At 57.3% G+C, this 57,671-nt stretch carries 47 protein-coding genes, 2 tRNA genes, 2 rRNA genes and 1 pseudogene (2 of these 52 running past the window's edge); 40 read left to right on the top strand and 12 right to left on the bottom strand.

From position 1 onward, the window contains the following. The 3 genes in view from hemX to hemC are tightly spaced (at most 17 nt apart) and all read right to left on the bottom strand, a layout consistent with a single transcriptional unit that may run on beyond the window. A protein-coding gene (gene hemX, locus DCL27_RS15965; RefSeq protein ID WP_035598209.1) for a uroporphyrinogen-III C-methyltransferase crosses the window boundary here: on the bottom strand, positions 1–449 show its start. 718 nt of this gene lie to the left of the window's left edge; only the first 449 of its 1,167 coding nucleotides appear in the window; its start codon is at positions 447–449; the stop codon falls past the left edge of the window. A 17-nt stretch (positions 450–466) separates the two neighbouring features. Then, positions 467–1,213, bottom strand: a complete 747-nt coding sequence (hemD, locus tag DCL27_RS15960; protein WP_005290187.1) for a uroporphyrinogen-III synthase — start codon at positions 1,211–1,213, stop codon at positions 467–469. A 6-nt stretch (positions 1,214–1,219) separates the two neighbouring features. After that, on the bottom strand, positions 1,220–2,173 hold the full coding sequence (gene hemC, locus DCL27_RS15955) for a hydroxymethylbilane synthase (RefSeq protein WP_035598206.1): 954 nt from the start codon (positions 2,171–2,173) through the stop codon (positions 1,220–1,222). 301 nt (positions 2,174–2,474) lie between these two features. Between hemC and DCL27_RS15950 the strand changes: the two genes are divergently transcribed. Continuing rightward, on the top strand, positions 2,475–5,024 hold the full coding sequence (locus DCL27_RS15950) for a class I adenylate cyclase (protein WP_035598204.1): 2,550 nt from the start codon (positions 2,475–2,477) through the stop codon (positions 5,022–5,024). 8 nt (positions 5,025–5,032) lie between these two features. Here DCL27_RS15950 and cyaY read toward each other — a convergent pair whose 3' ends face one another. Then, entirely contained in the window at positions 5,033–5,359 is a 327-nt protein-coding gene (cyaY, locus tag DCL27_RS15945; protein ID WP_005297133.1) for an iron donor protein CyaY, read from the bottom strand. Positions 5,360–5,436: 77 nt separating this feature from the next. Between cyaY and lptM the strand changes: the two genes are divergently transcribed. The 8 genes from lptM (at position 5,437) to DCL27_RS15905 (ending at position 13,560) form a co-directional block, all read left to right on the top strand. Next, positions 5,437–5,646 carry an LPS translocon maturation chaperone LptM gene (gene lptM, locus DCL27_RS15940; protein ID WP_005290197.1) on the top strand — a complete coding sequence of 70 codons (210 nt, stop codon included), beginning with the start codon at positions 5,437–5,439 and terminating at the stop codon, positions 5,644–5,646. A gap of 57 nt (positions 5,647–5,703) precedes the next feature. After that, entirely contained in the window at positions 5,704–6,528 is an 825-nt protein-coding gene (gene dapF, locus DCL27_RS15935; protein WP_005290199.1) for a diaminopimelate epimerase, read from the top strand. Between the two features lie 13 nt (positions 6,529–6,541). Beyond that, positions 6,542–7,246, top strand: a complete 705-nt coding sequence (locus tag DCL27_RS15930; RefSeq protein ID WP_005290201.1) for a DUF484 domain-containing protein — start codon at positions 6,542–6,544, stop codon at positions 7,244–7,246. Then, entirely contained in the window at positions 7,243–8,154 is a 912-nt protein-coding gene (gene xerC, locus DCL27_RS15925; protein ID WP_005290203.1) for a tyrosine recombinase XerC, read from the top strand. Before DCL27_RS15930 ends, xerC begins: the two co-directional genes overlap by 4 nt. Beyond that, positions 8,154–8,870: a 5-amino-6-(5-phospho-D-ribitylamino)uracil phosphatase YigB gene (yigB, locus tag DCL27_RS15920; RefSeq protein ID WP_035598201.1), complete on the top strand. Its 717-nt coding sequence runs from the start codon at positions 8,154–8,156 to the stop codon at positions 8,868–8,870. Before xerC ends, yigB begins: the two co-directional genes overlap by 1 nt. A gap of 77 nt (positions 8,871–8,947) precedes the next feature. Next, positions 8,948–11,110 carry a DNA helicase II gene (uvrD, locus tag DCL27_RS15915; RefSeq protein WP_035598199.1) on the top strand — a complete coding sequence of 721 codons (2,163 nt, stop codon included), beginning with the start codon at positions 8,948–8,950 and terminating at the stop codon, positions 11,108–11,110. A 331-nt stretch (positions 11,111–11,441) separates the two neighbouring features. After that, a complete protein-coding gene (gene corA, locus DCL27_RS15910; protein WP_035598197.1) occupies positions 11,442–12,392 on the top strand; it encodes a magnesium/cobalt transporter CorA in 951 nt (316 codons plus the stop codon). Between the two features lie 112 nt (positions 12,393–12,504). Further along, entirely contained in the window at positions 12,505–13,560 is a 1,056-nt protein-coding gene (locus DCL27_RS15905) for an AbrB family transcriptional regulator (RefSeq protein WP_035598194.1), read from the top strand. On the opposite strand, the gene rarD is transcribed toward DCL27_RS15905, so the two are convergent. Then, positions 13,549–14,439 carry an EamA family transporter RarD gene (rarD, locus tag DCL27_RS15900; RefSeq protein WP_228594448.1) on the bottom strand — a complete coding sequence of 297 codons (891 nt, stop codon included), beginning with the start codon at positions 14,437–14,439 and terminating at the stop codon, positions 13,549–13,551. The genes DCL27_RS15905 and rarD overlap by 12 nt on opposite strands. Positions 14,440–14,681: 242 nt before the next feature. On the opposite strand from rarD, the gene pldA reads away from it, so the two are divergent. From pldA to rhtC, 3 genes are all read left to right on the top strand, one after another. Continuing rightward, positions 14,682–15,581 carry a phospholipase A gene (pldA, locus tag DCL27_RS15895; RefSeq protein ID WP_035598192.1) on the top strand — a complete coding sequence of 300 codons (900 nt, stop codon included), beginning with the start codon at positions 14,682–14,684 and terminating at the stop codon, positions 15,579–15,581. Positions 15,582–15,646: 65 nt separating this feature from the next. After that, the gene (gene recQ / locus DCL27_RS15890) at positions 15,647–17,476 is read left to right on the top strand and encodes an ATP-dependent DNA helicase RecQ (protein WP_005297147.1); all 1,830 of its coding nucleotides are present in this window, start codon (positions 15,647–15,649) and stop codon (positions 17,474–17,476) included. A 211-nt stretch (positions 17,477–17,687) separates the two neighbouring features. Continuing rightward, the gene (gene rhtC / locus DCL27_RS15885; RefSeq protein WP_005290226.1) at positions 17,688–18,296 is read left to right on the top strand and encodes a threonine export protein RhtC; all 609 of its coding nucleotides are present in this window, start codon (positions 17,688–17,690) and stop codon (positions 18,294–18,296) included. A 167-nt stretch (positions 18,297–18,463) separates the two neighbouring features. Here the strand turns inward: rhtC and tnpA are convergent, their stop codons facing one another. From tnpA to gntR, 4 genes are all read right to left on the bottom strand, one after another. Beyond that, positions 18,464–18,922: an IS200/IS605 family transposase gene (gene tnpA / locus DCL27_RS15880; RefSeq protein ID WP_015461477.1), complete on the bottom strand. Its 459-nt coding sequence runs from the start codon at positions 18,920–18,922 to the stop codon at positions 18,464–18,466. 192 nt (positions 18,923–19,114) lie between these two features. Beyond that, a complete protein-coding gene (gene gntU, locus DCL27_RS15875; RefSeq protein WP_005290227.1) occupies positions 19,115–20,452 on the bottom strand; it encodes a gluconate transporter in 1,338 nt (445 codons plus the stop codon). An 11-nt stretch (positions 20,453–20,463) separates the two neighbouring features. Beyond that, positions 20,464–20,994, bottom strand: coding sequence for a gluconokinase (gene gntK, locus DCL27_RS15870; protein ID WP_005297150.1), 531 nt, complete (start codon positions 20,992–20,994; stop codon positions 20,464–20,466). 204 nt (positions 20,995–21,198) lie between these two features. Next, on the bottom strand, positions 21,199–22,197 hold the full coding sequence (gene gntR / locus DCL27_RS15865; RefSeq protein WP_005290233.1) for a gluconate operon transcriptional repressor GntR: 999 nt from the start codon (positions 22,195–22,197) through the stop codon (positions 21,199–21,201). Positions 22,198–22,423: 226 nt separating this feature from the next. Here gntR and DCL27_RS15860 point away from each other — a divergent pair, with 226 nt between their 5' ends. The 5 genes and pseudogenes from DCL27_RS15860 to DCL27_RS15840 form a co-directional block, all read left to right on the top strand. Continuing rightward, entirely contained in the window at positions 22,424–24,736 is a 2,313-nt protein-coding gene (locus DCL27_RS15860; RefSeq protein ID WP_035597882.1) for a zinc/cadmium/mercury/lead-transporting ATPase, read from the top strand. A 129-nt stretch (positions 24,737–24,865) separates the two neighbouring features. Then, on the top strand, positions 24,866–25,921 hold the full coding sequence (locus DCL27_RS15855; protein WP_035597880.1) for a hypothetical protein: 1,056 nt from the start codon (positions 24,866–24,868) through the stop codon (positions 25,919–25,921). Then, a complete protein-coding gene (locus DCL27_RS15850; protein WP_005290239.1) occupies positions 25,921–27,054 on the top strand; it encodes a BamA/TamA family outer membrane protein in 1,134 nt (377 codons plus the stop codon). The genes DCL27_RS15855 and DCL27_RS15850 overlap by 1 nt, the downstream gene beginning before the upstream one ends. Further along, complete coding sequence (locus DCL27_RS15845; RefSeq protein WP_005290241.1) at positions 27,054–28,187, top strand: DUF4056 domain-containing protein; 1,134 nt, start codon at positions 27,054–27,056, stop codon at positions 28,185–28,187. The genes DCL27_RS15850 and DCL27_RS15845 overlap by 1 nt, the downstream gene beginning before the upstream one ends. A gap of 72 nt (positions 28,188–28,259) precedes the next feature. Beyond that, positions 28,260–29,054, top strand: a pseudogene (locus tag DCL27_RS15840) (carboxylate/amino acid/amine transporter); the annotation flags it as partial. Between the two features lie 19 nt (positions 29,055–29,073). On the opposite strand, the gene metR reads toward DCL27_RS15840, so the two are convergent. Further along, positions 29,074–30,036: an HTH-type transcriptional regulator MetR gene (gene metR, locus DCL27_RS15835; RefSeq protein ID WP_005290245.1), complete on the bottom strand. Its 963-nt coding sequence runs from the start codon at positions 30,034–30,036 to the stop codon at positions 29,074–29,076. A 155-nt stretch (positions 30,037–30,191) separates the two neighbouring features. Between metR and metE the strand changes: the two genes are divergently transcribed. Then, positions 30,192–32,477 (top strand): 5-methyltetrahydropteroyltriglutamate--homocysteine S-methyltransferase, encoded by a 2,286-nt coding sequence (gene metE, locus DCL27_RS15830; RefSeq protein WP_035597877.1) that lies wholly within the window; start codon positions 30,192–30,194, stop codon positions 32,475–32,477. 47 nt (positions 32,478–32,524) lie between these two features. Here metE and udp read toward each other — a convergent pair whose 3' ends face one another. Further along, positions 32,525–33,292, bottom strand: coding sequence for a uridine phosphorylase (udp, locus tag DCL27_RS15825; RefSeq protein ID WP_005297168.1), 768 nt, complete (start codon positions 33,290–33,292; stop codon positions 32,525–32,527). 368 nt (positions 33,293–33,660) lie between these two features. Between udp and DCL27_RS15820 the strand changes: the two genes are divergently transcribed. The 11 genes from DCL27_RS15820 to hemB all read left to right on the top strand — a co-directional run bounded on the left by DCL27_RS15820 (position 33,661) and on the right by hemB (position 44,377). After that, entirely contained in the window at positions 33,661–35,469 is a 1,809-nt protein-coding gene (locus tag DCL27_RS15820; RefSeq protein ID WP_005297171.1) for a carbon starvation CstA family protein, read from the top strand. Between the two features lie 113 nt (positions 35,470–35,582). After that, positions 35,583–36,110 carry a DedA family protein gene (locus DCL27_RS15815; RefSeq protein ID WP_005290253.1) on the top strand — a complete coding sequence of 176 codons (528 nt, stop codon included), beginning with the start codon at positions 35,583–35,585 and terminating at the stop codon, positions 36,108–36,110. A 108-nt stretch (positions 36,111–36,218) separates the two neighbouring features. After that, positions 36,219–37,745: a DNA recombination protein RmuC gene (gene rmuC, locus DCL27_RS15810; RefSeq protein WP_035599837.1), complete on the top strand. Its 1,527-nt coding sequence runs from the start codon at positions 36,219–36,221 to the stop codon at positions 37,743–37,745. A gap of 13 nt (positions 37,746–37,758) precedes the next feature. Beyond that, complete coding sequence (ubiE, locus tag DCL27_RS15805) at positions 37,759–38,514, top strand: bifunctional demethylmenaquinone methyltransferase/2-methoxy-6-polyprenyl-1,4-benzoquinol methylase UbiE (RefSeq protein ID WP_005290256.1); 756 nt, start codon at positions 37,759–37,761, stop codon at positions 38,512–38,514. Positions 38,515–38,529: 15 nt separating this feature from the next. Next, on the top strand, positions 38,530–39,135 hold the full coding sequence (ubiJ, locus tag DCL27_RS15800) for a ubiquinone biosynthesis protein UbiJ (protein ID WP_035599835.1): 606 nt from the start codon (positions 38,530–38,532) through the stop codon (positions 39,133–39,135). Next, complete coding sequence (ubiB, locus tag DCL27_RS15795; protein WP_035599831.1) at positions 39,132–40,763, top strand: ubiquinone biosynthesis regulatory protein kinase UbiB; 1,632 nt, start codon at positions 39,132–39,134, stop codon at positions 40,761–40,763. Before ubiJ ends, ubiB begins: the two co-directional genes overlap by 4 nt. A 110-nt stretch (positions 40,764–40,873) precedes the next feature. Continuing rightward, a complete protein-coding gene (gene tatA / locus DCL27_RS15790) occupies positions 40,874–41,143 on the top strand; it encodes a Sec-independent protein translocase subunit TatA (protein WP_005290263.1) in 270 nt (89 codons plus the stop codon). A 3-nt stretch (positions 41,144–41,146) separates the two neighbouring features. Beyond that, positions 41,147–41,683, top strand: a complete 537-nt coding sequence (tatB, locus tag DCL27_RS15785) for a Sec-independent protein translocase protein TatB (RefSeq protein WP_005290265.1) — start codon at positions 41,147–41,149, stop codon at positions 41,681–41,683. Beyond that, positions 41,673–42,467 carry a Sec-independent protein translocase subunit TatC gene (gene tatC / locus DCL27_RS15780; protein WP_005290267.1) on the top strand — a complete coding sequence of 265 codons (795 nt, stop codon included), beginning with the start codon at positions 41,673–41,675 and terminating at the stop codon, positions 42,465–42,467. The genes tatB and tatC overlap by 11 nt, the downstream gene beginning before the upstream one ends. 89 nt (positions 42,468–42,556) lie before the next feature. Further along, positions 42,557–43,339 carry a 3'-5' ssDNA/RNA exonuclease TatD gene (tatD, locus tag DCL27_RS15775; RefSeq protein WP_035599826.1) on the top strand — a complete coding sequence of 261 codons (783 nt, stop codon included), beginning with the start codon at positions 42,557–42,559 and terminating at the stop codon, positions 43,337–43,339. Positions 43,340–43,354: 15 nt separating this feature from the next. Then, positions 43,355–44,377, top strand: a complete 1,023-nt coding sequence (hemB, locus tag DCL27_RS15770; protein WP_005297183.1) for a porphobilinogen synthase — start codon at positions 43,355–43,357, stop codon at positions 44,375–44,377. Positions 44,378–44,430: 53 nt separating this feature from the next. Here the strand turns inward: hemB and rfaH are convergent, their stop codons facing one another. After that, the gene (gene rfaH, locus DCL27_RS15765) at positions 44,431–44,922 is read right to left on the bottom strand and encodes a transcription/translation regulatory transformer protein RfaH (RefSeq protein WP_228594447.1); all 492 of its coding nucleotides are present in this window, start codon (positions 44,920–44,922) and stop codon (positions 44,431–44,433) included. 249 nt (positions 44,923–45,171) lie between these two features. Between rfaH and pepE the strand changes: the two genes are divergently transcribed. The 11 genes from pepE to DCL27_RS15710 all read left to right on the top strand — a co-directional run. Further along, positions 45,172–45,897 carry a dipeptidase PepE gene (gene pepE / locus DCL27_RS15760; protein ID WP_035599824.1) on the top strand — a complete coding sequence of 242 codons (726 nt, stop codon included), beginning with the start codon at positions 45,172–45,174 and terminating at the stop codon, positions 45,895–45,897. A 129-nt stretch (positions 45,898–46,026) separates the two neighbouring features. Further along, complete coding sequence (ubiD, locus tag DCL27_RS15755; protein WP_035599841.1) at positions 46,027–47,517, top strand: 4-hydroxy-3-polyprenylbenzoate decarboxylase; 1,491 nt, start codon at positions 46,027–46,029, stop codon at positions 47,515–47,517. Positions 47,518–47,554: 37 nt separating this feature from the next. Further along, positions 47,555–48,256, top strand: a complete 702-nt coding sequence (gene fre, locus DCL27_RS15750) for an NAD(P)H-flavin reductase (protein ID WP_035599821.1) — start codon at positions 47,555–47,557, stop codon at positions 48,254–48,256. A gap of 200 nt (positions 48,257–48,456) precedes the next feature. Continuing rightward, complete coding sequence (pepQ, locus tag DCL27_RS15745) at positions 48,457–49,788, top strand: Xaa-Pro dipeptidase (protein ID WP_035599817.1); 1,332 nt, start codon at positions 48,457–48,459, stop codon at positions 49,786–49,788. Further along, the gene (locus DCL27_RS15740; RefSeq protein WP_005290288.1) at positions 49,788–50,405 is read left to right on the top strand and encodes an IMPACT family protein; all 618 of its coding nucleotides are present in this window, start codon (positions 49,788–49,790) and stop codon (positions 50,403–50,405) included. Before pepQ ends, DCL27_RS15740 begins: the two co-directional genes overlap by 1 nt. 49 nt (positions 50,406–50,454) lie before the next feature. Beyond that, positions 50,455–51,906 (top strand): Trk system potassium transporter TrkH, encoded by a 1,452-nt coding sequence (gene trkH / locus DCL27_RS15735; protein WP_005290289.1) that lies wholly within the window; start codon positions 50,455–50,457, stop codon positions 51,904–51,906. Positions 51,907–51,923: 17 nt separating this feature from the next. After that, positions 51,924–52,472 (top strand): menaquinone-dependent protoporphyrinogen IX dehydrogenase, encoded by a 549-nt coding sequence (hemG, locus tag DCL27_RS15730; protein WP_035599813.1) that lies wholly within the window; start codon positions 51,924–51,926, stop codon positions 52,470–52,472. A gap of 375 nt (positions 52,473–52,847) precedes the next feature. After that, positions 52,848–54,392: ribosomal RNA gene (locus DCL27_RS15725) — 16S ribosomal RNA — on the top strand. Positions 54,393–54,465: 73 nt separating this feature from the next. Continuing rightward, a tRNA-Ile gene (locus DCL27_RS15720) sits at positions 54,466–54,542 on the top strand. Between the two features lie 54 nt (positions 54,543–54,596). Beyond that, a tRNA-Ala gene (locus DCL27_RS15715) sits at positions 54,597–54,672 on the top strand. 161 nt (positions 54,673–54,833) lie between these two features. Then, a 23S ribosomal RNA gene (locus DCL27_RS15710) occupies positions 54,834–57,671 on the top strand; it runs 70 nt beyond the window's last position. The 16S and 23S rRNA genes sit together here with 2 tRNA genes alongside, the layout of an rRNA operon.

Here is a 57,671-nt window from a genome sequence, read left to right as displayed (position 1 = left end):
GCTTGGGCCAGTTTCCAGGTCGCCGCATCGTTGCCGGAGATGGCGGCGACCTTCTGCTCTAGCTCCTTCAGCTGTTGTGATTGCGTAGCCTGGAGTTGTTGCGCGATGTCGAGGGCTTTGGTCTGCTTATTCAGCAGGGCTTCTAGCCGCAGTTTCTCTTGCGCTTGCGCCGTATGTAGCGCGCTCAGTTGCTCCTGTAAATTCTGTTCATCGGCGAGTTGGCGCTGTGCCTGCTGGTGGCCATGGTAATAGAGGCCGCCACCGAGGGCGATGACCAACACAATGGCGATAGCGCCCAAAGCCTGGCCGCCCGCGGAGGATTTTTGGGCGGCATGATTGGTCGGCTTACGGGAGCGCTCTTGCGGTTGTGAGGTGTGCGGCTGCTGTGCCGGTTCGCTGGCCGTCTCGGCGTTAGTCGCCTTTTCTGGCGGGGTAGTGGGTTCCGTCATCGTGGCATGTCCCATGGTCAAGTGATCTGTAGCGTGCGCAATAATGCGTCGTTGTTGGCGCTGTCGGCCACCCGGATCTCTTGCCATCCCAGATCGCGGGCGCGTTGCGCTAGGCGTTCGCTGACGACGATGAGTCGGCAGCACAGTAACCAATGCCGCCGATCGTATTCAGGAACTAAATCATAGAGCTGTTGCAGCATTTCACCACTGGTCACCACCAGTGTCGAGATTTTCTGTTGTTGCCAGCGTCGATAGTGATCGCTACCCGGAGGGATACAGGGGCGTCGCTGGTAGCATTCGCATAGTGTGACGGTTACGCCGTGAGCCCGTAGGGTGGCGGCGATCAGCTCGCGTCCACCATTACCGCGTAGGATCAGGGCTCGCCGCGCGTTGAGTGACTGTAGGGCGGGCAGGGCCAGCAGCGCCTCAGACGTCTCACCGTGATCCGGGTAGATCACCGACTGACCACTCGCTGCCTGGAGCGCCTGGGCGGTGGTGTGACCGATAGCGAGGTAGCGTAGCGTCGGCGGCCAGGGGAGCCCCGCGCGTTGTAGCCTGCTACTGGCGTACTGGACGGCGGGGCGTGATACGGCGAGCAGCAGATCACCCGGCGCCAGCTCGGCGAGTCGTTCGGGCAATTGCGCCAGCTGCGCGCCGGGCGCGTAGTCGATCAAGGGGCTGTGCCAGGCCGCCATCCCCGCCGCGCGTAAGCGCTCGACCAGCTGTTCGCCGGCGGGGGAGGGACGGGTGACCAAGATACTCATGACCGTTTACGCTGGCTGTTGGTAAACAGCATCGAGGATGGCGCGCGCCCCACGAGCCAGGAGCTCATCGGCTAAATCGATGCCCATGCTTTCTGCCTGGTGCAATGGGCCGCGGCGTTCGCCGCGAATGATCAGCGAGCCATCCGGGCGGCCCACCAAGGCGCGTAGCCAGAGTTGATCGCCGTCGATTTCAGCGTAACTACCGATGGGGACCTGGCAGCCCCCCTCCAAACGCATATTCATCGCACGCTCGGCGCTGACGCGTAACGCTGTGCTTTCATGATTGAGCGGGGCCAACCATGCGCGGGTCGCCTCGTCTGTCAGGCGGCACTCGATACCCACCGCACCTTGACCGACCGCCGGCAACGACTGCTCCGCCGTCAGTGGGGTACGGATACGTGCTTCCAATTGCAAACGCTTGAGCCCAGCGGCAGCCAGAATAATGGCGTCATATTCGCCAGCATCCAGTTTTGCCAGACGGGTGCCGACATTCCCGCGCAGGTCACGAATCTGGAGATCCGGACGCGCGGCACGCAATTGACATTGGCGTCGCAGGCTGGAGGTCCCAACGATGCTTCCGGGCGGGAGCTGATCCAGTGAGGCGAAGTGGGGGGAGACAAAGGCATCGCGTGGATCTTCGCGCGGGCAGATGGTGACCAGTCCTAACCCATCGGGGAACGCGACTGGCACGTCCTTCATCGAATGGACGGCGATGTCGGCGCGCCCCTCCAACAGAGCCAGTTCCAGCTCCTTGACGAACAGGCCCTTACCACCCACTTTGGCCAGAGGGGTGTCGAGTAGCACGTCGCCGCGTGTGACCATGGGGACCAGCTCTATCGTCAGCTGTGGCCAGTGGGTCAGCAATTGATCCCGGACATAATGTGCCTGCCACAGCGCCAGCGGGCTCTGGCGCGTTGCGATGCGCAGCGTCTGCTGCGCTGCCGTAGTCGTTGATTGCATGTGTATATCCCTCGTTTGCCTGGCCTTCATCCTACCATGTTGCGGCCTGAGCAGGCAGTGTCAGCGCACGGGAGGGGTCGCATCAGTGAGCGGGAAATGCGGGGGAAAAGCGGGAAAGATCAACGACAAGGGAATCTCAACATTCAGTGTGTGGTGTTTCTATCTTTACGGTCAATCGGCAAGGTGTTAAATTGATCACGTTTCCAGCAATTTCCCATCTATCATTACTATTAATAGAACCGTTGTTGGGGGGCATGGAAACGAGTCCCCTTTCGTACACCAGAAAATCAGGCGAAACGTCTTGTACCTCTACATCGAGACACTGAAGCAACGACTGGATGCGATTAACCAACTTCGGGTTGATCGTGCACTGTCGGCGATGGGACCCGCTTTTCAGCAGGTGTATACGCTGCTGCCTACCTTATTGCACTTTCATCATCCGCTGATGCCGGGTTATTTAGAGGGAAGCGTCCCGCATGGGATCTGTTTCTTCAAGCCTGATGCCGCTCAGCAACACTATCTGCACCATATCGAGACGCGTGCGCCGGGTAGTATTCCGCCGGTGACGGGCTCGGATCAACAGCCGATCACCGGGCTGTATACCATGGGTAGCACCTCCTCCATCGGTCAGAGCTGTAGCTCCGATCTGGATATCTGGGTCTGCCATCACTCCTGGTTGGATAACAGTGAGCGCAATCAGCTGCAGCAGAAGTGTCTGCTGCTGGAGAAATGGGCCGCCTCGCTGGGGGTTGAGGTCAGTTTCTTCTTGATCGACGAGAACCGTTTTCGTCATAACGAGAGCGGTAGCCTCGGCGGGGAAGACTGTGGTTCGACGCAACATATTCTCTTGCTCGATGAGTTTTATCGTACCGCTGTTCGCCTGGCGGGTAAGCGTATTCTGTGGAGCATGGTGCCCTGTGAAGAAGAGGGGCACTACGATGAGTATGTGCTCTCACTGTATGCGCAGGGGGCGTTGACACCCAACGAGTGGCTCGATCTCGGTGGGCTGAGTTCGTTGTCTGCTGAAGAGTACTTCGGCGCCAGCCTGTGGCAGTTGTATAAGAGTATCGACTCGCCCTATAAGGCGGTGCTGAAGAGCCTGCTGCTGGAGGCTTACTCTTGGGAGTATCCCAATACCGAACTGTTGGCGATGGATATCAAGAATCGCCTGCATAAGGGAGAGATTGTCTCCTTCGGGCTCGACCCTTACTGCATGATGTTGGAGCGGGTTACCCATTATCTGGAGCAGATCGGTGATCATGCTCGTCTCGATTTAGCGCGTCGCTGCTTCTATCTGAAGGTGTGCGAGAAGATGTCGCGTACTCGCGCTTGCGTGGGCTGGCGGCGGGAGATCCTCAGCCAGTTGGTGGCACAATGGGGCTGGGATGAGGCGTTGATTCGCTCGTTGGATAATCGTGCCAATTGGAAGATTGGCCAGGTGCGTGAGGCACATAACGAGTTGTTGGACGCGATGATGCAGAGTTATCGCAACCTGATCCGTTTCGCTCGGCGCAATAATCTGAGTGTTAGTGCCAGCCCGCAGGATATTGGGGTGTTGACGCGTAAGCTTTACGCCGCCTTCGAGGCGTTGCCGGGTAAGGTGACGCTGGTCAACCCGCAGATCTCGCCGGATCTCTCTGAGGGCGATCTGACTTTTATCTATGTCCCGGTCGGGCGTGCCAATCGCAGCGGCTGGTATCTCTATAACCAGGCTCCGACCATCGACAGTATCGTCAGTCATCAGCCGCTGGAATATAACCGTTACCTTAATAAGCTGGTGGCCTGGGCCTACTTCAATGGTCTGTTGACGTCAGAGACGTGGCTACACTTGAAGGCGAATAGCAGCCAGTGCGATCTGAATAAGCTACGTGAGCTGGTGCGCGATGTGGCGAATCATTTCCCGTTGCGTTTACCTGCACCGACGCCGAAAGCATTGTACAGTCCATGTGAAATCCGTCACTTAGCGATTATCGTCAACCTGGAGCATGATCCGACCGCCACCTTTAGTAACCAGGTGGTGCACTTCGATTTCCGTCAGTTGGATGTCTTTAGTTTCGGTGAGCAGCAGCAGTGTTTGGTCGGTAGCGTCGATCTGCTGTATCGCAACTCGTGGAATGAGGTGCGTACACTGCACTTTAGCGGTGAGCAGGCGGTGCTGGAGGCGTTGAAGACGATTCTGGGCAAGATGCATCAGGATGCCGCGCCGCCAGAGGCGGTGGAGGTGTTCTGCTACAGTCGTCATCTGCGTGGCCTGATCCGTACGCGCTTGCAGCAACTGGTCTCGGAGTGCATCGATCTGCGTCTCTCCAGCACGCGCCAAGAGCCAGGGCGTTTTAAGGCGGTGCGTGTGGCCGGGCAGACGTGGGGGCTTTTCTTCGAACGTCTGAGCGTCTCGGTACAGAAGCTGGAGAATGCCGTCGAGTTTTACGGTGCTATCTCGAATAACAAATTGCACGGCCTCTCGATGCAGGTAGAGACCGAGCAGGCTCATCTACCGGCGGTCGTCGACGGTTATGCTAGCGAGGGGATCATCCAGTTCTTCTTCGAGGATGGCGAGCGCGACGGCTTTAACATCTATATCCTGGATGAGTCTAATCGGGTCGAGGTCTATCACCATTGTGAAGGAAGTAAAGAGGAGCTGGTACGCGATGTCAGCCGCTTCTACTCTTCGTCACATGACCGTTTCACCTATGGTTCTAGCTTTATCAACTTTAACCTGCCGCAGTTCTACCAGATCGTGACGAAGGATGGACGCGCCCAGGTGATCCCTTTCCGCAGTAAAGCGGTGCCGCCCCCCGTTACGGAGGGGGACGGTGAGGATGCGCCGTGTCAGCGTTTTAAGGTGTATTGACGCTCGACTTACGCCAAGTCGAGTGCCACCGCTACGCCCGCTTGGGCACTGCACGCTTCGTTTAATACCTGGCTGAAGGTGGCCGCGCTGCGTGAACAGCGCCACTGTCCATCGTGATAATCGAAGTGGTAACCGCCGGCGCGGGTCGCCAGCCAGATTTGGTGTAACGGCTCCTGGCGGTTAACCACGATCTTGCTACCATCTTCAAAGCTAAGCGTCATGACGCCGCCGTTGGTTTCACAATCGATGTCGGCATCGTCTTGATAGGCGTCTAGCGCCTCTTCTAACGACTGCATCAGTGCGTCGGCCAACTGGTGAAACTCGCTGTCATTCATAATCATTTCCTATTGCTTTTCAGTATCCAACTGCGATTATAGAAAGCTTGAACTCTGGAATCACAGGCATTAATACAATGAACAGACAATTCCGTAGTGCGCTATTGGTGCTGTGCGCCGCGGCGTTGGGGGGCTGTGGACTGAAAGGGCCGCTCTATTTCCCTCCGCCGCAGCAGGCTCCGGCCGCACAGAAGGCACCGGAGGTCTATAACGTACCGGCGCCGACGCAGGAACCGACCTCGAAGGCGGCGCAGACGGCCCCCGCCGAGGCTGGGAACGCCCACTGATTTTCGCACCGTGTGCCAAGGGTAGACGTTGGCAGGTATTCATCAAGGGGTAGGGACATGCAGTTTGCCAAGATGCACGGGCTGGGTAATGATTTTATGGTGGTGGATGCCGTCACCCAGAACGTTTATTTTTCGCCCGAGTTAATTCGCCGCCTGGCCGACAGGCATACCGGCGTGGGTTTTGACCAACTGTTGGTCGTCGAACCCCCCTATGATCCCGACCTCGACTTCCATTACCGCATCTTCAATGCTGACGGCAGCGAGGTGGCCCAATGCGGCAATGGCGCGCGTTGTTTCGCGCGTTTCGTTCGCATTAAGGGGCTGACGAATCGGCGAGATATCCGGGTCAGTACGCAGAATGGGCGCATGACCTTGCATGTGGATGACGATGAGCGGGTGACGGTCAACATGGGTGAGCCGCAGTTTGACCCTGGACGGATCCCCTTTAAGGCAGCCAAGGCGGAAAAAACCTATATTTTACGTGTAGCGCAGCAGACCGTGCTGTGTGGCGCGGTCTCGATGGGTAACCCTCATTGCGTGTTGCAAGTCGAGGATGTGAGTCAGGCACAGGTCGCCCTGTTAGGCCCCGCGTTGGAGAGCCATGAGCGTTTTCCCGAGCGGGTCAACGTTGGCTTTATGCAGGTGGTAGACCGCGGTTATATCCGCTTACGGGTTTACGAGCGTGGCGCCGGTGAAACGCAGGCGTGTGGCAGCGGTGCGTGCGCGGCGGTGGCGGTAGGGATTCAGCAAGGCTTGCTGGATGAGCAGGTGCGGGTCGAGTTACCTGGCGGAACCCTCCATATCTGTTGGCAGGGGCCGGGTACGCCGTTGTTGATGATCGGGCCGGCCACTCACGTCTATGATGGATTCATCCATTTATAAACGGTAGGTAGCGATGAGTGAAAGCGAGAGCGACAACTGCCGTCAATCAGAACTGGTTGATGCGCAGGTGGTGGCCTATTTGCGGCAACATCCTGATTTTTTTATCCGTAATGCCCGTCAGGTCGAGCAGATGGTCATCCCGCACCCGGTGCGTGGTGCCGTGTCGTTGCTGGAGTGGCAGTTGGGGCGCCAGCGTCGACAGATTGCGGCGTTGGATCGGGAGATCGAGCAGCTCATCGAACTGGCGCGGGACAATGAACGTCTATTTGGCGGCCTGTTGACGCTGCAAAGTCAATTGGCGTCGGCGCCGACGTTGGATGACTTCCTACAGCGTCTGCAGCGTTGGGCGCGCTCGTTGGGCTTGTCGGGGGCCTATGTGCGGTTATTCTCCGACCGTTGGCGTCTGAGCGCGCCATCGCGTTTCACTGATCTGGCGATCGCCCGGTCAGAGGTGGAGTTATTGCGTATCCAACGTTTGGGCGATGCTAACCACTATCTGGGCACACTCAACGGTCAGGAGCTATTGCTCCTGTTGCCGCAGGCGCATCATGTCGGCTCGGTGGCGCTGTCATTGATGGGCGATTTCGCGGACCTAGGGCTGCTGATCTTCACCAGCGCCGATGCGCAGCACTATCAGCAAGGGATGGGGACTGAATTGTTAGCACAGTTAGCCCGCCTGCTTCCCCCGATGTTGACGCGTTGGATCGAACGGCAATGAGCAGTTCGGCTGAGACGTTGAATGCGCCGGTGTCGGCGTTTCTGCAAATGTTGCGTGTCGAGCGGCAGCTTAGCCCGCGTACCGTTGATACCTATCGTCGTCAACTGGCGGCGATTATCGCGTTGTTGCAGGAGTCTGGCGTCACGGATTGGCTTGCCCTGGATAGTGCCAGGGTGCGGGCCTTGGTCGCCCGTAGTCGCCGTCAGGGACTGGAGCCGGCCAGCCTGGCGTTACGGCTATCGGCATTGCGTAGTTTTCTCGACTGGCAAGTCAGCTGCGGCGCGTTGGCGGCTAATCCCGCCAAAGGTGTCGCCGCACCGCGCCAGGGGCGCCATCTGCCGAAGAATCTGGATGTGGATGACGTCAATCGTCTGTTAGCGATCGACGAAAGCGACACGCTGGCGGTACGCGATAGGGCGATGTTGGAGTTGATGTATGGCGGCGGCTTGCGTCTGTCGGAGTTGGTGGGGTTAGACTGCCGCCACCTCGATCTGGCGACGGGTGAGGTGTGGGTGTTGGGTAAGGGCAGCAAGGAGCGGCGATTGCCGATAGGGCGAGAGGCGGTTCGCTGGGTCGAGAAGTGGTTGGCGCTTCGTATCGCATTACAGCCGCAGGACGATGCCCTGTTTATTTCCAGTCGAGGAGGGCGGATCTCGCCACGCAACGTACAGAAGCGTTTTGCGGAGTGGGGCGTGAAGCAGGGTGTCACCAGCCATATTCATCCACATAAACTGCGTCACTCCTTTGCCACGCATCTCTTGGAGTCCAGCGGCGATCTGCGCGCGGTACAGGAGCTGCTGGGACACGCCAATCTTTCGACGACGCAAATCTATACCCATCTCGACTTTCAGCATCTGGCTAACGTGTATGATGCGGCCCATCCCCGCGCGAAAAGAGGGAAAACCTGATGCATTTCTACCGTGCTGTGCAGCGCCCCGCGGCGTTGACTTTCGATCTGGACGATACGCTGTATGACAACCATCCGGTGATCGTGCGTAGCGAGCAGGCGGCGCTCGACTTTTTACGCCATCGTTTTGCTCCGTTGCAGGATTTCCAGAGCGCTGATTGGCAGCGGCTGCGTGCCGAACTGCGTGCCAGCGATCCGGAAATCTACCATGATGTGACTCAATGGCGTTGGCGCGCGGTACATGAGGCGCTATGGCGTGGTGGGCTCTCGCCGCAGGCGTGTCGCCGAGGTGCCGATGAGGCGCTGGCGCACTTCGCCGAGTGGCGTAGCCGCATCGAGGTCCCCGATGAGACCCATCGGGTCTTGGGATTGTTGGCTCAACAACTGCCGTTGGTGGCGATCACGAATGGTAACGCCGACCCGGCGCGCTGTGGCCTGGGCGACTATTTTCGCTTCGTATTACGCGCGGGCCCGGATGGGCGCGCCAAACCTTACGGTGACATGTATCTGGCTGCGGCTCGTCGTTTGCGGCTGGCTCCCGGGCAGTTACTGCATGTCGGTGATGACTTGACGACCGATGTCGCTGGCGCGGTGCGTAGTGGCGTACAGGCATGTTGGATCAACGATCGGGCCCGCTCGCTGATGCAGGCCGCCTATGGCCGCCTGTTGCCCCATGTCGAGATTTCCCGGTTGGCTTCGCTGCTCGCACTGCTATAATTCCCGACAGAATCTGTATAAATCTCCAGTAAAATGGCACCGATGGTGCTATTTCCCCAGTGAAAAGACGGTGCCCTATGGACGTATCTGACCTGCTCGAAAGCCTGAACGATAGACAGCGCGAGGCGGTTGCCGCGCCACGCAGTAACCTGTTGGTGCTGGCGGGGGCGGGCAGTGGTAAGACTCGCGTTCTGGTGCATCGCATCGCCTGGTTGCTCGCCGTGGAGCACTGCTCTCCCTTTTCCATCATGGCGGTCACCTTTACCAACAAGGCGGCGGCGGAGATGCGTCATCGTATTGAGGCGCTGATTGGCACCAGTCAAGGAGGGATGTGGATCGGCACCTTTCATGGCTTGGCACACCGTCTGCTACGGGCTCATCATCTGGATGCCGGCTTACCACAGGATTTTCAGATCCTCGACAGCGAAGATCAGTTGCGTCTGCTCAAGCGACTCATCAAGGCGATGAATCTGGATGAGAAACAGTGGCCGGCGCGTCAGGGCATGTGGTACATCAACGGCAAGAAAGATGATGGTCTGCGTCCCCAACACATTGAGAGCTATGGCAATCCGGTGGAGCAGACCTGGCTGCGCATCTACCAAGCCTACCAGGAGGCCTGTGATCGTGCCGGGCTGGTGGACTTTGCCGAGCTGCTGTTGCGCGCTCATGAGTTGTGGCTGCATAAGCCGCAGATCCTCGAACACTATCGCGCCCGCTTCAGCAATATCTTGGTGGATGAGTTTCAGGATACCAACCGCATCCAGTACGCCTGGATCCGCATGCTAGCTGGCGATAGCGGTCGGGTGATGATCGTCGGCGATGATGATCAGTCGATCTATGGTTGGCGTGGCGCCCAGGTGGAGAATATTCAAAAATTCCTCGATGATTTTCCCGGTGCGCAGACCATCCGCTTGGAGCAGAACTACCGCTCCAGCGGCAACATCCTGCGTGCCGCCAACGCATTAATCGAGAATAACGACGGACGTTTGGGTAAGAAGCTGTGGACGGAAGATGGTGAGGGAGAACCTATCTCACTGTATTGCGCCTTCAACGAGTTGGACGAGGCGCGTTTCGTGGTGAATCGCATCAAGGCCTGGCAGGACAACGGCGGTGCGTTGAAGGAGTGCGCTATCCTGTACCGCAGTAACGCCCAGTCGCGTGTACTGGAGGAGGCACTGCTACAGGCCGTGATGCCCTACCGTATCTACGGTGGGATGCGTTTCTTCGAGCGCCAGGAGATTAAAGATGCGTTGGCCTACTTGCGCTTGTTGGCTAACCGCAATGATGATGCCGCCTTCGAGCGGGTGGTGAATACCCCGGTACGCGGCATCGGCGATCGGACACTGGATGTGGTGCGCCAGACGGCGCGTGACCGTCAGCTCACGCTGTGGCAGGCGACCCGCGCGCTGTTGCAGGAAGCGGTGTTCCCTGGTCGGGCGGCCAATGCCTTGCGTCGTTTCTTGGAGTTGATCGATGCCCTCGAGCAACAGAGCCTCGATCTGCCGCTGCATGTCCAGACCGATCGGGTGATCCGTGACTCCGGTCTGCGTCAGATGTATGAACAGGAGAAAGGTGAGAAGGGGCAGACGCGCATCGAAAACCTCGAGGAGTTGGTGACGGCGACGCGCCAATTCAGTTATGAGGATGACGATGAGGATCTGCCACCGCTCCAGGCGTTCTTGTCTCATGCCGCCCTCGAGTCGGGCGAAGGGCAGGCCGATGCTTACCAGGATGCGGTGCAGCTGATGACCCTACACTCCGCCAAGGGGTTAGAGTTTCCCCAGGTATTTATCGTCGGCATGGAAGAGGGGATGTTTCCCAGCCAGATGTCCTTGGATGAAGGAGGACGACTGGAAGAGGAGCGCCGTCTGGCCTATGTCGGGGTAACCCGAGCGATGCGTAAGTTGACCCTGACCTATGCGGAGAGTCGCCGTCTGTATGGTAAAGAGGTGTACCATCGTCCCTCGCGCTTCGTCGGCGAATTGCCGGAGACGTGCGTCGAGGAGGTGCGTTTGCGCGCCAGCGTGTCGCGTCCGGTCAGCCACGCTCGCCTCGGTACACCGCTCAGCCAGAGCGATAGCGGCTATCGTCTGGGGCAACGAGTCGCTCACGCCAAGTTTGGCGAGGGGACGATCATTAACCTAGAGGGGAGCGGCGAACATACCCGTCTACAGATCGCCTTTAAAGGCGAGGGGATCAAGTGGTTGGTTGCCGCCTATGCTCGCTTAGAGACGCTGTAGAAGCTTCCGTTTGGCCCAACGCGCCGCAGGCCGGCGATTTATGCGGAAGTCTGTTGACAGCCTTTTTCTTGTCGGCGTAACATGCGCGCACGAATAATCTGTGAGGAGATACGCCTTGGACACACCCAGTAGATGCTGGCTCATTGGACCCGTACGCGGGTGCAACTTCTAAGGCTATCCACCGATGCTGATGGCCTTAGTGGTTGTCAGCGACCCTTTATGCGTCGCAGAGTCAGATCTGATATGGTCTGAAACAGGCAGGTGACGTACCCCCCGGTTTGTTTCCCGTGCTCCATGCGTGATCCTGAAGTCACCGCAACGGAGTTAAAGCATGCTAAGTGCATTTCGTTTAGATAACTGCCGCTTATCCCGTATGGAGCTGGATGACACAGACAATCTCACGGCGTCGCTGTGGGTGGATCTGGTTGAGCCAGAAGAGGATGAGCGCGAGCGCGTACAGCGCGAGCTAGGCCAGAGCCTGGCCACCCGTCCCGAGCTGGACGACATCGAGGCCTCTGCGCGTTTCTTCGAAGATGAGGATGGTCTGCACATTCACTCCTTCTTCTATTATGAAGACGCGGAGGATCATGCGGGCAACTCGACTGTCGCCTTTACCATCCGTGAAGGGCGCCTGTTTACCCTGCGCGAGCGTGAGCTGCCGGCATTTCGCCTCTATCGTATGCGGGCACGCAACCAGACGTTAGTAGACGGCAATGCTTATGAGCTGTTGTTGGATCTGTTTGAAACCAAGATCGAGCAGTTGGCCGACGAGATCGAAAACATCTACAGCGATCTGGAGAAGCTGAGCCGAGTGATCATGGAGGGGCAGCAGGGTGACGAATACGATGACGCGCTCTCGACCCTGGCGGAGCTGGAAGATATCGGCTGGAAGGTGCGCCTATGTCTGATGGATACCCAGCGTGCGCTCAACTTCCTGGTGCGTAAGGCGCGTCTACCGGCCAGTCAGCTAGAGCAGGCGCGTGAGGTGCTACGCGATATCGAATCGCTGTTGCCGCACAATGAATCCCTATTCCAGAAGGTGAACTTCTTGATGCAGGCGGCGATGGGTTTCATCAATATCGAGCAGAACCGCATCATCAAGATCTTCTCGGTGGTGTCCGTGGTGTTCCTACCGCCGACGCTGGTGGCCTCCAGCTATGGGATGAACTTTGAGTTTATGCCCGAGTTGAAGTGGTCATTCGGTTATCCCGGCGCCATCTTGCTGATGATCCTGGCAGGTTTGGCTCCCTACCTCTACTTTAAGCGTAAGAAATGGCTGTAAGTTGCCACCGTTCCGATGCGTAATGACGGCCCCATGCGGGCCGTTATTTTTTGTACAATCCGTAGAAGAAAAGCGCTTATCATAGTCCCAAGACGATGAAGGGGAGACGGAGATGGGGCGCTTGCAGGCACAGGGGAAGCAATGGGCGCTACTGGCGCTCTTTTCGCTGGGGCTGGGTATGCTATTTCTGTGGCTACATCTGCCAGCGGCGTTGTTGCTGGGGCCGATGTTGGCCGCCGTGGTGATGGGTTTACGCGGCGCCACCATCCGGGTTCATGGTTTGGCGATGCCGTTGGCGCAGTCTATCTTGGGCTGCATGATCGCCCGTTCACTTTCTCTCTCGTTATTAACCCCCCTACTGGATGACTGGCCGATCGTGCTGTTGGTCCTGCTATGTACCCAGTTGTGTAGTGGCGTAGCCGGTTGGCTATTGGTGCGTCTGAGCGATCTGCCTGGCCCGACCGGCGCGTGGGGATCGTCACCCGGCGGGGCATCGGCCATGGTGGCGATGGCTGGCGAGTTCGGCGCCGATGTGCGCCTGGTCGCCTTTATGCAGTATCTACGGGTGCTGTTTGTTGCCATGGCGGCGGCGCTGGTGGTGCGTCTCGGCGTGGGCGATACGCCGCATGTGAGCCCCACCGTGCCTTGGTTTCCACCCTTGGGGGGGGCATTCGTCGCGACGCTGTTGATTGCCGGTGTCGGCGGTTGGCTAGGGCGGCGTCTGCATATTCCCGCTGGCGCCCTATTGCTGCCGATGCTGATCGGCGCGCTGTGTAACATGACGGGGGTATTGACCCCGCAGACACCGGAGTGGCTGTTGGTTATCGCTTATACGCTGATCGGCTGGCATGTTGGCCTGCTGTTTACCCGTGCTATTTTTCAGTTAGCGTTACGAACCTTGCCACAGATCCTACTGTCTATCGCCACCCTGATGGCGTTGTGTGCCCTAATGGCTTGGGGTCTGACGCAGGTTTTACCCATCGATCCCCTTAGCGCCTACCTGGCCACCAGCCCGGGTGGGCTGGATACCATCGCCATTATCGCCGCGGGTAGTCAGGTGAATCTGGCTTTCGTCATGGCGTTACAGATGCTACGTCTGTTTACCATCCTGTTGATCGGACCGCCGATGGCGCGCTGGATCTCACGCCATGCGGTGTCATCGCCGTAGGCGTCGTTGTGTATAGAGTGCGTCGAGGATAAACAAGAGCAAGGCGCTCCAGATGAAGCCGAAGGCGATCAGTTTATCGCTCGTCATCTGTTCGCCGTAGTAGAGGGTCGCCAGCAGGAACATCAGCGTTGGCCCGAGATATTGAAAGAAGCCCAGGGTCGAGAGACGCAGGCGGGTGGCGGCGGCGGTGAAGCACAATAGGGGAACGGTGGTGATGACCCCGGCGGCGATTAAGAGCAGGTTTAGTGAGGTCGGGTTGGCCGTCAGATGACTGGTCGGCGAGTCGGCGACGCCGAATAAATAGTAGAGCGCCAATGGCAGTAGCCACAGGGTCTCCATCAACATGCCACTCTGGGCATCGATGGCGATCTTCTTACGCAGCAGGCCATAGAAGGCGAAGCTAAACGCCAGGCCGAGGGCGATCATGGGAATGGAGCCGAACTGCCATAGTTGCACCATGACGCCGATGATAGCCAGGCCGACGGCCAGCCATTGCAGGCGGCGAAAGCGTTCGCCAAGAAATAGCATTCCTAGCAACACGTTGACCAAGGGATTAATAAAATATCCCAGGCTGGCCTCCAGCATGTGGTTATGATTCACTGCCCAGATATATAGCAACCAGTTGCCCCCAATGAGACAGGCACTCAGTGCGAGCAGGGCGATCTTATAGGGGCTGTGGCGTAGGGCATACAGTTGTCGCCAATTGCGGCCGATGGCCAGCAGGATCAGCATAAAGAAAAAGGGCCAGATGATGCGGTGGGTCAGGATCTCGGTCGCCGGAACCTGCTGGATCAGCTTGAAGTAGATCGGCGCGATCCCCCAGATCAGGTAGGCGGTCAGTGCCAGTAAGATCCCCTGGCGGGTGTGTTGTGTGTCCATGTCGGTGTTCTCGTCGCGTCCCGCAGAATAGTGAGAGGAGGAGTCTACTGTATTTTTCCGTAAAGACTCAGCGTTAAAATGGCGGCGCGAAGCCGCGGGTATGGGCGCTGTGCGGTCGAGAGGAAATGACATCAAATTACGGTGTCGATGCGAGTGTTTAGGGCTAGTGCCGGGCGCCATCCACGCGCTTTCCGGTGTGTTTTGCCCGTTATGGGCGGTGTATTTCAATGAGTGATGTAGTGATGAGCGAATTAAAAAAACAGAATATCTCTGGCCGGACATGGATGGTGGCCGGGCTGGCGCTGTTGCCGTTAACGGTACAGGCGGAGGGCGCGTCGGGAGTGACCCAGGCATTGCAGCATAACGACGGGGTGATTGCCAATATGCTGCGGCAGTATGATAACCCGTTTACGCTTTACCCCTACTCGACCAACTATGTGCTGTATACCCAGACCAGCGATATTAATAAGGAAGCGATCAGCTCCTATGACTGGGGCGATCAGGCGAAGAAGAACGAAATTAAGTTTCAGATCAGCCTAGCGTTTCCTATCTGGCGAGGCATCGCCGGCGAGAACTCGGTGCTCGGCGCCGCCTATACGCAACAGTCGTGGTGGCAGGCTTTTAACCGCAGCGAATCCTCCCCCTTCCGTGAGACTAACTATGAGCCACGTCTCTTCCTCGGTTGGGCAACGGATTACACCCTACTCGGTGGTTGGTCATTGCGCGATATCGAGGTGGGCGCGGTGCATCAGTCTAACGGGCGTGCCGATCCCACCTCGCGTAGCTGGAATCGGGTCTATACCCGCCTGCTGGCACAAAATGGAAACTTTCAACTGCAGTTGACCCCCTGGTATCGCATCCCAGAGAGCCCAAACAAGGACGATAACCCGGATATCACCAAATATATGGGCTACTACGAGGCCGAGATGGGATATCGTTTGGGGGAGAGCGTCTTCAGTCTACGTGGACGTTATAACTGGAATAGCGGCTATGGTGCGGCGGAGTTGGGCTGGAGCTATCCGTTGAGTCGCCACGTCCGTTTCTATACCCAATTGTTTAGCGGTTATGGCGAGTCACTGATCGACTATAACTTCCGCCAGACCCGTTTCGGGGTCGGCATCATGCTGAACGATATCCTGTAACACGGGACAAAATAGGCGTGTGCGCCTAAAATAGCGCCGATATTTTTGGCTTGATGGGGAGTAGTGTGGCAACGGCAGCAGTGATCGATTCAGAGATGCTGGCTGAACGAGTATTGAAAGATACGTTCGGCTATCAGCAATTTCGCCCAGGGCAGCGGGCGATCGTCGAGGCGGCGATCGCGGGGCGTGACTGTCTGGTCGTGATGCCGACCGGGGGAGGAAAGTCCCTGTGTTATCAGATCCCGGCGTTGGTACGTGATGGGCTGACGATTGTCGTCTCGCCATTGATCTCGCTGATGAAGGATCAGGTCGATCAGTTGCAGGCTAACGGCGTCAACGCCGCCTGTCTGAACTCAACCCTCAGTCGGGAACAGCAACAGGCGGTCTATGCGGGGTGTCGTAGCGGGGAGATCCGTCTGCTGTACATCGCTCCTGAACGTCTGATGATGGATAACCTGCTGGACACGTTGCCGCAGTGGCATCCGACGCTGTTGGCGGTCGATGAGGCGCACTGTATCTCGCAATGGGGGCATGACTTCCGCCCGGAGTACAGCGCGCTGGGGCAGATCAAACGACGTTTCCCCGCGATGCCGGTGATCGCGCTGACAGCGACCGCCGATGATGCCACTCGTCAGGATATCCTACGTCTGCTCGATTTACGCGATCCTCTGGTACAGGTCAGCAGCTTCGACCGACCCAATATTCGCTATACCCTGATCGAGAAGTTTAAGCCGTTGGATCAGTTGTGGCATTTCGTGCAGTCGCAGCGCGGCAAGTCCGGCATTATCTATTGCAACAGCCGCGCCAAGGTCGAGGATACCGCCGCACGTCTGCAGAGTCGCGGCCTAAGCGTGGCAGCCTATCATGCTGGGTTGGAACATGGACGGCGCGCCGAGGTGCAGGAGGCGTTTCAGCGCGACGATCTGCAGATCGTGGTGGCGACGGTGGCGTTTGGCATGGGGATCAATAAGCCGAACGTGCGCTTCGTGGTGCACTTCGATATCCCGCGTAATATTGAGTCCTACTATCAGGAGACCGGGCGTGCCGGGCGCGACGGCCTGCCTGCGGAGGCATTGCTGTTTTACGATCCGGCCGATATGGCCTGGCTGCGCCGCTGTCTGGAGGAGAAGCCAGAAGGGGTGCAGAAGGAGATCGAGCGTCATAAACTGAACGCGATGAATGCCTTTGCTGAGGCGCAGACCTGTCGCCGTCTGGTGCTGTTGAACTACTTCGGCGAGGGGCGGCAGGAGAGCTGTAATAACTGCGATATCTGCCTGGATCCGCCTAAGCGCTATGATGGCTTGGTCGACGCTCAGAAGGCGCTTTCCACCGTGGCACGCGTCGGGCAGCGTTTCGGTATCGGCTATGTGGTTGAAGTGCTACGTGGCGCGAACAGCGCCCGCATCCGCGAGTTGGGGCACGACAAGCTGTCGGTCTATGGCATTGGCCGCGAACACACGATCGAGCACTGGGTGAGCATTCTGCGCCAGCTGATCCATCTGGGATTAGTGACGCAGAATATCGCCCTGCACTCGGCGTTGCAGCTGACCGAGGCGGCGCGCCCAGTGTTGCGTGGTGAGGTGGCATTACCGTTGGCGGTGCCGCGCGTCATCAACCTGAAGGCGCGTAGCAGTGTGCAGAAGAGTTATGCGGGCAACTATGATCGCAAGTTGTTCGCCAAGCTGCGTAAGCTGCGTAAGGCGATCGCCGACGAAGAGAATATTCCGCCGTACGTGGTCTTCAACGACGCGACCCTGCTGGAGATGGCCGAGCAGATGCCGCTACGGGCGGGCGATTTGCTCAGTATCAACGGGGTCGGTCAGCGTAAGCTGGAGCGTTTTGGCGCGCCCTTTATGTCGCTGATCCGTGAGCATCTTGACGGCGACGAGGCCTAGTCTCGGCGGCCGTGTCGCGCATAACCCGGCATGGCCTGCCGGTGTCCCTCGGTACGCGGTGAGGCCTATTCATCCCGTCACATCGGGTGTGGGTAGCCGAGGCAGTGATTAATTGCGGTGAAATAATCAGCATAATCGCTATTCACCATGCCGCATACGGCGTCCCAACGATGCTAGCATAGGGGAAAACCTTACCCCTGAGTCTCCTGCGATGATGCTATTTCTTACTGTCGCTGTGGTCCATCTGCTGGCACTGATGACACCCGGCCCCGATTTTTTCTTTGTCTCTCAAACGGCCTTGAGTCGGTCGCGCGCAGAGGCGTTACGCGCGGTGATCGGCATCTCGCTAGGCGTCGTCGTGTGGGCGGCGGTGGCGTTGATGGGGTTGCACCTGCTACTACTGAAGATGGCTTGGTTGCAGCGCATCATTACCCTCGGTGGTGGCCTCTATCTGTGTTGGATGGGCTGGCAGATGTTGTGCGCCGCCCGTCATCCTGCCACGGACGCGCCTTTGCGCGGGGCTCCGCTACACGGCAGCGCCTTCTGGCGCGGTTTGTTAACCAATCTCTCTAACCCTAAGGCGGTGATCTACTTCGGCTCGGTCTTCTCGTTGTTTGTGGGCGATGAGGTGGGGGCCGGGCAACGTCTCGGTCTGTTCGTGCTGATTGTCGCCGAGACGGTGCTCTGGTTTAGCCTGGTGGCGTCGGTCTTTGCCCTACCGGTGATGCGCCGTGGGTACCAGCGTCTGGCGCGTTGGATCGATGGTGTCGCGGGGAGCTTGTTTACCGCCTTTGGTTTGCATTTGATCCTGACGCGCTAAGCCGAGTCGCGGGCGCAAAGAACGGCGCTATCGTCGGTTGCTCGGGGGCGGAAAACGAAATAAATATCCTCCGGCATAGCCGGAGGTTTTTCGGATGCGCCTATAAGGCTCTGTTACCAGCCGCGCCCTAACAGGCGCATACGATCTGACATTTGCATCAGACTTCGTTACTTACGGCCCGTAAACGGGCTACCCGGATAAGGGATCGATAACTGCTCTCCCATTTTATCCTCCACAAGCTGGTGCTTTATGTATTCCTGTATCTTCGCCGTGTTCTTACCCACCGTATCTACGTAGTATCCACGACACCAGAACTCCCTGTTCCTGTATTTAAACTTCATATCCCCAAACTGCTCATACAACATCAGACTGCTTTTCCCTTTCAGATAACCCATAAAGCCAGATACGCTCATTTTGGGCGGGATTTCCACAAGCATATGGATATGATCTGCGCAACATTCCGCTTCCAAGATCCGTACGTTTTTCCACTCACACAGTTTTCTTAAGATGCTGCCTATTGCCCTGCGTTTCTCTCCGTAGAACGCCTGCCTTCGGTATTTTGGCGCAAAAACTATGTGATATTTACAGTTCCATCGGGTGTGCGCTAAGCTCTTCTCGTCCCCCATTGGGGCCCCCTTTTGATTTCTTGTTGAACGCTTGCAGTTGCCAGACCGCAAGACGTTTTAACAAATCAAAAGGGGTTTTAATAACTGGCTCAAAGCTGAAAGCTTTCCGGAACCCCCAGCCTAGCTGGGGGTTTTCCATAGACAAAAAACGGGGCGCGATATTCGCGCCCTGTCGTGTTTCAAGCGTTTGGCTTACAGCGCCATGAAGAACAGCATACCGACGATTGCACCGGTGGTCCCGAGGATGGTTTCCATCACTGACCAGGTCTTCAGCGTCTGTGCCTCGGTGGCGCCGGTGAACTTACCGTACAGCCAGAAGCCGGAGTCGTTGACGTGGCTCAGGACGATGGAGCCGCCCGCGATACAGACGGACAGGGCCGCCAGTTGAGCGCCGCTGTAGCCCAGTTCACCGATGACCGGCAGTACCAGGCCGACGGTAGTCAGACAGGCGACGGTCGCGGAACCCTGGATGACACGTACCGCGGCGGCCAGGACGAAGCAGGCAACGGCGATGGGCAGACCGGCACCGATCAGGGAGTTACCCAGCGCCGGGCCAACGCCGGAGTCCACCAGGACCTGCTTGAAGACGCCACCGGCACCGGTGACCAGCAGGATGATACCGGCAGGCTGGATAGCGGCGGAACAGATGTCCATCACCTTCTCTTTGCTCATGCCGCGGCGGATAGCCAGGCCATAGGTGGCGACCAGGCAGGCCAGCAGGATAGCGGTGAACGGATGGCCGATGAACTCCAGCCACTTGTACAACTCAGAGCCCTGCTCGACGAAACGGGCGCCGATGGTCTTCAGGCCGACCAGCACCAGCGGGAACAGTACCAGCGCCAGGCTGAAGCCGAAGGAAGGCAGTTGGCCTTTGCCCAGGCTCGGCTCTTGGATATCTTTCGGCAACTCTAGGGTGACGTGCTTGCTGATGAAGTTACCGTACAGCGGACCCGCCAGGATCATGCCCGGGATAGCGGCGCATAGACCGATCAGGATCATCCAGCCGTAATCGGCACCCATCTGGGAGGCCAGCAGCATCGGGGTCGGCCCCGGCAACAGGAAGGCGGCAGCGCCCGCGACACCGGCGAACAACGGAATCGCCAGCTTAACCACGTTGCCGTTGGTGCGGCGCGCCACGGCGAACACCACGCCAATCAGCAATACGATTGCGACGTCAAAGAACAGCGGCAGGGCGCAGACCAGGCCGGCGATCCCCAGCGCGTAGTGGGCGCGCTTCTCACCGAAGCTTTTCAGCAGGCGGACGGCGATCTGATCCAAGGCACCGGTTTCGTGCAGGATCTTACCGAACATGGCGCCCAGAGCGACCACGATGGAGAGGAAGCCCAGCGTACCGCCCATCCCGTTCTGCATGGTTTGGGCAATTTTATCGATGGGCATGCCGGAGAAGATCCCGGCGCCGATGGATACCAGCATCAGGGCGACGAAGGCGTGCATGCGCGCTTTCATCACCAAGAACAGCAGCAGCAGCACGGAGCCGACTGCGGTCATTACGAGGGTTAAAGTACTCATCGTCAGGGCTCCTAGGCAATGATGGAGTTAATGGTGTTCAGGGTGCTGGCGACGACGCCATCCAGCGACTGGCTAATGTCGATGGCGTGTACGTCACGCTCATCGGCCGTCGGTTCTTCCAAGGCATCGAACTGAGAGACCAGCATCTGGGGCTTGAAGAAGTGCCCCTTGCGTGCCAGCAAACGGCTCTCGATCAGCGCGAAGTCCCCTTGCAGGTAGATGAACGAGAGATTGGTGTTACCGTCGCGCAGCATGTCGCGGTAACGCTTTTTCAGCGCCGAACAGACGATCAGCGAGACCTCGTTGGTACGCTGCATGGCGAAGACGGCGTCATTGAGCGCCTGGAGCCACGGTGTACGATCCTCGTCGTTCAGGGCATGGCCATCGGCCATCTTACGGATATTGGCGCGTGGATGCAGGAAGTCGCCATCCAGGAAGGCGGCACCCAGCTGCTGGGCGACGGCGCTGGCGACGGCGGACTTACCGCTGCCGGAAACGCCCATCAGAACAAAGACGTGTTTTTGTTGTTGGCTTTCGCTCATGCTGTATTCCCCGGTTGGCGGCAAGGCGCCGCACAATCAATGTTACTGGTAACTGTTATGGGTAACATTCTCTGGTGAGCTGGAGAGATTAGCAACAAATGTTAAATAGTATGATTAATAAGTGTGACGCTTCTCGCAGTTGATCGTGGCGATGGCGGGCGGCCGCGGTAGCGACCGCCGAGGTGGCGTGGCGCGGGTGCGGCGTTAGATACTGCCGCCGTGCAGCAGGGTGAAACCGAGGTCGATCTGGCTGCCATCGTGGCCAGCTTCGCCACGTAGGCGGGCCAGTAGGCATTCCGCCGCCAGTTGCCCCATCTGCTGACGCGGCGTGAGAACGCTGGCGATCTGCGGCTCCATCACCTGGCCGATATCATGGCCATGGAAACCGGCGATCGCCATATCCTGCGGGATACGTAACCCCAGGCGCTGGCACTCGAAGGCGGCGCCAACGGCCAGATCGTCGTTGGTGCAGAAGATACTGTCCATCTGTGGGTAACGCTTCAATGCTTCGCGCAGTAGCTCGCCGCCGACGGAGTAGGAGGAGCTGCGCGGGATCATGACGCTGTGTGGCTCCAGCCCGGCGGCGCGCATGGCCTGTTCATAGCCTTGCTGCTTCATCACGGTACGTTCATCGAGACGGGCCCCGAAGTAGACGGTATGGCGGTGACCACGATCGATGATCGCCTGGGTCATTGCCCGAGCCGCCGCGACGTTATCGAAGCCGACAGCCATATCCAGGCAGGGTGAGACACTGTCCATCAACTCCACCACCGGAATACCGGCAACTTCGATCATCTTCAGGGTCCGCGGGGTATGGTCGCGTTCGGCGAGGATCAAACCATCGATATTGTAAGAGAGCAGCGAGGTGAGACGCTCCTCTTCTTTCTCCTTGCGGTAGCCATAGTGGGCCAGCATGGTCTGGTAGTGATGCTGATCGGTGACGCTTTCGATACCGCGTAATACCTCGGCGAAGACCTGATTGGTCAGCGAGGGTAGCAACACCCCGATGGCGCGGCTGGTGGCGTTGGAGAGAATATCGGGCGCCCGATTGGGGATATAGCCCAGCTCGTCCAGTGCGGCGGCGATCTTGCCACGTAATGGAGCGGAAACCAGATCAGGATTACGCAAATAACGACTGACGGTCATTTTGGTGACGCCGACGCGATCGGCTATATCCTGCAACACTGGGCGCTTTTTCTTCATTTTCAATGAAATATATACTCTTTGTCGGGAGTATTCAGTGTAACAAAAAATCGAGTCTTCGGCATGATCTGGCGGCGGCTTTCTGGCCATGGCATTGGCAACAGACCTAGGCGGTGGGGAGAGCGACGGAAAAAGAATATTTCTCATTTGCGCCTTGACTCTGGAGTCGACTCCAACCTGTAGAGTGATCCATAACGCGATATGGGGAACGATGTGAGGAGGATGTATGACCCATAACTCTATTCATGCTAATGGCGTTGACGCAGCCTGTGGCTGTGGCCATCAGCATGCGGCAACGCAACACGGTTGTAGCCGCCCGACCCAAGGTAAAGGTGGCATGAAGATCAGCATGGCGTCACCGTTGGCGCCCGCTAGCGATGGCGCCTGCTGTCTGGCTGCGCATGTCCATGACGGCGTCGAGGAGGACGCCGATCCTCACCCCCTCCCCCCTCCAGCCTCTGGACGTCAGCGCTTTAGCTGGCAGGTTGCAGGAATGGATTGCCCCAGTTGTGCCCGGAAGATTGAGACGGCGGTCAGCCAGCTCGCGGGCGTGGAGCGCGCCGCGGTGTTGTTCGCGACGCAACGTCTGGTGGTCGACGCTCAGAAAGATATTTCGCCCGCGGTGGAGCAGGCGGTGCGTCAGGCGGGATTTAGCCTCCAAGCGGCCGGTGCCAAGCCGCAGCAAGGGACGGCTTGGCATTGGCGCGAAGCGGCCCCACTGCTGCTATTGGCTGGGCTGATGCTGTTGAGTTATGCCCTAGAGTGGGTCAATCCACTCTGGGGGCGGGTGGCCTTTATCGCCACCACGCTGGTCGGCTTAGCCCCGATCATGTTGAAGGCGCTCAGGCTGATGCGTAGCGGCAGCTACTTCGCCATCGAGACCTTGATGAGCGTCGCCGCGTTGGGGGCGTTGTTTATCGGGGCGACGGAAGAGGCGGCGATGGTGCTGCTGCTGTTTATGCTGGGTGAGCGCCTGGAGTCTTACGCCGCCAATCGGGCGCGGAAAGGCGTGAGTGCGTTGATGGCGTTGGTGCCGGATGAGGCGCTGGTGATTGAGCAGGGTGAACGGCGAACCCTGCCGGTCGCGGCGCTGCGCCCTGATATGGTGATCGAAATCGCACCTGGCGGGCGCTTACCCGCCGACGCCGAATTGCTACAGGATGGTGTCAGCTTCGATGAGAGTGCGCTGACCGGTGAGTCGCTGCCGGTGGAGCGCCAGCAGGGGGATCGTATCCCAGCCGGCGTGTTGGTGGTGGATCGGGTATGTCGTCTGCGGGTGATTTCTCAACCCGGGAAGAATGCTATCGATCGTATCCTGCAACTGATCGAGGAGGCGGAGGAGCGTCGCGCGCCGATCGAACGTTTCTTGGATCGTTTTAGCCGTTTTTATACGCCAGCGGTGATGTTGCTGGCGTTGTTGGTGATCCTGATCCCGCCGCTGGCCTTCGCCCAGCCCTGGGATACCTGGATCTACCGTGGGTTGACGATGCTACTGATTGGCTGTCCGTGCGCACTGGTGATCTCGACACCGGCGGCGATCACCTCCGGCCTGGCCGCCGCCTCGCGTCACGGTGCCTTGATTAAGGGTGGTGCGGCGTTGGAGCAGTTGGGTAGGGTACGTACCATCGCCTTCGATAAGACGGGTACCCTGACGCAGGGCGCGCCGCAGGTAAGCGGAGTGAGCGCGCGCGATGGTGTCTCTGACGAGCGGGTATTGATGCTGGCGGCGGCGGTGGAAGTGGGTTCGCATCATCCATTGGCCAAGGCGGTACTCCAGGCGTGTGAGCAACGAGGGTTGGCCGTCGTACAGGCTGAGGCTTGTCAGGCACGCGCCGGTGTCGGTGTTGAGGGACGGGTCGATGGCGCATTAGTCCAGGTCGTTGCACCGGGACGCTTGGCGCGCGATGTCTTACCCGAACGTATGCAAGCGCAAATTATCGCTTGGGAGGAGCTCGGGCAGACTGTCGTGGCGGTATTACATGATAGCCAAGCCATCGGGGTGATCGCCATGAGTGATACCTTACGCCCCGACGCGCGTGAGGCGCTGGATGCACTGTGCACCCTCGGGGTGGAGGCGGTGATGCTGACCGGGGATAATCCGCGGGCGGCGGCGGCCATCGCTGGCTCTCTGGGTATTGAATATCGTGCCGGACTATTGCCGGAGGATAAGGTGCGTGAGGTGGAGGCGCTTAGCCAACGCGCGCAGACTGCGATGGTCGGTGACGGCATCAACGATGCGCCGGCGATGAAGGCGGCCAGTATCGGTATCGCCATGGGCGGTGGTACCGACGTGGCCTTGGAGACCGCGGATGCGGCGCTAACCCATAATCGCTTGGTGGGGCTGGCGCAGATGATCGCCCTGTCGCGGGCGACCCACGCTAACATTCGTCAGAACATTACCTTGGCGTTGGGGCTGAAGGGGATCTTCCTGATCACCAGTCTGTTGGGGATCACCGGGCTATGGCTCGCGGTATTAGCCGACTCCGGAGCGACCGCTTTGGTGACGGCTAACGCCCTACGCCTCTTGCGCCGGCGCTAAGCCATAACGTGCGTATCGCCCTCGGGGGGGATACGCACGTTATGTTGCACGAAGTTACAGTCATTTACTGCTATACTCCGCACCTACTTTTTATTCCTATCCATTTTTATTATTAATCACCTTAACAAAATGAATAATCGCGCATTGCTGTTCTGCCTGTCTGGCGTGCTGATGAGCGGTGTTGTCCATGCGGCCACGCAGGAGACACCGTCTGAGTTCAGCGCCACTCTTCCCACTTACTATGGTTTGCCGCAGCAAACCCACGCGGCGGGCAGCAAATCCTCTGTTCCAGCGCAGTCTAGCGAGCCGCCAGTCGAGCATTCGCTGCTGCCCATCTGGGGCGATGAGGCGCGCGCGCGCGGTTACGATCTACCCGAGCCTTTCGGTATCAATGTTAACTATATGAATATGCGCCAGAATATTGTGGTGGATAGCATTAGTTTTAGCGGGTTAGGTTGGGATAGCTATACGCTGCCTACGGATCTGTTCAAGATTAAGGTGGGGAGTACGCGTCAGCGTAGCGTCACTCAAACGATTAAGTTGGATGCGTGGGTATTTCCCTTCATGAATGTCTATGGCATCGTGGGCAAGACGCGTGGCAGCTCATTATCCAAGGTTTCTGTCGATGCCGATCCAAGCAGTGGTTTGATTGGTTGGATTATTCATTCGATGAATCAGAGTGGCCAACTGCGCGATCTGGATTTTCGTCTGAACTTCAAGGGAACGACCTACGGTGCCGGTACGGTTTTCGCCGGTGGCTATGGTAACTGGTTCGGTCTGATGGATATGAACTATACCCAGACCCGCTTCGATATTCTCGACGGTAGCATCGATGCCTTCACCCTGTCGCCGCGTGTCGGTTACCGCTTCACCACCCCCGGCATCGATACCATCGGGCTGCCTAACGGCAAGCTCAGCCTGTGGGTCGGCAGCATGTACCAGGATGTACAGCAGGAGTTCAAGGGTAGCCTTAGCGATCTGTCGATGCCGGGGGGGTTATCCGTATTGATGGGGATCGCTAACCAGAAAGGGCAAGGTCGCTTCGATGTACGCCAGCATCTGTCGTCGCCGTGGAACGTGCTGATTGGCGCACAGTATGAGATCACCCGTAACTTTAACCTGACGAGCGAAGTGGGCTTTGCCGAGCGCAATAGCTTCTTTATCGCTGGCGAGTACCGTTTCTGATGCGTTACCTCCTGCGTGGGTTGACTCTGCTCTGCACGCTCTCGCCGTTGGCGGGCGCGGCGGCGTTGTTACCGACGCGTGCGCAGGTTGATAGCTGGTTGACGCAATTGGGCGGTGACGATCGTTTCGACCCCGACAAGGGGATCGATTGGGGGGTGTTACCGGGGCCATTCTTCAATCCCGAGCTGGGGCTTGGGTTAGGCGCGGCGGTAGCGGGGCTCTATCGACCCGATGCGACGGATACGGTGAGCCAAAACTCCAGCATCACCCTCAGCGGCTATATCAGTTCGACCGGCGCCTTTGGCTTGGGGATCCGTAACTACAGCTTCTTCGCCAACGATCAGTGGCGTATTTTTATCAATGGTGGGATCAGCGATACGCCAACCTACTATTGGGGGCAAGGTTTCCGTGCCGGGGCCGACGATGAGGGGCGGCAGAAGTACACGGCACAGTCGTTGCGTCTACAGCCTGAGGTGTTGTATCGCCTGGCGAGCCAGACCTATCTCGGTGTCGGTTGGTCGCTGTCGATGATGCATGCCGCCGACGTCAAGTCGACCGATCGCTTGGCGCAGATCCCCCATGGCCGCGCGGTATCCAGTTCCGGGCCGAGCCTGTCGCTGCAGTATGACAGCCGGGACTTTGTCCCGAATCCTCGGCGTGGCATGCTGGCGAGCCTGCGTTACACCCACTACCTGCCGGAGATGGGCAGCGATACGCGCTTCGATAATATCATCGCGCGTTTCAGTACCTATCATGCCTTGGATGAGTGGCGTGTGCTGGCCTGGGAGATCGATGGCGAGTTCACCCAGGGAGCGGTCCCATGGAACATGTTGCCGTCGCTCGGCAGTGATCAGCGGATGCGCGGTTACTACCAGGGGCGTTATCGTGACCGTAACCTGATTAGCTCACAGTTGGAGTACCGGCAGAAGCTGAGCTGGCGGCATGGCTTTGTCGTCTGGGGTGGCGCTGGCACCATGGGGCCTAACGTGCGTGAGCTGGGCAGCAGTCGTTGGCTGCCAACGTTGGGCGTCGGTTACCGCTTTGCCTTTAAGCCGGGAATTAATATTCGTTTGGATTATGGTATTGGCCGCGCGAGTAGCGGCTTCTATTTTCAGGTAGGAGAGGCGTTTTGATGGGGAGACTACGCGGATGGTGCGCGACGCTGCTGCTTTACTGTGGCACGGTCGGTGCTTTCGGCTTACCGATGAGTCTCGATTTGACACAGTTGCAACCGCAACAGGCGGCACACGCCTGGCCGGTGAGTGCGCCATTGCCGCCACCGGACGGCCTACGTCCTTGTTGCGCCTTCGGCTATGACCTTAATGCCGAAGCGTTGGGGGTACCGATCCCCTTTTACCGGCTGAATAACGTGGTGGAGGCGGATACGCTGGGTCGCCACCGTTACAATGACAGTCTGTTCGGCGCCCTGGCCAGCCTGGCCGGGTTGGGTAATGAGCATAATGGCGTGTTGTATACGCGTCGTGGCGGCTTTATCGATATGGCGCACGTGCGCGACAGCGCCGACATGACGGCCTATATCTTTAGCCACCTCTATCCGCGTCTCGGCCAGGCGTTTCAGCTGAATCTGGGGGATGAGCTCGCGCAGCGCCGCCTAGTATTCAACGCATTTACTCCGCCAGAAGAGGCGCAGGAGCGTTATACCCTGGCGGCCTATTTGGCGGCACGCCTGGCGTTCCAAGTGGCGGCCTGGCACGAGATCGCTCAGTGGTATGGTTACGAGTCCATTCGCGGTTTTTCCGAGGGTGTCTCGGCCTTTTCCCCGGAGGATCTCTACTCCAACCTATTGGGGACGCGCCTGGCATTGAATCTGATCCTGAATGGTCATCTGGCCTCATTGGGGCAATACGATGCCGCGATGATGACGCTGTTGCCGCAGGCACTGTGTCAGCTCCAGGCGCAGCCCGCCGTGCTGACGCGTTTTCAGTTTGATATGTTGGATGGCCGCTGGTGGGACAGTCGTCAGGCCGTGCCGCAGAAATTCTTGGTGTTGAAGCGCAACTACAATACCGCGGACGATCGCCTGCCGACACCGGTGCCAGGCGAATTGGCACCACCACTGCGTCTGATGCTGCCGACCCGCTTGTATCACTATGATCTGGCCTCGCTGGGGGAGTTACACCTGCTGACGGGCAGTGCGATGAAACGTCTTCCCGCCCCCTCCCGTTATTACACCTGGCACGATTTCGATCGTTTGGCGGACTTTGCGCGAGAACAAGATGGTGTGCAACTGTCACGCAAGCGCTAAGTGTGCAATGGACTAATGTTTATCCACTGGTAAACCCACTCCGTACGGCAACGCTCGTTCGTCTTGGGTAGAATGACGCCTATCGAATATAACGAGTGGATCGTTGCCGTGCCGCTGTTGCTTATTACCACACTATTGTGGGCCTTTTCCTTTAGTCTGATCGGCGTCTATCTGGCGGGCCAGGTCGATAGCTGGTTCGCCGTGCTGGTGCGTGTCGCGCTGGCGACGTTGGTCTTCCTGCCTTTCCTGCGTTGGCGTGGTGTGCGTCCGCGTCAAGCGCTGGCCTATATGTCGGTGGGGGCTTGCCAGTTGGGGTTGATGTATTTGTTCTACTATCCGGCCTTCCTCTATCTGACGGTGCCGGAGGTGCTCCTGTTTACCATCATGACGCCGTTATATGTCACGCTGATCTACGATCTGTTGCAGGGACGGCGACTACGCCCCGGCTATCTGGGGAGTGCCTTGCTGGCGGTCGTGGGGGCGTTGATCATCCGTTATAACCCACTTAGCTCACAATTCCTGTTTGGCTTCGCCCTGATCCAGGGGGCGAATCTGTGCTTCGCGCTAGGGCAGGTGGGGTATAAGCGCTTGATGGAGGTGATGCCGTTGCCACAGTACCGCGCCTTTTCCTGGTTCTATCTCGGGGCATTGGCGATTGCGTTGCCTGCCTGGTGGTTGTATGGCAATACGCAACAACTTCCCAGCTCGCCGTTGCAGTGGGGGATCCTGCTGTGGTTGGGGGTTGGCGCCTCCGGGCTGGGGTACTTCATGTGGAACTATGGCGCGACCCAGGTGGATGCCGGTACCTTGGCGATCATGAATAATGCATTAATCCCGGCGGGGCTGTTGGTCAACCTCGCTATCTGGCAACAACACCCCGACTGGATCAGGCTGACGCTGGGGGGGACGGTGATCGCCCTATCGCTCTGGGTACACCGGCGCTGGGTCGTGCCACATCGCGCACAAACGGCAGCTGATCGCAGGCATGACGGCGCGTCTGCTGAATAAAACTGTGCATCGTCGGCTGGCGCTGCTCGCCTGTGCGCAGCGCGGCATACAAGCGCCGCCATAATCCCTCGCCTAACGGACGGGTAAGTAAGGCCCCCTGGCGTTCGCCGTTATCCGCAACCCAATGCGGTAGGGCGGCGACGCCCATCCCCGCTGCCACCATCTGCAACAACAGCAACGTATTGTCGACCGCTTTCCAGCGCGGTGTGATGCCGTGCGGCTGTAGAAAATGATTCCAGACATCCAGACGCTGATGCGCCACCGGATAGATCAACAGCGTCTCCTGTGCCAGATCCTGCGGGCGGATCGTGACGCGTCGCGCCAATGGGTGACTGGGCGCCATCACCAGGCGGACCTCATAGTCGAACAGGGGCGCGTAGTGCAGGGTACTGCGCGGCAGGATGTCAGAGGTTAGCACCAGATCCAGTTCGCCGCGTTGCAGCGCAGGTTGTGGATCGAAGGTAACGCCGGAGTGGAAGTCGAGCGTCACCTGTGGGAAGGCGGCCTGAAATTGACTCAGGGCGGGCGTGAGCCATTGAATACAACTATGGCACTCGATAGCCAGGCGCAATGTCTGGTATGCCGGCTCCTGACACTGCTGCAATGCCTGTTGAACCTGCGGTAACACATGTTGCGCCAGGGCGAGCAGGATTTCTCCCTGCGGAGTTAAGCGCAGAGGCTGGCTCTTACGCACGAATAGGCGATAACCCAGGCGCTGCTCCAGATCACTGAACTGATGGGACAAGGCCGACTGGGTCTGGTGTAGCTGGGCGGCGGCGGCGGCCAGCGAGCCACAGCGATGCAGCGCTTGGAGCGTCCGGAGATGTTTCAGTTCGATCATGAGAAGCCTTCAGTCAATGAGTGAACAGATTGCGCTTGAGTCCTCTACACTACCTGTCGATTATGGATGTGTAAACATCTGGATGTCTAAACATCCATAATTGATTGTCGATGCCGGTTGACGCCGGGCGATAGGTGAGAGGAGAGAGTGAGACGATGACGGTAATCAGCCATACCCTAGGTTTTCCTCGCGTCGGCCTGCAACGCGAGTTGAAGAAGGCATTAGAGGCGTATTGGGCCGGGAAGGTGTCGTCACAGGCGCTGTTGGCCTGTGGCGCCGAGCTGCGGGCGCGCCATTGGCGCCAACAGCAAGAGGCTGGCGTCGATGTGTTGCCAGTGGGCGATTTTGCCTGGTATGACCATGTGTTGGCGACCAGTCTGATGGTGGGAAATGTCCCCGCGCGCCATCGTCGCGCCGACGGGACGATCGATCTGGATACCCTGTTTCGTATCGCGCGTGGCCAGTCGCCTGGCGCCCAACCGGCGGCGGCCGCGGAGATGACCAAGTGGTTTAACACCAACTATCACTACATTGTGCCGGAGTTTACTCGTGACCAGCCTTTCTTCTTAGGCTGGCGCCAGCTATTGGAGGAGGTCGACGAGGCACTGGCGCTTGGCCACCGGGTGAAACCGGTGCTGTTGGGGCCCGTGACCTACCTGTGGCTAGGCAAGGAGAAGGGGGAGCCCTTTGATCGTCTCAGCCTGCTCGATGCGCTGCTACCCGTTTATCGTCAGGTGTTGGTGGCACTGGCCGAGCGCGGCGTGGAGTGGGTCCAACTGGATGAGCCGGCGCTGGTACTGACGTTGCCGCCGGCGTGGCGTGAGGCCTATCAACGAGCCTATCGCTATCTACAGGGGTCGGTGAAGCTGCTGCTGACCACCTACTTTGGCGCCATCGGGCATCACCTGTCGTTGATCCGTACGCTGCCGGTACAGGGGCTACATGTCGATCTGGCTCAAGGGGATGATGACCTGGCGAACCTGCATCGGGCATTGCCGTCAGACTGGGTACTGTCGTTAGGCGTGATCAATGGGCGCAATGTTTGGCGCGCCGATCTGGCCGATTGGCAGCAACGGCTACAGCCTTGGGTCGGCTCGCGTCCACTCTGGCTGGGGAGTTCCTGTTCGTTGCTGCATTCTCCTATCGATCTAGCGGCGGAAAGCGAACTGGATGAGGAGCTACGCAGTTGGTTCGCCTTTGCCCGGCAAAAGTGCGCGGAGTTGGCATTATTGACGCGTGCCCTCAATACGTCGGATCGTGAACGAGAAGCCTTGCTCGCGTATAGCGCGCCGCTCTATCGACGCCGTCACTCCGCGCGGGTACATAACCCGGCCTTGGCTGAACGCCTGGCGGCACTGAGCGAGGCGGATACACGGCGTACCAGCGCCTATCCGCAACGGGCGCGCCATCAGCGCCAACGTTTCAATCTGCCCCTCTGGCCGACTACCACCATCGGTTCGTTTCCCCAGACGCCGGCTATCCGTGCGCTGCGGCTCGACTTCCGCCGTGGCACGTTGACACCACAACACTATCATCGTGGGATCGGTGAGCAGATCTGCCAGGCTATCCGCGAACAGGAGTTGTTGGGACTGGATGTGCTGGTGCATGGCGAGGCCGAACGTAACGATATGGTGGAGTATTTCGGCGAGCAACTGGCGGGATTTGCCTTTACGCGTCATGGCTGGGTGCAGAGCTATGGTTCACGCTGCGTTAAACCGCCGATAATCATCGGTGATATCAGTCGCCCCGCCCCGATCACCGTCGAGTGGGCGACCTTCGCTCAGGCTCAGACCTCGCGTCCGGTGAAGGGGATGCTGACAGGGCCGATCACCATGTTGTGTTGGTCGTTCCCGCGCGAGGATCTGCCGCGTGAGGTGATCGCTCGCCAACTGGCGTTAGCGTTGCGCGATGAAGTCGACGATTTGCAGCGGGCGGGAATCGGCATCATCCAGATCGATGAGCCGGCGTTGCGTGAAGGGTTACCGTTGCGCCGGGAGGCGTGGGCGGCGTACCTGGAGTGGGCAGTGGCAGCCTTCCGTCTGACGGCGGCGGTTGCACACGACGATACGCAGATCCATACCCATATGTGTTATTGCGAGTTCAATGACATCATGGCGGCGATTGCGGCACTGGATGCCGATGTGATCACCATCGAGACCGCGCGCTCCGACATGGAGCTGCTGGAGGCATTCGCCCGCTTCGATTATCCCAATGAGATAGGTCCCGGCGTGTATGACATTCATTCACCGAATGTAGCACAGGAGGCGGCGATGGTGGCGTTACTGCGTAAGGCGGCTGAGCATATTCCGGCTGAGCGGCTGTGGGTGAATCCCGACTGCGGCTTAAAGACCCGTGCTTGGGCCGAGACGCGTCAATCCTTGGCTAGCATGGTCGCGGCGGCACGCCGCTTGCGGGAGGAGGCAGGGATGCGCGACGACTGAGTCGTCGGCCGGGCATTGCCCGGCCTGGATCGCGCGAATGAGTGTGGTTACGCCGCCAACAGACGACGCGCTGCCTCGACCACGATGCGTACCGCATGGGACTCGGTCTGCTTCATGGTTTCCGCGTTAGGGATCTCTTGCTGGGTGCGGTTGACGATGACCCCGGCCACCATGCCGGCACGCAGCCCCTGGCTGGCGCACATGGTCAGCAGCGTGGCGGACTCCATTTCGAAGTTCATTACGCCCATCTCCTGCCACTCTTTCATCGAGCCACGGAAGCGACGGGTGACGCGACCAGAGAAGGTATCGTAGCGCTCCTGGCCCGGGTAGAAGGTGTCCGAAGAGGCGGTGACGCCGATATGCGTCGCGGCGCCGATAGCCTGGGCGGCTTCGACTAGCGCGGTGGTGCAGGCGAAGTCGGCCACGGCCGGGAATTCCATCGGGGCGAAGTGCAGGCTGGCGCCATCGAGGCGTACGGAGGCGGTGGTCACCAGCACATCACCGACATTGATATGCGGCTGAATGGCGCCGGTGGTGCCGACGCGCAAGAAGGTACGGATGCCGAGTTGCGCCAGCTCTTCGACGGCGATAGACGTCGATGGGCCACCGATGCCGGTGGAGCAGACGATAACCGCCTGACCATCCAGCTCGGCACGCCAGCTGGTGAATTCACGATGAGAGGCCAGCTTGACCGGATTCTCCATCAGTTTGGCAATTTTTTCTACGCGCTCCGGGTCGCCGGGCACGATGGCCAGTGAGGCGCCGTGCAGATCGCTCTTGGCCAGTCCGAGGTGAAATACTTCAGGTTTAGACATCGCTGCTGACTCCTGTGTCATCGTTTTATCCTCCAGTGAGGAACAAGAAATCACTCTACTGAAGTTTATAGGACAAATGCGTGATTTGAGTCACTCTGTGTGAAGAAACGATATCAGTAGTGACAAAATATTGTGACTATTTTCACATTAATGGCGTGATTTGGCGAGATAGTAGGCAGCCATCTTGTGATCGGGACAGCAGAAGCATGGGGGGAGAATGAGCGTCGCTCATCAGCCGTGCCGTGCCGCTTGGCGGCATTTTTCGACCGCTTAGTGAGCCAGGCGACCGCTTAATCAGTGTAGGACAGGATGGTGGCGCGGAAGCGGTTAGGGTAATCCCTGAGAAATCCTCAGGGGAGAGTATAACCATGCAACATGCGATTACCTTCGTGGTGGCGACGCTATGTATTCTGGCGATTTGCTACCGCCTGTACGGCCTCTTCTTCGTGAAGAAAGTCTTACGTGCCGACGACAGTGAGGTCACACCGTCGCACACTTACGAAGATGGTAAAGACTATGTACCGACCAAGAAATGGGTCAACTTCGGTAGCCATTTTGCCGCCATCGCCGCCGCGGGTCCGCTGGTGGGGCCGGTACTGGCCGCGCAGTTTGGCTATCTACCCGGGCTATTATGGCTACTGATCGGCTGTGTCATCGGCGGCGCGGTACACGATACCGTGGTACTGTTCGCCTCGATGAAACACCAGGGAAAATCGTTGTCCGAGGTGGCGAAGGCGGAACTGGGGCCGATCGCCGGCTGGTGTACCGGGTTGGCGATGTTATTCATCATCACCATCACCATGGCCGGTTTATCGATGGTGGTGGTCCATGCGTTGGAGCGTAACCCGTGGGGGACTTTCGCCGTCTTCATGACCATCCCTATCGCCATCGGCGTCGGGTTGTGGGAGCGCATCACCGGTAGTATGAAAGGGGCCACCTATGTCGGTATTGCCGCTATCATCCTGTGCGTCTTTGCCGGTCCCTATATTCAGCACACCACCTTTGGCGAGTGGCTGACCTGGAAGTCTTCAACCGTAAGCCTGTTATTGCCGGCCTATGCCTTCTTCGCTACCGCGCTGCCGGTGTGGATGTTGCTGACACCGCGAGGCTACCTGTCCAGTTTCATGAAGATCGGCGTCTTCGGCGCGCTGGTGGTGGGGGTGGTTTTCATCAACCCGGCGATCCAGTTCCCCGCCATCACCCAATTTATCCATGGTGGTGGCCCGGTTCTCTCCGGTCCGGTATGGCCGTTTATCTCGATTACCATCGCCTGCGGCGCCATTTCGGGCTTCCATGCCTTCATCGGCTCCGGCACCACGCCAAAGCAGATTGATAAGTGGAGCGACATTCTGCCGGTGGGCTTTGGGGCGATGCTAGCAGAGTGTGTGGTCGGGGTGATGGCGTTGATCGCGGCCACCTCACTGCATCCGGCGGATTACTTCGCCATCAACTCCAGTGCTCAGGCTTGGGCCGGGTTGGGGATGGAGGTGGTTCACCTGCCGCAGCTGAGTCAGGAGATTGGTTTGGATCTGTATGGCCGTACCGGCGGGGCCGTGACCCTGGCCGTCGGCATGACCGACATTTTTATTCGGGTGCCTTGGTTTAGCAGTCTGGCATCCTACTTCTTCCAGTTCGTCATCATGTTCGAGGCAGTCTTCATTCTGACGGCGGTCGACTCTGGGACGCGCGTCGCGCGCTATCTGCTGCAAGACTTCCTCGGCGATCTGTGGGCACCGCTGAAACGTACCGATTGGTTGCCTGGTTCGATCTTCTGCTCCATCGTGGCCTGCCTACTGTGGGGGTATCTCCTTAACTCCGGCGATATCAACTCGGTATGGGCGTTGTTTGGGGTTTCCAACCAGTTGATGGCTTCTGTCGGTCTGATCATCGGAGCGACAATTATCCTGCGTCTGGCGACGAAGCGTGTGTATATGCTGACGTGTATCGTGCCGCTGGTTTACCTGTTCATCACGGTGAACTATGCCGGTTATTGGATGGTAAAAAACGTCTACTTCAATCCGCAGGCGGCGGGGTATAACCTGTTCAACGGTACCATCTCTATCATCATGTTGGTGCTGGGGATGGTGATCCTGCTGTCGGCATTGCGTAAGTGGCGTGAGCTCTGGGTGAAACGCGGCAGTGAGCTGGCGACGGCTCAGGCCGAAGCGGCTGCCTAACCAGCGCGTCTCCCGCTTAACCAAAAACCAACGGCCGATTTAGCGGCCGTTGGTTTTTTCTCGCTCTCACTGCGGGTAAGCTGGGCATCCAGCTGTCGTATGAGGAGTGAGGCGTGTTAGATAGCATTATTCAAGGCATTGTCGAATTTGTCCGCCAGCATCAGGCTTGGGCGGTCCCGCTGGTCTTCGTTTTATCCTTCGGCGAGTCGCTGGCCTTCATTTCCCTGCTGTTGCCGGCGACGGTGATCCTGTTCGCGCTGAGCGCCCTGTTGGGCGAGGGCGGCGTAGCTTTCGTCCCGGTCTGGATGGCGGCGGCGAGCGGTGCCTTTCTCGGCGATTGGCTTTCCTACTGGCTGGGCTATCGCTATCAACATCAGATCGGCCATGTCTGGCCGTTGTCGCGTAATCCGCACATCTTGCAGCGCGGCCACCGTTACTTCGAACGGTGGGGATTCTGGGGGGTTTTCTTCGGCCGTTTTCTCGGCCCGTTGCGAGCGGCGGTGCCGTTGGTGGCAGGCATTTGCGCCATGCCGCAGCGCTACTTTCAGTTGGCGAATCTGCTATCGGCGCTGATCTGGGGTGCCGGTATCTTGGCGCCCGGCATGTTGGGGATACGCTGGTTGGGACAGTGGATGGGTTAACCTGGCGCGAATAATGCCGCGCCGTTTCACATTCTGCAGTGTTAATCTCTGGACATCCATACAGGTGCTGATTACCGTGTCGGACGAGACAACGGAGGCGGAGGCAGGGTGGATAACGCGATAATATGGGTCGTCATAGCGGTGTTCGCTGGCGCGCTGATTGGTTGGTTGACGGCTTCGCTGCGAGCTCAGCAGGTCAGGGTGCTGCATGAACAGGCGTTGGGGGCGTTGGAGAGCCAGTTAGCCGCCGCACAGGAGCGCATCAGCCAACAGCAACTATGGCACGAGGAGTACGAACGGCTTAATCAGGAGCTACGCGCATTGCGCGAGGTTAACAGCGCACAGGAGGCGGAGCTACGCGAGGTGACGATTCGCCTGGAAGAGACACGCATGGGGGCGGAGGAGAAGCAGCGTTTGCTGCTGAATGCCGAGCAGCGGCTCAACGTTCAGTTCGAGAATCTCGCTAACCGTATCTTCGAGCACAGCGGGCGGCGGGTCGAGGAGCAGAATCGCCAGAGTCTCGATGCGCTCTTGATGCCACTGCGCGAACAGCTAGACGGCTTCCGTCGCCAGATTAATGATAGCTTCGGCCAGGAGGCGCGAGAGCGTCACACCTTGACCCATGAGATCCGCAACCTGCAACAGCTACACGCTCAGATGGCGCGTGAGGCGCTCAACTTGACGCGTGCCCTCAAGGGGGACAATAAGACGCAGGGGAACTGGGGCGAGGTCGTACTCAGTCGGGTATTGGAGTCCTCGGGCTTACGCGAGGGGTATGAGTACCATACGCAGGTCAGCGTGCAGACGGAAGATCGCGGACGCATGCAGCCCGATGTGGTGGTGCATTTGCCCCAAGGTAAGGATGTGGTGGTGGATGCCAAGATGTCGCTGGTGGCCTATGAGCGCTTCTTCAACGCGGAGGATGAGGCGGTGCGTGAACAGGCGCTACAACAGCATATCCTGTCGTTACGCACCCATATTCGCCAGTTGGGGCGTAAAGATTATCAACGTCTACCCGGCCTACAGACTCTGGATTACGTGTTGATGTTTATTCCGCTCGAACCGGCTTTCCAGGCGGCCATCGATCGCGATCCGGAGCTGATTAGCGAGGCGTTACGCCATAATATTATGCTGGCCAGCCCGACGACCTTATTAGTGGCACTACGCACCATTAATAATTTATGGCGTTACGAATATCAGAGTCAAAATGCGCAAAAAATCGCGGATCGTGCCGCTAAGCTATACGATAAGGTGCGCTTATTCGTCGATGATATGTCTACACTCGGACAAAATTTAGAGCGCGCTCAGTCAAGTTATCGTCAGGCAATGAACAAACTGAGTCACGGGCGTGGTAATCTGATAGGCCAAGTGGAAAGTTTTCGCGGGCTAGGCGTGGAAGTCAAGCGCCCCATCAGCCCGCCTCAGGTCCAGGATACCGGCCCGTTGTCAGCGGACGGAGAACGCGTCGCGGCAGCCTGCGTGGAGGCCGCATCCCCTGCTCGTTTCTCCACCCCCTCAGCGCCGGTAACGCCTGCCCTCCACCCCGTTGATGTTGATACTGTGTCGCTCCCCTCGGGCGACGTTGACGTTGAGGTGCCCTCGCCGCGGCCGGGTGCCATGCAACCACCAATTTAGGCTAAGGAAAGAAATGGTAGATCAAACGCCGGAAACCACTCACTTTGGTTATAAGACTGTCGCCACCACCGAAAAAGCTGGAAAAGTCGCGCAGGTGTTCCACTCCGTGGCGGGCAAGTACGATTTAATGAATGACCTGATGTCATTCGGCATCCACCGCCTGTGGAAGCGTTTTACCATCGATTGCAGCGGTGTGCGCCAGGGGCAGCGCGTGCTCGATCTGGCGGGTGGAACCGGCGATCTGGCGGCGAAATTCTCACGGATCGTGGGTGAGCAGGGCGAGGTGGTTCTGGCCGATATCAATGACTCGATGCTGAAGATCGGGCGTGAGAAGCTGCGCAACATGGGGATCGCCGGCAACCTGAACTATGTACAGGCGAATGCGGAAGCGTTGCCCTTTCCCGAGAATCATTTCGACTGCATCACCATCGCCTTTGGTCTGCGTAATGTGACAGATAAAAACAAGGCGTTGCGCTCCATGTTCCGGGTACTGAAGCCGGGTGGCCGCCTGTTGGTGCTGGAGTTTTCCAAGCCGCAGTTTGCGGCATTGAGTAAGGCGTATGATGCCTATTCATTCCACATATTGCCGCGTATCGGTGAGGCGGTGGCACACGATGGTGACAGCTACCGCTATCTGGCGGAGTCTATTCGTATGCATCCGGATCAAGAGACGCTGAAGTCGATGATGGACGAGGCCGGGTTTGAAAATACCTCCTACGATAATCTGACGGGCGGTATCGTGGCCCTGCATCGTGGCTATAAGTTCTAAGCTGAAGGAGACGGCATGCTGACTCCTTTATGCACGGCGTTATTGGAGCGCGCGCTGAATGGCGCGCTGTATCGGGATCGCGCGTTGCAGAGTGCCCGGCAACGTTTGGCCGGACGCGTGCTACAGATTGCGCTGGCGGAGCTGGATCGGCCCTTCTTCCTGAGTTTCAGTCAGCAGCAGGTCGATGTCTTGGCCGCCTGGGAAGGGGCGGTCGATTGCCGGGTGAGTACACGCTTGGCGGTATTGCCCCAACTGCGCGATCGCCGTCGTCTGGCGGCGTTGATGCATGCCGGAGATCTGCGGGTCGATGGGGATATTCAGGTGGTGCAGCAGTTGGTCGCCCTACTCGATCTCGCCGAGTGGGCGCCAGCCGAGTTCTTGGCACCGTATACCGGTGACATCGTGGCTCAGGGCGTGTGCTCGGCGGTGCAAAAAGGGGCGCAGGCGTTTGGCAGTACGCTGTGTCGGCAACGCGACTATGCCCGAGATGCGCTGATCGAAGAGTGGCGTCTCGCTCCCGGTGTGTTGGAGTATGCCTGGTTCCAAGACGAGGTCACGGCTCTGCAACGTCAAGAGGCGGCGTTAGCACAACGTCTTGCTCAATTGGAGAAGCGCCGATGACACCCAGTGAACTGCGCCGTCTCTGCCTGATTATTCGTGTCTTCTTGGCCTATGGTCTGGATGAATTAATCCCGAAGATGCGCATTACCTTGCCGCTGCGTATCGGGCGTCGTTGCCTGTTTTGGATGCGCAACCGCCATGCGGACAAGCCACTCGGCGAGCGTTTACGTCTGGCATTGCAGACGTTGGGGCCGGTGTGGATCAAGTTTGGCCAGATGCTCTCGACGCGGCGTGATCTCTTCGCACCGGCCATCGCCGATCAGTTGGCGCTGTTGCAGGACCGCGTCGCGCCATTCGACGGCGCGCTGGCGCGCCAGCAGATTGAGGCGGCGCTAGGCGGCGATCTCTCTCAGTGGTTTGATCACTTTGATAGTCAGGCCTTAGCGTCGGCCTCCATCGCTCAGGTGCATACCGCCACGCTGCGGGAGAATGGTCGAGAGGTAGTGTTGAAGGTGATCCGGCCTGACATTCAACCGATCATCCGCGCCGATATTCGCTTGATGTATCGTCTGGCGGGCTGGGTACCTAAGTTGCTACCGGATGGGCGCCGTTTGCGCCCGCGCGAGGTGGTGCGCGAGTACGAGAAGACGTTGTTAGATGAGCTGAATCTGCTGCGTGAAGCCGCCAACGCCATCCAACTGCGGCGTAACTTCGATGGCAGCCCGATGCTGTATGTGCCGGAGGTGTTCTCTGACTATTGCCGTGAATCGGTACTGGTGATGGAGCGGATCTACGGGGTACCGGTGTCGGATATCGCAGCATTGCGCGCACAGAACACCAACATGAAACTGTTGGCAGAGCGCGGCGTACAGGTATTTTTTACCCAGGTATTCCGCGATAGTTTCTTCCATGCCGACATGCACCCAGGGAATATCTTCGTCAGTTATGATCATCCGCAGGATCCGCAATATATCGGCATCGACTGCGGTATCGTCGGCAGTCTGAATAAGGCGGATAAGCGTTATCTGGCGGAGAACTTCATCGCCTTCTTTAATCGTGACTACCGTAAAGTGGCGGAGTTGCATGTCGACTCTGGCTGGGTACCGCCGGACACCAACGTCGAGGAGTTCGAGTTCGCCATCCGTACCGTGTGTGAGCCGATCTTCGAGAAACCATTAGATCAGATCTCCTTTGGCTATGTGCTGCTTAACCTGTTTAACACCGCACGACGCTTCAATATGGAGGTTCAGCCGCAGCTGGTCCTGTTGCAGAAGACGCTGCTGTATGTCGAAGGGTTGGGGCGTCAGTTGTACCCACAGTTAGATCTCTGGACCACCGCCAAGCCCTTCTTGGAAAACTGGTTACACGATCAGGTCGGCTTACCAGCCTTGCTGCGTGCGCTGAAGGCGAAGGCACCTTACTGGAGTGAGAAATTGCCGGAAATGCCGGAGCTGTTGTATGACAGCTTACAACAGCAGCGGCGCCTGCAATACAGCATGGATAACATGACGCGTCAGTTGGGACAGCAGGGTAATAAACAGGGGCGGGCACGTTATCTTTTCGGTATTGGCGCCACCCTGTTGCTCAGTGGTACCATCCTTACGATGGCCGATGTTGCGATCTGGCCAGTGGGCCTGTATGTTGCTGGAGTCGTGATCTGGCTCGCAGGCTGGCGTTATATCCGGTGATCCATCCCTCGAATTAGGGAGATGTAAAGGTCCGAAAGACGTTCAAAATGACGAAGTGTACCGTATAATGCGGCGTCACGAATAACCCCTTGCGATAGAGGTGAGTAAAAATGGGCGGTATCAGCATTTGGCAGTTGTTGATTATTGCAGTGATCGTGGTGTTGCTGTTTGGCACCAATAAGCTGCGTACTCTGGGTTCGGATCTGGGTGCATCGATCAAAGGCTTTAAGAAAGCCATTGGTGATGATGAGAAGACGCCCCCTTCCAGCAATGCAAACAGCAGTGCGGCGCCTCAGGATGCCGATTTCAAATCGATCACTGAGCAGCAGCCGGAAGTGAAGAAAGACGAGTCCAAGAGTCAGAATAAAGAGCAGGTGTAAACCGTGTTTGACATCGGATTTAGTGAACTGCTGCTGGTAATGGTCATCGGCCTGGTGGTTTTGGGGCCGGAGCGGTTACCGGTAGCGGTGCGGACGGTAGCGGGATGGATCAAAGCGTTGCGCTCGTTGGCAACCTCGGTTCAGAACGAACTGTCGCAGGAATTGAAGCTCCAGGAGCTGCAGGATAGCCTCAAGAAAGCGGAAAGTGCTGGCTTGCAGAATCTGACTCCCGAGCTGAAAGCCTCCATGGATGAACTGAAGCAGGCAGCCGAATCAATGAAGCGCAGTTATCATTCAGAGATCACTGGATCCGATACGGACAAGGAGTCGTCGGCGGCGGAAACGATCCATCATCCAGATATGGTCAAACCGCAGCCTGATGCTGCGTTAGCGCCGCGGCAAGATGCGGCGCAGGATGTCCCAGCGGTGCCCCAGGATGGGCCGGCTACATCATCCAATCACGCCGATGCTACGCCTGCCAGCGTGCAGCCCGCATCGTCTCCATCCACCTCACAAGATAGTTCGCAGCATGGCCGTTGAAGATACCCAGCCGTTGATTAGTCATTTGATCGAGCTGCGTAAGCGGCTGTTAAATTCTATTGTTTGTATCCTGGTGGTGTTCTTGGCGTTGGTCTATTTTGCCAACGACATTTATCACCTGGTTTCAGCACCGCTGATCAGCCAGTTGCCGCACGGCGCCAGCATGATCGCTACCGATGTGGCATCGCCGTTTTTCACGCCGATTAAGCTGACTATGATCGTGTCGGTGTTTGTCTCCGCTCCGTTTATTCTGTATCAGGTTTGGGCCTTTGTAGCGCCGGCACTGTACAAGCATGAGCGGCGGATGCTGACACCGTTATTGATCTCCAGCACCCTGCTATTTTATGTCGGTATGGCCTTTGCCTACTTCGTGGTCTTCCCATTGGCCTTCGGTTTTTTTGCTAAGACCGCGCCTGCCGGGGTGACGATTGCGACCGACATCAATAATTATCTCGACTTCGTCATGGCGCTATTTATGGCGTTCGGCGTATCGTTCGAGGTGCCGGTGGCGATCATCCTGTTGTGTTGGACTGGGGTGACCACGCCGGCTGAGCTGAAGAAGAAGCGACCCTACGTCGTCGTCGGCGCCTTTGTCGTTGGTATGCTGTTGACGCCGCCGGACGTGTTCTCACAAACGCTGCTGGCCATTCCGATGTGCTTGCTGTTTGAGGTGGGGGTCTTCTTTGCCCGCTTCTATGTGGGGAAACGGCGCCGTGATGGCGAAGAGAGTGAAGATGGCGAGGATGACGCTCAACCCGATGAAGAACAGCCTAAAGCGGGCTGATCGGATCTCGCTTAACAGGCCGCCTTTTAGGGCGGCCTGTTTGTTTTTGCGCCGAGCCTCGCACGCTCATTATCACAAGGAGCCTGCTTATGTTGGATATCGGGGTCAATCTGACCAGTAGCCAGTTTGCCCAAGATGTGCCCCAGGTGGTTGCTCGCGCTCGTCAGGTCGGGTTAAATGGTATGATTATTACCGGGACCGATCTGGCAGAGAGTGTTCAGGCGTATCGCCTAGCACAGCGTTATCCCGGGTTTTGCTGGTCGACAGCGGGGGTTCATCCCCATGAGGCGCAGAGCTGGGGAGAGCATAGTGCCGCGGAGTTAGCGCGCTTGCTTAGTGAGCCTTCGGTGGTGGCGGTTGGGGAGTGTGGGTTGGATTTTGCTCGCAACTTTTCACCTCCGGCGCAACAAGAGGCGGCGTTTGAGGCTCAACTGAGTCTGGCTGCCCGTGTGTCGAAACCGTTATTTCTCCACTGCCGTGAGGCGCATCCACGCTTTATCGCGTTGTTGCGCCCCTGGCTGACGCAGATCCCTGGTGCGGTCGTGCACTGTTTTACCGGTACGCGTGAAGAGCTGGAGGAGTGCCTGGCGCTGGGGCTATATATCGGCATTACCGGCTGGATCTGCGATGAGCGGCGGGGCTTGGCGTTGCGGGCATTGCTGCCGCACATCCCCGCCGAGCGTTTACTGCTGGAGACGGATGCCCCCTATTTATTGCCGCGCGATTTAGCACCTAAACCGACGTCGCGGCGTAATGAACCCTGCTTTTTGCCCCACATCGTAGAGCAGGCGGCTCGCTGGCGACAACAGGATGCCAGCTGGCTGCGGCAGGTGACCGAAGACAATGCCCGTCGACTATTTCGACTGGCATAAGTAAAGGAGATTACCGTGAGCTATGCATTCCCAGGTGCCTTTCCGGGGCGCCGCCTGCGCCGTTTGCGCCGGCACGATTTCAGCCGCCGTCTATGCGCTGAAAACGTACTGACGGTCGACGATCTGATCTACCCCGTATTTGTGATGGAGGGGAATAACCATCAGGAAGCCGTCTCTTCGATGCCGGGTGTGCAGCGCATGACCATCGATGTGTTGGTGCGCGAGGCGGAGGCGATTGCCAAATTAGGGATCCCGGTTCTCTCGCTGTTTCCGGTTGTGGGGACGGAGAAGAAGTCGTTGTATGCCGAAGAGGCCTATAACGCCGACGGTCTGGTACAACGTGCGGTACGTGCGCTGAAGGATGCGGTGCCGGAGTTGGGGATCTTAACCGACGTCGCCCTGGATCCGTTCACCACCCATGGTCAGGATGGGGTGATCGATGAGGATGGCTATGTCGTCAACGATATCACTAAAGAGATCCTGGTTCGTCAGGCATTATCTCATGCTGAAGCCGGTGCCGATATCGTGGCACCGAGCGACATGATGGACGGCCGTATCGGCGCTATTCGTAACATGTTGGAGAGCCAGAAGCTGGTTAATACCCAGATCATGGCCTACTCCGCTAAGTATGCTTCGTGCTATTACGGCCCATTCCGCGACGCACTGGGATCTTCTGCGAACCTGAAGGGGGGCAATAAGAAGAACTACCAGATGGATCCGGCCAACGGTGACGAGGCGTTGCAGGAAGTGGCGCAGGATCTGCAAGAAGGGGCCGACATGGTGATGGTCAAGCCGGGGATGCCCTATCTGGATGTAGTCCGTCGCGTGAAGGATACTTTCGGCGTACCGACCTTTGCCTATCAAGTCTCTGGCGAGTATGCCATGCACATGGCCGCCATCCAGAATGGTTGGTTGCAGGAGCAGCCGGCGATCATGGAGTCGCTGCTGTGCTTCAAGCGTGCCGGTGCGGATGGCGTACTGACTTACTTCGCTAAGCGGGTGGCCCAATGGCTGCACGACGCTGAGATGAATCGCTGAGTGATGTGATATGACGAGGCCCGCCTAGGCGGGCCTCAAACGTATTGGCGAGACTAGAGGATCTTCTCAAAGTCGCCGTTGTCCACTGACTGACTCACTTCTTGGTTAAGGAGATTCAGGAGCAGGATGGCGCGCTTTTCGCCGTCGCTCTCACGATAAATCGCCTCAAGTCCGCTGAAGGCTCCCTGCAGGATACGGGCCCTATCGCCAGGCATCGGCGTTTGTGGGGCGGCAGCCGTTGCCATCGGGGCCGTCATCAATTGCTTGATGACACGAAACGGTACAGTAGCGGGCCGCTTGCCGAAGCGGATAAAGTGGCTCACGCCGCGCGTCGATTGCACCGTCGTCGTGTGGATACGCTCCGGGTCGAGTTCGATAAACATATAGTTGGGGAACATCGGTTCCTGTACCTGAGTACGTTTACCGCGCACGACTTTCTCCAAGGCGATCATCGGGGTCACACAGGGGATCGCCTGACGTGTCAGGTGCTCACGCGCCCGCTCTAATTGTCCCCGTTTGCAATACAACAGATACCACGCTTCCATATTGTCATACTCCTCTCACGCGTTGCAGCCTATCATATCTCGCGGCGCGGGCAGAAGTGACTCGGCGCCGTGTGAGGGTATTTGCTCGCCAAATCGTGCCTTTTACACGGTTTTTTACCCGAGGTCGGCATAAGATCACATCAATAAATTTTATGTTTGGTTATAAAGGCCGGGAAAAATTGCTGCGCGACGTCGGCGCCTGTTTATCGGACGGTGTTGCGACGTCGGCGCTTTACCTCGGGGGAAATCATGGAGTTATTTTTACTGAGTAATGGCAAAGTATCCGGTGAGTCTGAACTGCTGGGTTATGCTAAAGGGATGATCCAGTCGATGCTACTGGAGAAGAAGATCCGCCGGGCATTATTGATCCCGTATGCGTTGATCCGTAGCGGCTATGATGCTCGCGCCGCCGAGCTGGAGCATTCGTTGGGTATCAAGGTGGAGAGCATCCATCATCACGCCGATCCGGTGAAGGCGTTGGAAGAGGCTGAGTGTATCCTGGTCAGCGGTGGTAATACTTGGGTGCTGAACCAGATGCTACATGAGAATGGTTTGGTCGTGCCGATCCAACGGGCGGTGCGTGAGCGTGAGATCCCTTATATCGGCTGGAGCGCCGGTTGTAACGTGGCCACACCGAGCATCCGTACGACCAATGATATGCCGGTACGCAACAGCGTGGTGTTACCATCGCTGGGGCTGTTCCCGGTGCAGATTAATCCACACTATATCGACGCGCACCTCAGTGGCCATATGGGGGAAACCCGTGATGAGCGCATCGCTGAGTTTTGTGCGGTAAACCCCAGCGAGTCGGTGATTGCGTTGCGTGAGGGAAGTCTGCTGCATGTCAGCGGCGAGACGCTGCAATACTATAGTGCTAAGGCGCAGGGCTATAAGGTCTTCCGCCATGGCGAAGAGGCTCGTGAGTACCACGATACTCAGGCGCTCGCGTCGTTGGTGCCGTTCCACTGCCGCTAAGTGAAGGTTTGAGGCGCATCGTCTGGCGGCTCTTTTTCTCTGCATGAGTTACCTGTTTGTAACAAAAGTGCAGCAAGTCGGGTGAAGAACGCTTATAATGTGCTCTTCACCCGAATCTATAAGAATGCCATGAAATACCGTGACTTGCGTGAATTCATCGAGTTGCTCGAACAGCGCGGTGAGCTAAAACGTATCCAACACCCTATCGATCCCTATTTGGAAATGACCGAGATCGCCGATCGTACCCTACGTGCCGGCGGGCCAGCCTTATTGTTTGAAAATCCGAAAGGTTATGACATTCCCGTGTTATGTAACCTGTTCGGTACACCGCAACGGGTGGCGTTAGGGATGGGGCAGGAGGAGGTGGGTGCGCTACGCGACGTAGGGAAACTCCTGGCCTTCCTCAAGGAGCCCGAGCCGCCGAAGGGGTTCCGCGATCTGGTGGATAAGCTGCCTCAGTTTAAGCAGATTTTAAATATGCCGACCAAGCGTCTGAGCAAGGCGCCCTGCCAAGAGCGCGTCTATCAAGGCGATGAGGTTGATCTGGCGACATTGCCGGTGATGCATTGCTGGCCGGAAGATGTCGCTCCCTTGGTCTCTTGGGGGCTGACGGTGACGCGGGGGCCACATAAGAGCCGCCAGAATCTGGGGATCTATCGTCAGCAGGTATTGGGTAAGAATAAACTGATCATGCGCTGGCTCTCGCATCGTGGCGGGGCGCTAGATTTTCAGGAGTGGTGTCAGGCGCATCCCGGGGAGCGCTTTCCCGTCGCGGTCGCGTTAGGGGCTGACCCGGCGACACTGCTGGCTGCGGTGACGCCGGTACCGGATACCCTTTCAGAGTATGCGTTTGCCGGTTTGCTACGCGGCCATAAGAGTGAAGTGGTGAAGTGTCTTTCCTGCGATCTGGAGGTGCCCGCCAGCGCCGAGATCGTGTTGGAGGGGTATATCGAGGCGGGTGAGTTGGCTCCTGAGGGGCCTTATGGAGACCACACCGGCTACTACAATGAGGTGGAGCGTTTCCCGGTCTTTACCGTCACTCATCTGACCCGGCGTGAACAGCCGATTTACCATTCGACCTATACCGGACGGCCACCGGATGAGCCTGCGGTGTTAGGTCTGGCGCTGAACGAGGTCTTCGTTCCCATCTTGCAGAAGCAGTTTCCCGAGATTGTCGACTTTTACCTCCCCCCTGAGGGATGCTCCTACCGCATGGCGGTGGTGACGATGAAAAAGCAGTATCCTGGCCATGCTAAGCGGGTGATGATGGGCGTGTGGTCATTCCTTCGCCAATTTATGTACACCAAATTTGTGATTGTTTGTGACGATGATATCAATGCCCGCGATTGGCAGGATGTGATTTGGGCATTGACGACACGAATGGATCCAGCGCGTGATACGCTATTAGTGGAAAATACCCCGATTGATTATCTGGACTTTGCTTCTCCGGTATCCGGTTTAGGCTCGAAAATGGGGCTGGATGCGACCAATAAGTGGCCGGGAGAGACACAGCGGGAGTGGGGGAGACCCATCGTGATGGATGAGCGTGTACGGGAGAGAGTCGACGCCATTTGGAACGAGTTGAACATTTTTGCTAACGATGATGAGGATGCACAGTAGTTTCAACGCTGTGCGCATGAGCCGATAGAGTAATCACATGACAATGTTGAGCTGTAAAGTTACTTCAGTAGATGCCATTACGGATACCGTGTATCGCGTGCGTCTGGTGCCTGAGCAGGCGGTCGCTTTTCGCGCCGGCCAATATCTGATGGTGGTGATGGATGAGCGGGATAAACGTCCCTTCTCCATGGCGTCCACACCGTTACAGAGCGACTGCATCGAACTGCATATCGGCGCATCGGAATTGAATCTCTACGCCATGGCGGTCATGGATCGTATCCTGCGCGATCGGGAGCTGTGTGTCGATATGCCCCACGGTGACGCCTGGCTGCGCGAGGATAGTCAGCGTCCTCTGGTGTTGATTGCCGGCGGAACCGGATTTTCTTATACCCGTTCGATCTTGCTGATGGCGTTGGCGCAACACCCGCAGCGTGAGATTGCCCTCTATTGGGGGGGGCGTGAACTGAAGCATCTGTACGATCTGGACGAGTTATCGCGGCTGAGCGAGCGTTACCCGAATCTCCGGGTCATCCCGACGGTAGAGCAGCCGGAGGCCGACTGGGCGGGGCGAACGGGGACGGTGATCAGCGCGGTGATGCAAGACTACGGCTCGCTGGCCGAACACGATATCTATATCGCCGGTCGTTTCGAGATGGCGAAGATCGCCCGTGAGCGTTTCTGTAATGAACGGGAAGCTAACCCGGAGCATATTTACGGCGACGCATTCGCGTTTATCTGATCGAGCAAGCGGGAGACGTAGGACGTCTGCCGCTCATGGCGATGCGGGGTAGCGTGATCCGCTTTTTGCCCCGTATCACTCTCATCGCCCTCTCTGCATCTCGGGCATTGCCGCCTCTTTAGCCGGGTCGCCGCGAGGGGATTTTGTGCACTACCCTATGCTAAGATGGGCACTATTCGACGTCTGTAAAGGGTAATGACATGGATACCTTGGCCTCGCTCTACACGAAGCACCTCGCGCTACTGCAACAGCGCGCACGCACCATTCTGGAACGTCATAATCTGGATGGCTTACTGATCCATTCTGGCGAACCGCTTGGCCGCTTTCTGGATGATCAAGATTACCCTTTTAAAGTTAATCCGCACTTTAAGGCCTGGGTCCCGGTGACACAGGTGCCGCATAGCTGGCTGTGGGTCGACGGCGTCAATAAACCTAAGCTATGGTTCTATTCGCCATTAGACTATTGGCATAGCGTCTCTCCGCTTCCTCAGGCCTTCTGGACGGAACAGGTGGAGATGACGGCGCTGCGCCAGGTCGATGAGATCGGCGCGCTACTGCCAAGCGAGCGTCACAATGTGGCCTATATTGGGCCGAATAGTGAGCGGGCGCGGGCGCTAGGGATCAGTGAGGCCAATCTGAATCCCCAAGCAGTGCTGGATTTTCTGCATTACCACCGTGCCTATAAGAGCGAGTATGAGCAGGCTTGTATGCGTGAGGCGCAGCGGATCGCGGTAGACGGCCATCAGGCGGCGCTCGAGGCTTTCCGTGCGGGGATGAGTGAATTCGATATCAACCTGGCTTATCTGAGTGCGACGGGGCAGGGCGACAACGATGTCCCTTATGACAACATCGTCGCCCTCAATCAGCATGCCGCTGTCCTACACTATACCCATTTAGAGCGCCGGGCCCCCGCCGAGATCCAGAGTTTCCTGATCGATGCCGGTGCGGAGTTCAATGGTTATGCCGCAGATTTGACTCGAACTTACGCCGCACAGGCGCAGAGTGACTTTGCCGCCCTGGTTGCCGACGTTAATCAGGCACAGCAGGCGCTGATCGCCACCCTGCGCTGCGGTGTGCGCTATAGCGACTATAATTTACAGTTCCATCAGCGTCTGGCGGCGATTCTGCGTCAGCATCACATTCTGACCGGTATTAGCGATGAGGCAGCGGTAGCGCAAGGGCTGACCACGCCGTTTATGCCGCATGGCCTGGGGCATCCGCTCGGGCTGCAGGTGCACGATGTCGCGGGTTTTATGCAGGATGAGCAAGGGACACATCTGGCCGCGCCGGCGCAATATCCTTATCTGCGGTGTACGCGCATCATGGAGCCAGGCATGGTGATGACCATCGAGCCGGGGCTTTATTTCATCGATACGTTGTTGGCGCCGTGGCTGGAGGGTGAGTTTGGCCATCACTTCGACCGTCGTCGTATCGAGGCGTTGCGTCCCTATGGCGGTATTCGTATTGAAGATAACGTGATCTTCCATGCGAATGGCGTAGAGAACATGACGCGCGACCTGCATCTCGCCTGATGTTACAGCCGTACCCTATTCCTGCGCAGGCCGTCAGTGTCTGCGAGGAGATTAAGAAAAGCCGCTTCATTACGTTGCTGGCTCATACGCCGGGCGTCGAGGCGGCGAAGGCCTTCATCCAGGAGACAAAGCGTAATCATCCCGATGCGCGCCACCACTGTTGGGCATTTGTGGCCGGTGCGCCGGATGATACTCAGCAACTGGGGTTCTCGGATGATGGTGAGCCATCCGGTACGGCGGGTAAGCCGATGTTGGCCCAACTGATGGGCAGCGGCGTGGGAGAGATCTGTGCGGTAGTCGTGCGCTATTACGGAGGGATCAAGCTGGGGACGGGCGGTCTGGTCCGAGCCTATGGCAGCGGCGTTCAGCAGGCGTTGCAGGCGCTCCATTGCCAACAGCGGGTGCCGATGGTGGACTATACCCTGTGTTGCGATTATGCCCAGTTGGCGCAGGTTGAAGGGATCGTGGAGCAGGCCGGCGGTCATGTGCAGGGTAGCTCGTTCACTGCACAGGTGATGCTGCAGCTTAGTTTACCGTGTGGCCGTCAGGATGAGGTCGGCGAGAAACTCCGCAACATCAGCCGTGGTGCATTGCAATTGCAGGTAACTTCGCAATAATCCGCGCTCTCCCGTTATTGAGTTCTCATTGAGCAAGGAATGTTTCTGGATGCATTTTCGCGCCATCATTCGCATCGTCGGCCTACTGGTTATTCTCTTCTCCGGTACTATGTTTATTCCCGGGTTGGTGGCACTCATCTATCGCGATGGTGCCGGGCGCGCCTTTGTGGAAACCTTTTTCGTCGCCCTCGGGATCGGCCTGCTGCTCTGGTGGCCGCAGCGTAAGCAGAAGCACGAGCTGAAGCCACGCGAAGGTTTTCTTATCGTCGTGTTGTTTTGGACTGTGCTAGGGAGTGTCGGGGCGCTGCCCTTCCTCTTTTCTGAGCGCCCCAATCTCAGCGTCACCGATGCCTTCTTCGAATCATTCTCGGGGTTGACGACCACCGGGGCGACCACGTTGGTCGGTTTGGACTCGCTACCCAAAGCGATACTGTTCTACCGCCAGATGCTGCAATGGCTGGGGGGGATGGGGATCATCGTGTTGGCGGTGGCCATCTTGCCGATCCTGGGCGTCGGTGGCCTACAGCTTTACCGGGCCGAGATGCCGGGACCGTTGAAAGATAATAAGATGCGGCCGCGCATTGCCGAGACGGCGAAAACCCTGTGGCTGATCTATGTGATGCTGACTATCGCCTGTGCCATCGCATTATGGGGGGCAGGAATGGATGTGTTCGACGCTATCTCGCACAGCTTTTCAACCATCGCCATCGGCGGCTTTTCGACCCATGATGCCAGTATCGGTTACTTTAATAGCCCGACCATCAACACCATCATCGCGGTGTTCTTACTGATCTCTGGCTGTAATTTCAGCCTGCATTTTGCCTTCCTCAGCGGAAGGAGCCCCAAGGTCTACTGGCGCGACCCAGAGTTTCGCATGTTTATCGTGGTACAACTGACGCTGGTCAGCGTATGTACGCTGGTGCTATGGCTACATAATGTGTATGCCAGCGGTTGGCAAACGGTGAATCAGGCCTTCTTCCAGGTCGTCTCGATGGCCACCACCGCGGGGTTTACTACTGACAGTATCGCCAAGTGGCCACTGTTCCTACCGGTCTTGCTGCTCTGTTCCGCGTTTATCGGCGGTTGTGCCGGTTCTACGGGCGGTGGGCTGAAGGTTATCCGTATTCTTCTTCTGTTCTTGCAGGGGTCGCGTGAGTTGAAACGTCTGGTACATCCTAACGCGGTCTACACCATCAAACTGGGTAACCGCGCCTTACCAGAGCGGATCTTGGAGGCCGTATGGGGATTCTTCTCTGCTTATGCGTTGGTCTTTATCATCAGCATGCTGGCAATTATCGCGACGGGAGTGGATGACTTCTCTGCGTTTGCCGCGGTGGTGGCCACGTTGAATAACCTTGGGCCCGGCCTCGGGGTTGTGGCCGATAACTTTACCTCGATGAATGATGCCGCTAAATGGATATTGGTGGTCACCATGCTGTTTGGCCGCTTGGAAGTCTTTACATTATTGGTACTCTTTACGCCAACCTTCTGGCGCAACTGATGGAATAGGGGTCAGGTATGAAAACCTTAGTGCTGTACTCGAGCCATGACGGGCAAACCAAGGCCATCGCGACGGCGATCGTGACGGCGATGAGCGAGACGCTGGAATGTGAGCTGCGAGATCTCGATCAGGCGGCAGATATCGATCTGTGCGCTTATCAAGCCGTCGCGATTGGGGCCGCGGTGCGTTATGGCCACTTCCCTCGCACATTGTACCGTTTCGCTCAGCGTCATGCTCAGCAACTGAATACCATGCCGAGTGCCTTCTTTGCTATTAACCTGACGGCGCGTAAACCGGAAAAGCGGACGCCGCAGACCAATGGTTATACGCGTAAGTTTCTATTGGCGACGCCTTGGCAACCGACACAATGTGTCGTCTTTGCGGGCGCATTGCGTTATCCCCGCTATGGTTGGCTAGATCGCGTGATGATTAAGATGATTATGAAGATGACTGGCGGCGAGACGGATACGACGAAAGAGATCGAATATACCGACTGGCAGCAGGTTGACCATTTTGCACGCGATTTTGCTCATTTTGTGGACGAATCCGCGAAAGCTACCGTCTAATTTATCAAATTTGTTGAAAAATAAATCGAACGGCAGATTTTTTAAAATTAAGACTTGTCACCTCGTGAGAAGTCCCTATAATGCGCCACCACTGACCGGGAACAACGACAACAACGTCGCCCAGTCAGGCAGAGAAAGCAAAAATAAATGCTTGACTCTGCGGGCGAAAAGCGTAATATACGCAGCCAACGCCGACGACAACTTAACGAGTTCTCGCGGCGACGCTCTTTAACAAATTATCAGACAATCTGTGTGGGCACTCGCAAGATTCGTATTAAGCATTCCTCGGAATGCCAAAATATTTAAAGTCTTGAAGAGTGACAGCAGTTAATTCATTACGAATAAACAGTTTAATTTCTTTGAGCATCAAGCTTTTAATTGAAGAGTTTGATCATGGCTCAGATTGAACGCTGGCGGCAGGCTTAACACATGCAAGTCGAGCGGTAGCAGGGAGAAAGCTTGCTTTCTCCGCTGACGAGCGGCGGACGGGTGAGTAATGTCTGGGGATCTGCCTGATGGAGGGGGATAACTACTGGAAACGGTAGCTAATACCGCATAACGTCGCAAGACCAAAGTGGGGGACCTTCGGGCCTCATGCCATCAGATGAACCCAGATGGGATTAGCTAGTAGGTGAGGTAATGGCTCACCTAGGCGACGATCCCTAGCTGGTCTGAGAGGATGACCAGCCACACTGGAACTGAGACACGGTCCCAGACTCCTACGGGAGGCAGCAGTGGGGAATATTGCACAATGGGCGCAAGCCTGATGCAGCCATGCCGCGTGTATGAAGAAGGCCTTCGGGTTGTAAAGTACTTTCAGTAGGGAGGAAGGTGTACGTGTTAATAGCACGTGCAATTGACGTTACCTACAGAAGAAGCACCGGCTAACTCCGTGCCAGCAGCCGCGGTAATACGGAGGGTGCAAGCGTTAATCGGAATTACTGGGCGTAAAGCGCACGCAGGCGGTTTGTTAAGTTGGATGTGAAATCCCCGGGCTTAACCTGGGAACTGCATCCAAGACTGGCAAGCTAGAGTCTCGTAGAGGGAGGTAGAATTCCAGGTGTAGCGGTGAAATGCGTAGAGATCTGGAGGAATACCGGTGGCGAAGGCGGCCTCCTGGACGAAGACTGACGCTCAGGTGCGAAAGCGTGGGGAGCAAACAGGATTAGATACCCTGGTAGTCCACGCTGTAAACGATGTCGATTTGGAGGTTGTGCCCTTGAGGCGTGGCTTCCGAAGCTAACGCGTTAAATCGACCGCCTGGGGAGTACGGCCGCAAGGTTAAAACTCAAATGAATTGACGGGGGCCCGCACAAGCGGTGGAGCATGTGGTTTAATTCGATGCAACGCGAAGAACCTTACCTACTCTTGACATCCAGCGAATCCTGTAGAGATACGGGAGTGCCTTCGGGAACGCTGAGACAGGTGCTGCATGGCTGTCGTCAGCTCGTGTTGTGAAATGTTGGGTTAAGTCCCGCAACGAGCGCAACCCTTATCCTTTGTTGCCAGCGGTTCGGCCGGGAACTCAAAGGAGACTGCCAGTGATAAACTGGAGGAAGGTGGGGATGACGTCAAGTCATCATGGCCCTTACGAGTAGGGCTACACACGTGCTACAATGGCGTATACAAAGAGAAGCGACCTCGCGAGAGCAAGCGGACCTCATAAAGTACGTCGTAGTCCGGATTGGAGTCTGCAACTCGACTCCATGAAGTCGGAATCGCTAGTAATCGTGGATCAGAATGCCACGGTGAATACGTTCCCGGGCCTTGTACACACCGCCCGTCACACCATGGGAGTGGGTTGCAAAAGAAGTAGGTAGCTTAACCTTCGGGAGGGCGCTTACCACTTTGTGATTCATGACTGGGGTGAAGTCGTAACAAGGTAACCGTAGGGGAACCTGCGGTTGGATCACCTCCTTACCTGAAGATACGAAATATTGTGTAGTGCTCACACAGATTGTCTGGTAAATGTCAACGAGCAAATACCTTATGCAGGCTTGTAGCTCAGGTGGTTAGAGCGCACCCCTGATAAGGGTGAGGTCGGTGGTTCGAGTCCACTCAGGCCTACCAACTCCCTTCCTGGGTGAAGCGGAGCGGGTAATAAGGTATCGGCAGTAAAGTCATGGGGCTATAGCTCAGCTGGGAGAGCGCCTGCTTTGCACGCAGGAGGTCTGCGGTTCGATCCCGCATAGCTCCACCATATTTCAGAACATACTGAGAAATCAGCATGTTGTGAAATATTTTGCTCTTTAACAATCTGGAACAAGCTGAAAATTCGAAAACAATCGAATTGCTTTTAATAAGTGATTCGAGAGTCTCTCAAATGCTTGCAGCACGAAGTGAAACACCTTCGGGTTGTGAGGTTAAGTGACTAAGCGTACACGGTGGATGCCTAGGCAGTCAGAGGCGATGAAGGACGTGCTAATCTGCGATAAGCGTCGGTGAGCTGATATGAAGCATTATTAGCCGGCGATGTCCGAATGGGGAAACCCAGTGCAATCCGTTGCACTATCGTTAAGTGAATACATAGCTTAACGAGGCGAACCAGGGGAACTGAAACATCTAAGTACCCTGAGGAAAAGAAATCAACCGAGATTCCCCCAGTAGCGGCGAGCGAACGGGGAAGAGCCCAGAACCTGAATCAGTTTGTGCATTAGTGGAAGCGTCTGGAAAGTCGCGCGATACCGGGTGATAGCCCCGTACACGAAGGTGCACAGCTGTGAGTTCGATGAGTAGGGCGGGACACGTGTTATCCTGTCTGAATATGGGGGGACCATCCTCCAAGGCTAAATACTCCTGACTGACCGATAGTGAACCAGTACCGTGAGGGAAAGGCGAAAAGAACCCCGGCGAGGGGAGTGAAATAGAACCTGAAACCGTGTACGTACAAGCAGTGGGAGCATCCTTCGGGGTGTGACTGCGTACCTTTTGTATAATGGGTCAGCGACTTATATTTTGTAGCAAGGTTAACCGAATAGGGGAGCCGTAGGGAAACCGAGTCTTAACTGGGCGTCTAGTTGCAAGGTATAGACCCGAAACCCGGTGATCTAGCCATGGGCAGGTTGAAGGTTGGGTAACACTAACTGGAGGACCGAACCGACTAATGTTGAAAAATTAGCGGATGACTTGTGGCTGGGGGTGAAAGGCCAATCAAACCGGGAGATAGCTGGTTCTCCCCGAAAGCTATTTAGGTAGCGCCTCGTGAACTCATCTTCGGGGGTAGAGCACTGTTTCGGCTAGGGGGTCATCCCGACTTACCAACCCGATGCAAACTACGAATACCGAAGAATGTTATCACGGGAGACACACGGCGGGTGCTAACGTCCGTCGTGAAGAGGGAAACAACCCAGACCGCCAGCTAAGGTCCCAAAGTCATGGTTAAGTGGGAAACGATGTGGGAAGGCACAGACAGCCAGGATGTTGGCTTAGAAGCAGCCATCATTTAAAGAAAGCGTAATAGCTCACTGGTCGAGTCGGCCTGCGCGGAAGATGTAACGGGGCTAAACCATGCACCGAAGCTGCGGCAGCGACACTATGTGTTGTTGGGTAGGGGAGCGTTCTGTAAGCCTGTGAAGGTGGCCTGTGAGGGCTGCTGGAGGTATCAGAAGTGCGAATGCTGACATAAGTAACGATAAAGCGGGTGAAAAGCCCGCTCGCCGGAAGACCAAGGGTTCCTGTCCAACGTTAATCGGGGCAGGGTAAGTCGACCCCTAAGGCGAGGCCGAAAGGCGTAGTCGATGGGAAACAGGTTAATATTCCTGTACTTGGTGTTATTGCGAAGGGGGGGACGGAGAAGGCTAGACCGGCCGGGCGACGGTTGTCCCGGTTTAAGCGTGTAGGTGTGATGACCTGGCAAATCCGGTTATCTCTAACACTGAGGCGTGATGACGAGGCACTACGGTGCTGAAGTGGTTAATGCCCTGCTTCCAGGAAAAGCCTCTAAGCTCTAGATAACACTGAATCGTACCCCAAACCGACACAGGTGGTCAGGTAGAGAATACCAAGGCGCTTGAGAGAACTCGGGTGAAGGAACTAGGCAAAATGGTGCCGTAACTTCGGGAGAAGGCACGCTGGCATGTAGGTGAAGTCCCTCGCGGATGGAGCCGAAGCCAGTCGAAGATACCAGCTGGCTGCAACTGTTTAATAAAAACACAGCACTCTGCAAACACGAAAGTGGACGTATAGGGTGTGACGCCTGCCCGGTGCTGGAAGGTTAATTGATGGGGTCAGCCGCAAGGCGAAGCTCTTGATCGAAGCCCCAGTAAACGGCGGCCGTAACTATAACGGTCCTAAGGTAGCGAAATTCCTTGTCGGGTAAGTTCCGACCTGCACGAATGGCGTAATGATGGCCAGGCTGTCTCCACCCGAGACTCAGTGAAATTGAACTCGCTGTGAAGATGCAGTGTACCCGCGGCAAGACGGAAAGACCCCGTGAACCTTTACTATAGCTTGACACTGAACATTGAACCTTGATGTGTAGGATAGGTGGGAGGCTTTGAAGTGTGGACGCCAGTCTGCATGGAGCCGACCTTGAAATACCACCCTTTAATGTTTGATGTTCTAACCTGGTCCCGTAATCCGGGATAGGGACAGTGTCTGGTGGGTAGTTTGACTGGGGCGGTCTCCTCCCAAAGAGTAACGGAGGAGCACGAAGGTTAGCTAATCCTGGTCGGACATCAGGAGGTTAGTGCAAAGGCATAAGCTAGCTTGACTGCGAGAGTGACGGCTCGAGCAGGTGCGAAAGCAGGTCTTAGTGATCCGGTGGTTCTGAATGGAAGGGCCATCGCTCAACGGATAAAAGGTACTCCGGGGATAACAGGCTGATACCGCCCAAGAGTTCATATCGACGGCGGTGTTTGGCACCTCGATGTCGGCTCATCACATCCTGGGGCTGAAGTAGGTCCCAAGGGTATGGCTGTTCGCCATTTAAAGTGGTACGCGAGCTGGGTTTAGAACGTCGTGAGACAGTTCGGTCCCTATCTGCCGTGGGCGTTGGAAGATTGAGAGGGGCTGCTCCTAGTACGAGAGGACCGGAGTGGACGCACCGCTGGTGTTCGGGTTGTGATGCCAATTGCATTGCCCGGTAGCTACGTGCGGAAGAGATAAGCGCTGAAAGCATCTAAGCGCGAAACTTGCCTCGAGATGAGTCTTCCCTTGGACCTTGAGTCCACTGAAGGAACGTTTAAGACTAAGACGTTG

The organism is Edwardsiella tarda ATCC 15947 = NBRC 105688 (assembly GCF_003113495.2).
GTDB lineage: Bacteria > Pseudomonadota > Gammaproteobacteria > Enterobacterales > Enterobacteriaceae > Edwardsiella > Edwardsiella tarda.
The sequence above is the reverse complement of the archived record's forward strand: the minus strand, read 5'-3'. Positions and strand labels throughout refer to the sequence as shown.

Bases quoted from the DNA above. Each gene is read 5' to 3' on its own strand.
- metR (WP_005290245.1), bottom strand. From the start codon at position 30,036: ATGATCGAACTGAAACATCTCCGGACGCTCCAAGCGCTGCATCGCTGT.
- ubiB (WP_035599831.1), top strand. From the start codon at position 39,132: ATGACACCCAGTGAACTGCGCCGTCTCTGCCTGATTATTCGTGTCTTC.
- tatC (WP_005290267.1), top strand. From the start codon at position 41,673: ATGGCCGTTGAAGATACCCAGCCGTTGATTAGTCATTTGATCGAGCTG.
- hemG (WP_035599813.1), top strand. From the start codon at position 51,924: ATGAAAACCTTAGTGCTGTACTCGAGCCATGACGGGCAAACCAAGGCC.
- DCL27_RS15845 (WP_005290241.1), top strand. From the start codon at position 27,054: ATGGGGAGACTACGCGGATGGTGCGCGACGCTGCTGCTTTACTGTGGC.
- uvrD (WP_035598199.1), top strand. From the start codon at position 8,948: ATGGACGTATCTGACCTGCTCGAAAGCCTGAACGATAGACAGCGCGAG.
- yigB (WP_035598201.1), top strand. From the start codon at position 8,154: ATGCATTTCTACCGTGCTGTGCAGCGCCCCGCGGCGTTGACTTTCGAT.
- rarD (WP_228594448.1), bottom strand. From the start codon at position 14,439: ATGGACACACAACACACCCGCCAGGGGATCTTACTGGCACTGACCGCC.
- gntK (WP_005297150.1), bottom strand. From the start codon at position 20,994: ATGAGCGAAAGCCAACAACAAAAACACGTCTTTGTTCTGATGGGCGTT.
- xerC (WP_005290203.1), top strand. From the start codon at position 7,243: ATGAGCAGTTCGGCTGAGACGTTGAATGCGCCGGTGTCGGCGTTTCTG.
- udp (WP_005297168.1), bottom strand. From the start codon at position 33,292: ATGTCTAAACCTGAAGTATTTCACCTCGGACTGGCCAAGAGCGATCTG.
- trkH (WP_005290289.1), top strand. From the start codon at position 50,455: ATGCATTTTCGCGCCATCATTCGCATCGTCGGCCTACTGGTTATTCTC.
- corA (WP_035598197.1), top strand. From the start codon at position 11,442: ATGCTAAGTGCATTTCGTTTAGATAACTGCCGCTTATCCCGTATGGAG.
- ubiE (WP_005290256.1), top strand. From the start codon at position 37,759: ATGGTAGATCAAACGCCGGAAACCACTCACTTTGGTTATAAGACTGTC.
- rfaH (WP_228594447.1), bottom strand. From the start codon at position 44,922: ATGGAAGCGTGGTATCTGTTGTATTGCAAACGGGGACAATTAGAGCGG.
- DCL27_RS15850 (WP_005290239.1), top strand. From the start codon at position 25,921: ATGCGTTACCTCCTGCGTGGGTTGACTCTGCTCTGCACGCTCTCGCCG.
- tnpA (WP_015461477.1), bottom strand. From the start codon at position 18,922: ATGGGGGACGAGAAGAGCTTAGCGCACACCCGATGGAACTGTAAATAT.
- dapF (WP_005290199.1), top strand. From the start codon at position 5,704: ATGCAGTTTGCCAAGATGCACGGGCTGGGTAATGATTTTATGGTGGTG.
- DCL27_RS15820 (WP_005297171.1), top strand. From the start codon at position 33,661: ATGCAACATGCGATTACCTTCGTGGTGGCGACGCTATGTATTCTGGCG.
- DCL27_RS15740 (WP_005290288.1), top strand. From the start codon at position 49,788: ATGTTACAGCCGTACCCTATTCCTGCGCAGGCCGTCAGTGTCTGCGAG.
- DCL27_RS15855 (WP_035597880.1), top strand. From the start codon at position 24,866: ATGAATAATCGCGCATTGCTGTTCTGCCTGTCTGGCGTGCTGATGAGC.
- DCL27_RS15905 (WP_035598194.1), top strand. From the start codon at position 12,505: ATGGGGCGCTTGCAGGCACAGGGGAAGCAATGGGCGCTACTGGCGCTC.
- tatA (WP_005290263.1), top strand. From the start codon at position 40,874: ATGGGCGGTATCAGCATTTGGCAGTTGTTGATTATTGCAGTGATCGTG.
- ubiD (WP_035599841.1), top strand. From the start codon at position 46,027: ATGAAATACCGTGACTTGCGTGAATTCATCGAGTTGCTCGAACAGCGC.
- fre (WP_035599821.1), top strand. From the start codon at position 47,555: ATGACAATGTTGAGCTGTAAAGTTACTTCAGTAGATGCCATTACGGAT.
- lptM (WP_005290197.1), top strand. From the start codon at position 5,437: ATGAACAGACAATTCCGTAGTGCGCTATTGGTGCTGTGCGCCGCGGCG.
- hemC (WP_035598206.1), bottom strand. From the start codon at position 2,173: ATGCAATCAACGACTACGGCAGCGCAGCAGACGCTGCGCATCGCAACG.
- rhtC (WP_005290226.1), top strand. From the start codon at position 17,688: ATGATGCTATTTCTTACTGTCGCTGTGGTCCATCTGCTGGCACTGATG.
- hemD (WP_005290187.1), bottom strand. From the start codon at position 1,213: ATGAGTATCTTGGTCACCCGTCCCTCCCCCGCCGGCGAACAGCTGGTC.
- gntR (WP_005290233.1), bottom strand. From the start codon at position 22,197: ATGAAGAAAAAGCGCCCAGTGTTGCAGGATATAGCCGATCGCGTCGGC.
- gntU (WP_005290227.1), bottom strand. From the start codon at position 20,452: ATGAGTACTTTAACCCTCGTAATGACCGCAGTCGGCTCCGTGCTGCTG.
- DCL27_RS15860 (WP_035597882.1), top strand. From the start codon at position 22,424: ATGACCCATAACTCTATTCATGCTAATGGCGTTGACGCAGCCTGTGGC.
- tatD (WP_035599826.1), top strand. From the start codon at position 42,557: ATGTTGGATATCGGGGTCAATCTGACCAGTAGCCAGTTTGCCCAAGAT.
- cyaY (WP_005297133.1), bottom strand. From the start codon at position 5,359: ATGAATGACAGCGAGTTTCACCAGTTGGCCGACGCACTGATGCAGTCG.
- pldA (WP_035598192.1), top strand. From the start codon at position 14,682: ATGAGCGAATTAAAAAAACAGAATATCTCTGGCCGGACATGGATGGTG.
- DCL27_RS15930 (WP_005290201.1), top strand. From the start codon at position 6,542: ATGAGTGAAAGCGAGAGCGACAACTGCCGTCAATCAGAACTGGTTGAT.
- ubiJ (WP_035599835.1), top strand. From the start codon at position 38,530: ATGCTGACTCCTTTATGCACGGCGTTATTGGAGCGCGCGCTGAATGGC.
- pepE (WP_035599824.1), top strand. From the start codon at position 45,172: ATGGAGTTATTTTTACTGAGTAATGGCAAAGTATCCGGTGAGTCTGAA.
- pepQ (WP_035599817.1), top strand. From the start codon at position 48,457: ATGGATACCTTGGCCTCGCTCTACACGAAGCACCTCGCGCTACTGCAA.
- metE (WP_035597877.1), top strand. From the start codon at position 30,192: ATGACGGTAATCAGCCATACCCTAGGTTTTCCTCGCGTCGGCCTGCAA.